The organism is Streptomyces lancefieldiae, assembly GCF_031845825.1.
GTDB lineage: Bacteria > Actinomycetota > Actinomycetes > Streptomycetales > Streptomycetaceae > Streptomyces > Streptomyces lancefieldiae.
Genome location: NZ_JAVRFH010000002.1, coordinates 57,672 through 114,048 on the forward strand (window position 1 = coordinate 57,672; position 56,377 = coordinate 114,048).

The 56,377-nt window shown below is 69.5% G+C and carries 52 protein-coding genes and 2 pseudogenes (2 of these 54 only partly in view); 25 read left to right on the plus strand and 29 right to left on the minus strand.

From position 1 onward, the window contains the following. The 3 genes from RM812_RS02340 to RM812_RS02350 all read right to left on the minus strand — a co-directional run. Positions 1 to 842 carry the 5' portion of a CaiB/BaiF CoA transferase family protein gene (locus RM812_RS02340; protein WP_311570672.1) on the minus strand. The gene continues 370 nt to the left of window position 1, outside the view, so only the first 842 of its 1,212 coding nucleotides appear in the window; it begins with the start codon at positions 840 to 842; its stop codon lies off the left edge, out of view. A 143-nt stretch (positions 843 to 985) separates the two neighbouring features. Beyond that, positions 986 to 2,185, minus strand: coding sequence for an acyl-CoA dehydrogenase family protein (locus tag RM812_RS02345; RefSeq protein ID WP_311570673.1), 1,200 nt, complete (start codon positions 2,183 to 2,185; stop codon positions 986 to 988). Between the two features lie 405 nt (positions 2,186 to 2,590). Further along, positions 2,591 to 3,556: an alpha/beta hydrolase family protein gene (locus tag RM812_RS02350; protein ID WP_311570674.1), complete on the minus strand. Its 966-nt coding sequence runs from the start codon at positions 3,554 to 3,556 to the stop codon at positions 2,591 to 2,593. 167 nt (positions 3,557 to 3,723) lie between these two features. On the opposite strand from RM812_RS02350, the gene RM812_RS02355 reads away from it, so the two are divergent. Beyond that, positions 3,724 to 4,320, plus strand: a complete 597-nt coding sequence (locus tag RM812_RS02355; protein ID WP_311570675.1) for a TetR/AcrR family transcriptional regulator — start codon at positions 3,724 to 3,726, stop codon at positions 4,318 to 4,320. A 360-nt stretch (positions 4,321 to 4,680) separates the two neighbouring features. Here RM812_RS02355 and RM812_RS02365 read toward each other — a convergent pair whose 3' ends face one another. Then, on the minus strand, positions 4,681 to 5,103 hold the full coding sequence (locus RM812_RS02365) for a MarR family winged helix-turn-helix transcriptional regulator (RefSeq protein WP_311570676.1): 423 nt from the start codon (positions 5,101 to 5,103) through the stop codon (positions 4,681 to 4,683). A gap of 163 nt (positions 5,104 to 5,266) precedes the next feature. Between RM812_RS02365 and eno the strand changes: the two genes are divergently transcribed. Further along, positions 5,267 to 6,574, plus strand: a complete 1,308-nt coding sequence (eno, locus tag RM812_RS02370; RefSeq protein ID WP_311570677.1) for a phosphopyruvate hydratase — start codon at positions 5,267 to 5,269, stop codon at positions 6,572 to 6,574. Between the two features lie 146 nt (positions 6,575 to 6,720). Here eno and RM812_RS02375 read toward each other — a convergent pair whose 3' ends face one another. Continuing rightward, a complete protein-coding gene (locus RM812_RS02375; protein ID WP_311570678.1) occupies positions 6,721 to 6,891 on the minus strand; it encodes a hypothetical protein in 171 nt (56 codons plus the stop codon). A 291-nt stretch (positions 6,892 to 7,182) separates the two neighbouring features. Here RM812_RS02375 and RM812_RS02380 point away from each other — a divergent pair, with 291 nt between their 5' ends. Continuing rightward, positions 7,183 to 7,959, plus strand: coding sequence for a 2OG-Fe dioxygenase family protein (locus RM812_RS02380; RefSeq protein ID WP_311570679.1), 777 nt, complete (start codon positions 7,183 to 7,185; stop codon positions 7,957 to 7,959). On the opposite strand, the gene RM812_RS02385 is transcribed toward RM812_RS02380, so the two are convergent. Together RM812_RS02385 and RM812_RS02390 are read right to left on the minus strand one after the other, a co-directional pair. Further along, complete coding sequence (locus RM812_RS02385; protein ID WP_311570680.1) at positions 7,946 to 9,121, minus strand: carboxylate-amine ligase; 1,176 nt, start codon at positions 9,119 to 9,121, stop codon at positions 7,946 to 7,948. The genes RM812_RS02380 and RM812_RS02385 overlap by 14 nt on opposite strands. Before the next feature lie 226 nt (positions 9,122 to 9,347). Further along, a pseudogene (locus RM812_RS02390) lies at positions 9,348 to 10,107 on the minus strand (lipase family protein). A 464-nt stretch (positions 10,108 to 10,571) separates the two neighbouring features. Here RM812_RS02390 and RM812_RS02395 point away from each other — a divergent pair. From RM812_RS02395 to RM812_RS02410, 4 genes are all read left to right on the plus strand, one after another. Next, positions 10,572 to 11,405 (plus strand): CPBP family intramembrane glutamic endopeptidase, encoded by an 834-nt coding sequence (locus tag RM812_RS02395; protein WP_311570681.1) that lies wholly within the window; start codon positions 10,572 to 10,574, stop codon positions 11,403 to 11,405. Continuing rightward, positions 11,402 to 12,583 (plus strand): sensor histidine kinase, encoded by a 1,182-nt coding sequence (locus RM812_RS02400; protein ID WP_311570682.1) that lies wholly within the window; start codon positions 11,402 to 11,404, stop codon positions 12,581 to 12,583. The genes RM812_RS02395 and RM812_RS02400 overlap by 4 nt, the downstream gene beginning before the upstream one ends. Continuing rightward, positions 12,580 to 13,239 (plus strand): response regulator transcription factor, encoded by a 660-nt coding sequence (locus RM812_RS02405; RefSeq protein WP_311570683.1) that lies wholly within the window; start codon positions 12,580 to 12,582, stop codon positions 13,237 to 13,239. The genes RM812_RS02400 and RM812_RS02405 overlap by 4 nt, the downstream gene beginning before the upstream one ends. Positions 13,240 to 13,340: 101 nt before the next feature. Next, positions 13,341 to 14,213 carry an LLM class flavin-dependent oxidoreductase gene (locus tag RM812_RS02410; RefSeq protein WP_311570684.1) on the plus strand — a complete coding sequence of 291 codons (873 nt, stop codon included), beginning with the start codon at positions 13,341 to 13,343 and terminating at the stop codon, positions 14,211 to 14,213. A gap of 170 nt (positions 14,214 to 14,383) precedes the next feature. Here RM812_RS02410 and RM812_RS02415 read toward each other — a convergent pair whose 3' ends face one another. The 3 genes from RM812_RS02415 to RM812_RS02425 all read right to left on the minus strand — a co-directional run bounded on the left by RM812_RS02415 (position 14,384) and on the right by RM812_RS02425 (position 16,938). Beyond that, entirely contained in the window at positions 14,384 to 14,518 is a 135-nt protein-coding gene (locus tag RM812_RS02415) for a hypothetical protein (RefSeq protein ID WP_311570685.1), read from the minus strand. A 255-nt stretch (positions 14,519 to 14,773) separates the two neighbouring features. Continuing rightward, a complete protein-coding gene (locus RM812_RS02420; protein ID WP_311570933.1) occupies positions 14,774 to 15,535 on the minus strand; it encodes a DUF6071 family protein in 762 nt (253 codons plus the stop codon). Positions 15,536 to 15,540: 5 nt separating this feature from the next. Then, positions 15,541 to 16,938 carry a carbamoyltransferase C-terminal domain-containing protein gene (locus tag RM812_RS02425; RefSeq protein ID WP_311570686.1) on the minus strand — a complete coding sequence of 466 codons (1,398 nt, stop codon included), beginning with the start codon at positions 16,936 to 16,938 and terminating at the stop codon, positions 15,541 to 15,543. Between the two features lie 302 nt (positions 16,939 to 17,240). Here RM812_RS02425 and RM812_RS02430 point away from each other — a divergent pair, with 302 nt between their 5' ends. Next, complete coding sequence (locus RM812_RS02430; protein ID WP_311570687.1) at positions 17,241 to 18,929, plus strand: alpha-amylase family glycosyl hydrolase; 1,689 nt, start codon at positions 17,241 to 17,243, stop codon at positions 18,927 to 18,929. Positions 18,930 to 19,093: 164 nt separating this feature from the next. On the opposite strand, the gene RM812_RS02435 is transcribed toward RM812_RS02430, so the two are convergent. After that, complete coding sequence (locus RM812_RS02435) at positions 19,094 to 20,635, minus strand: hypothetical protein (protein ID WP_311570688.1); 1,542 nt, start codon at positions 20,633 to 20,635, stop codon at positions 19,094 to 19,096. A gap of 953 nt (positions 20,636 to 21,588) precedes the next feature. Here RM812_RS02435 and RM812_RS02440 point away from each other — a divergent pair. Further along, complete coding sequence (locus RM812_RS02440; RefSeq protein ID WP_311570689.1) at positions 21,589 to 22,539, plus strand: SDR family NAD(P)-dependent oxidoreductase; 951 nt, start codon at positions 21,589 to 21,591, stop codon at positions 22,537 to 22,539. Between the two features lie 101 nt (positions 22,540 to 22,640). Here RM812_RS02440 and RM812_RS02445 read toward each other — a convergent pair whose 3' ends face one another. Next, on the minus strand, positions 22,641 to 23,072 hold the full coding sequence (locus RM812_RS02445) for a hypothetical protein (protein WP_311570690.1): 432 nt from the start codon (positions 23,070 to 23,072) through the stop codon (positions 22,641 to 22,643). A gap of 557 nt (positions 23,073 to 23,629) precedes the next feature. Here RM812_RS02445 and RM812_RS02450 point away from each other — a divergent pair. Beyond that, positions 23,630 to 24,364: a D-Ala-D-Ala carboxypeptidase family metallohydrolase gene (locus RM812_RS02450; protein ID WP_311570691.1), complete on the plus strand. Its 735-nt coding sequence runs from the start codon at positions 23,630 to 23,632 to the stop codon at positions 24,362 to 24,364. A gap of 64 nt (positions 24,365 to 24,428) precedes the next feature. Here RM812_RS02450 and RM812_RS02455 read toward each other — a convergent pair. Next, positions 24,429 to 24,615, minus strand: a pseudogene (locus tag RM812_RS02455) (L-serine ammonia-lyase, iron-sulfur-dependent, subunit alpha); the annotation flags it as partial. 314 nt (positions 24,616 to 24,929) lie between these two features. On the opposite strand from RM812_RS02455, the gene RM812_RS02460 reads away from it, so the two are divergent. Then, on the plus strand, positions 24,930 to 25,673 hold the full coding sequence (locus tag RM812_RS02460) for a GntR family transcriptional regulator (protein WP_311570692.1): 744 nt from the start codon (positions 24,930 to 24,932) through the stop codon (positions 25,671 to 25,673). Between the two features lie 44 nt (positions 25,674 to 25,717). Here the strand turns inward: RM812_RS02460 and RM812_RS02465 are convergent, their stop codons facing one another. From RM812_RS02465 to RM812_RS02475, 3 genes are all read right to left on the minus strand, one after another. Further along, a complete protein-coding gene (locus RM812_RS02465; RefSeq protein ID WP_311570693.1) occupies positions 25,718 to 26,353 on the minus strand; it encodes a DUF47 domain-containing protein in 636 nt (211 codons plus the stop codon). Beyond that, a complete protein-coding gene (locus RM812_RS02470; protein ID WP_311570694.1) occupies positions 26,350 to 27,327 on the minus strand; it encodes an inorganic phosphate transporter in 978 nt (325 codons plus the stop codon). The genes RM812_RS02465 and RM812_RS02470 overlap by 4 nt, the downstream gene beginning before the upstream one ends. Before the next feature lie 72 nt (positions 27,328 to 27,399). Continuing rightward, entirely contained in the window at positions 27,400 to 28,713 is a 1,314-nt protein-coding gene (locus RM812_RS02475; protein WP_311570695.1) for a phytase, read from the minus strand. A 260-nt stretch (positions 28,714 to 28,973) separates the two neighbouring features. On the opposite strand from RM812_RS02475, the gene RM812_RS02480 reads away from it, so the two are divergent. The 6 genes from RM812_RS02480 to RM812_RS02505 all read left to right on the plus strand — a co-directional run bounded on the left by RM812_RS02480 (position 28,974) and on the right by RM812_RS02505 (position 36,567). Next, positions 28,974 to 30,191, plus strand: coding sequence for an ABC transporter substrate-binding protein (locus RM812_RS02480; protein WP_311570696.1), 1,218 nt, complete (start codon positions 28,974 to 28,976; stop codon positions 30,189 to 30,191). Positions 30,192 to 30,285: 94 nt separating this feature from the next. Continuing rightward, positions 30,286 to 32,178 (plus strand): ABC transporter permease, encoded by a 1,893-nt coding sequence (locus RM812_RS02485; protein ID WP_311570697.1) that lies wholly within the window; start codon positions 30,286 to 30,288, stop codon positions 32,176 to 32,178. Positions 32,179 to 32,182: 4 nt separating this feature from the next. Then, the gene (locus tag RM812_RS02490; RefSeq protein WP_311570698.1) at positions 32,183 to 33,331 is read left to right on the plus strand and encodes an ABC transporter ATP-binding protein; all 1,149 of its coding nucleotides are present in this window, start codon (positions 32,183 to 32,185) and stop codon (positions 33,329 to 33,331) included. Continuing rightward, positions 33,328 to 34,131 (plus strand): HAD family hydrolase, encoded by an 804-nt coding sequence (locus tag RM812_RS02495; RefSeq protein WP_311570699.1) that lies wholly within the window; start codon positions 33,328 to 33,330, stop codon positions 34,129 to 34,131. The genes RM812_RS02490 and RM812_RS02495 overlap by 4 nt, the downstream gene beginning before the upstream one ends. Next, a complete protein-coding gene (locus RM812_RS02500; RefSeq protein ID WP_311570700.1) occupies positions 34,121 to 35,752 on the plus strand; it encodes an inositol monophosphatase family protein in 1,632 nt (543 codons plus the stop codon). Before RM812_RS02495 ends, RM812_RS02500 begins: the two co-directional genes overlap by 11 nt. After that, the gene (locus RM812_RS02505) at positions 35,749 to 36,567 is read left to right on the plus strand and encodes an HAD-IIB family hydrolase (RefSeq protein WP_311570701.1); all 819 of its coding nucleotides are present in this window, start codon (positions 35,749 to 35,751) and stop codon (positions 36,565 to 36,567) included. Before RM812_RS02500 ends, RM812_RS02505 begins: the two co-directional genes overlap by 4 nt. 120 nt (positions 36,568 to 36,687) lie before the next feature. Here the strand turns inward: RM812_RS02505 and RM812_RS02510 are convergent, their stop codons facing one another. Continuing rightward, complete coding sequence (locus tag RM812_RS02510; protein ID WP_311570702.1) at positions 36,688 to 37,116, minus strand: MarR family winged helix-turn-helix transcriptional regulator; 429 nt, start codon at positions 37,114 to 37,116, stop codon at positions 36,688 to 36,690. A gap of 88 nt (positions 37,117 to 37,204) precedes the next feature. On the opposite strand from RM812_RS02510, the gene RM812_RS02515 reads away from it, so the two are divergent. Next, a complete protein-coding gene (locus tag RM812_RS02515) occupies positions 37,205 to 37,849 on the plus strand; it encodes an MBL fold metallo-hydrolase (protein ID WP_311570703.1) in 645 nt (214 codons plus the stop codon). A 33-nt stretch (positions 37,850 to 37,882) separates the two neighbouring features. Here the strand turns inward: RM812_RS02515 and RM812_RS02520 are convergent, their stop codons facing one another. Further along, entirely contained in the window at positions 37,883 to 38,050 is a 168-nt protein-coding gene (locus tag RM812_RS02520; RefSeq protein WP_311570934.1) for an MmyB family transcriptional regulator, read from the minus strand. Here RM812_RS02520 and RM812_RS02525 point away from each other — a divergent pair. The 4 genes from RM812_RS02525 (at position 38,042) to RM812_RS02540 (ending at position 43,267) form a co-directional block, all read left to right on the plus strand. Next, entirely contained in the window at positions 38,042 to 38,404 is a 363-nt protein-coding gene (locus RM812_RS02525; RefSeq protein WP_311570947.1) for a Rossmann-fold NAD(P)-binding domain-containing protein, read from the plus strand. The genes RM812_RS02520 and RM812_RS02525 overlap by 9 nt on opposite strands. 420 nt (positions 38,405 to 38,824) lie before the next feature. Further along, positions 38,825 to 40,900 carry a flavin monoamine oxidase family protein gene (locus RM812_RS02530; protein ID WP_311570704.1) on the plus strand — a complete coding sequence of 692 codons (2,076 nt, stop codon included), beginning with the start codon at positions 38,825 to 38,827 and terminating at the stop codon, positions 40,898 to 40,900. After that, complete coding sequence (locus RM812_RS02535; RefSeq protein WP_311570705.1) at positions 40,897 to 42,726, plus strand: thiamine pyrophosphate-binding protein; 1,830 nt, start codon at positions 40,897 to 40,899, stop codon at positions 42,724 to 42,726. Before RM812_RS02530 ends, RM812_RS02535 begins: the two co-directional genes overlap by 4 nt. Before the next feature lie 31 nt (positions 42,727 to 42,757). Continuing rightward, positions 42,758 to 43,267 (plus strand): inclusion body family protein, encoded by a 510-nt coding sequence (locus RM812_RS02540; protein WP_311570706.1) that lies wholly within the window; start codon positions 42,758 to 42,760, stop codon positions 43,265 to 43,267. A 52-nt stretch (positions 43,268 to 43,319) separates the two neighbouring features. On the opposite strand, the gene RM812_RS02545 is transcribed toward RM812_RS02540, so the two are convergent. Both RM812_RS02545 and RM812_RS02550 read right to left on the minus strand, forming a co-directional pair. Further along, positions 43,320 to 43,700, minus strand: coding sequence for an MmcQ/YjbR family DNA-binding protein (locus tag RM812_RS02545; protein WP_311570707.1), 381 nt, complete (start codon positions 43,698 to 43,700; stop codon positions 43,320 to 43,322). After that, entirely contained in the window at positions 43,700 to 43,894 is a 195-nt protein-coding gene (locus RM812_RS02550) for an MmcQ/YjbR family DNA-binding protein (protein WP_311570708.1), read from the minus strand. Before RM812_RS02550 ends, RM812_RS02545 begins: the two co-directional genes overlap by 1 nt. A 102-nt stretch (positions 43,895 to 43,996) precedes the next feature. On the opposite strand from RM812_RS02550, the gene RM812_RS02555 reads away from it, so the two are divergent. After that, the gene (locus RM812_RS02555) at positions 43,997 to 44,185 is read left to right on the plus strand and encodes a hypothetical protein (RefSeq protein ID WP_311570709.1); all 189 of its coding nucleotides are present in this window, start codon (positions 43,997 to 43,999) and stop codon (positions 44,183 to 44,185) included. A 340-nt stretch (positions 44,186 to 44,525) separates the two neighbouring features. On the opposite strand, the gene RM812_RS02560 is transcribed toward RM812_RS02555, so the two are convergent. The 3 genes from RM812_RS02560 to RM812_RS02570 all read right to left on the minus strand — a co-directional run bounded on the left by RM812_RS02560 (position 44,526) and on the right by RM812_RS02570 (position 46,509). Continuing rightward, positions 44,526 to 45,179, minus strand: coding sequence for a YceI family protein (locus RM812_RS02560; RefSeq protein WP_311570710.1), 654 nt, complete (start codon positions 45,177 to 45,179; stop codon positions 44,526 to 44,528). 142 nt (positions 45,180 to 45,321) lie between these two features. After that, positions 45,322 to 46,236, minus strand: a complete 915-nt coding sequence (locus tag RM812_RS02565; RefSeq protein WP_311570711.1) for a YceI family protein — start codon at positions 46,234 to 46,236, stop codon at positions 45,322 to 45,324. A 30-nt stretch (positions 46,237 to 46,266) separates the two neighbouring features. Beyond that, positions 46,267 to 46,509: a hypothetical protein gene (locus RM812_RS02570; protein ID WP_311570712.1), complete on the minus strand. Its 243-nt coding sequence runs from the start codon at positions 46,507 to 46,509 to the stop codon at positions 46,267 to 46,269. Positions 46,510 to 46,760: 251 nt separating this feature from the next. Between RM812_RS02570 and RM812_RS02575 the strand changes: the two genes are divergently transcribed. Continuing rightward, positions 46,761 to 47,075: a DMT family transporter gene (locus RM812_RS02575; protein ID WP_311570713.1), complete on the plus strand. Its 315-nt coding sequence runs from the start codon at positions 46,761 to 46,763 to the stop codon at positions 47,073 to 47,075. A 44-nt stretch (positions 47,076 to 47,119) separates the two neighbouring features. Here RM812_RS02575 and RM812_RS02580 read toward each other — a convergent pair whose 3' ends face one another. From RM812_RS02580 to RM812_RS02590, 3 genes are all read right to left on the minus strand, one after another. Beyond that, the gene (locus RM812_RS02580) at positions 47,120 to 47,677 is read right to left on the minus strand and encodes a VOC family protein (RefSeq protein ID WP_311570714.1); all 558 of its coding nucleotides are present in this window, start codon (positions 47,675 to 47,677) and stop codon (positions 47,120 to 47,122) included. A 6-nt stretch (positions 47,678 to 47,683) separates the two neighbouring features. Beyond that, positions 47,684 to 48,664, minus strand: a complete 981-nt coding sequence (locus RM812_RS02585; RefSeq protein WP_311570935.1) for a TIGR03557 family F420-dependent LLM class oxidoreductase — start codon at positions 48,662 to 48,664, stop codon at positions 47,684 to 47,686. Between the two features lie 282 nt (positions 48,665 to 48,946). After that, positions 48,947 to 51,787, minus strand: coding sequence for a SpoIIE family protein phosphatase (locus RM812_RS02590; RefSeq protein ID WP_311570715.1), 2,841 nt, complete (start codon positions 51,785 to 51,787; stop codon positions 48,947 to 48,949). 292 nt (positions 51,788 to 52,079) lie between these two features. On the opposite strand from RM812_RS02590, the gene RM812_RS02595 reads away from it, so the two are divergent. Continuing rightward, positions 52,080 to 52,580, plus strand: coding sequence for an N-acetyltransferase (locus RM812_RS02595; protein ID WP_311570716.1), 501 nt, complete (start codon positions 52,080 to 52,082; stop codon positions 52,578 to 52,580). A 233-nt stretch (positions 52,581 to 52,813) separates the two neighbouring features. On the opposite strand, the gene RM812_RS02600 is transcribed toward RM812_RS02595, so the two are convergent. The 3 genes from RM812_RS02600 to RM812_RS02610 form a co-directional block, all read right to left on the minus strand. Continuing rightward, positions 52,814 to 54,577: a lysyl oxidase family protein gene (locus tag RM812_RS02600; protein WP_311570717.1), complete on the minus strand. Its 1,764-nt coding sequence runs from the start codon at positions 54,575 to 54,577 to the stop codon at positions 52,814 to 52,816. A gap of 418 nt (positions 54,578 to 54,995) precedes the next feature. Further along, positions 54,996 to 55,490, minus strand: coding sequence for a hypothetical protein (locus tag RM812_RS02605; protein WP_311570718.1), 495 nt, complete (start codon positions 55,488 to 55,490; stop codon positions 54,996 to 54,998). A gap of 182 nt (positions 55,491 to 55,672) precedes the next feature. After that, positions 55,673 to 56,377, minus strand: the 3' portion of a protein-coding gene (locus RM812_RS02610; RefSeq protein WP_311570719.1) for an endonuclease/exonuclease/phosphatase family protein. The gene runs 135 nt beyond the window's last position; the window shows 705 of its 840 coding nt (coding positions 136–840); its start codon lies beyond the right edge, outside the window — the gene reads right to left on this strand; it ends in the stop codon at positions 55,673 to 55,675.

The window sequence follows — 56,377 nt, forward strand, 5'->3', positions numbered from 1 at the left end:
TCCGGGGTGAACCCCTCCAGCTTCTCCGGATGGCCGACGAAGGCGAAGAACGCCTCCGCGTCACGGTGGTTGTACGGCAGGATGCATGCGTAACCGTCCTTGGTGGGGAAGGCCATGTGCCCCGGTTCCAGGGAACGGGGGAAGCCGACCGGGCCGGCCGGCGGCTCGTAGGCCTGGCCGCCGATGTGCTCCACGAGGGTGAAGGCGAACATCGTGTCCGCCATCGGCACCTCGACATGCTGCCCCCTGCCGGTGCGCTGCCTCCCCAGCAGGGCGGCGAGCACGGCGTAGGCGATGGTCATGCCGCAGACCTTGTCAGCCATGGCCGTGGGGATGTAATAGGGCTTGCCGGTGACGCGCCGCATCAGGTCGACCATGCCGGAGGATGCCTGGATCACCTCGTCGTAGGCGGCGTAGTCGGCGGCCGGGGAGTCGGAGCGGAAGCCCTGGGCGTTGCAGTACACCAGTCGCGGGTTGCTCTCTGCCAGGTCCTCGTAGGTGAGGCCCAGCTTTCGCAGGGCTCGCGGGCGCATGTTGGTGACGAGCGCGTCGGCCGTGGCGATGATGTCCAGTGCGGCCTGCTTGCCCTCGGGGCTCTTCAGGTCGAGGCGGACGCTGCGCTTGTTGCGGTTGATGTTCAGCGCCAGCGCGCCGATGGTGTCGGCGTCCCGCTTGTGCAGGCGGCGCATCACGTCCCCGGCCGGGGGCTCGATCTTGATGACGTCGGCGCCGAGATCGCCGAGGATCTGGCACGCGTAAGGACCCATGATGACGCTGGCCAGGTCGATGACGCGCAGGCCCTCGAGGGGACGGGTGCCGGTCGTCGTGGTGGAGTCGGTCATGGCGGTCTCATCCCTTTGCGGAACGCTGTGCGGAATGCGGATGCGGATGCGGCGGAGGCTGAGCTCGAACGCGGGGGTGGCAGGCCGACGGATCCGGCGGTGCGAGCCCGGTCGGACGGCGACCGGCAGGGCTGACCGACGGCTCAGACGAACGCGCTGATGCCGGTGGTTGCGCGGCCGACGATGAGGGAGTTCATGTCGCGGGTGCCCTCGTAGGAGTAGAGGGCCTCGGCGTCGGCGAAGAAGCGGGCGGCCTTGTACTCCAGCAGAATGCCGTTGCCGCCGAAGACCTCTCGGGCCCAGGCGACGGTCTCGCGCATCCGAGTGGTGCAGAACATCTTCGCCATGGCCGCCTGGGCGTCGCTCAGCGTGCCCTCGGCGTGCAGCTGGGCCATCCGCACCGCCATGGCCTGCGAGGCGGTGATGTTGGCGAGCATGCGGGCCAGGAGGTCCTGGATGAGCTGGAAGCTCGCGATCGGCTTGCCGAACTGCTCGCGCTCCACCGCGTAGGCGCGGGCGGCTTCGAAGGCGCCGATCGAGCAACCGATCGCCTGCCAGGCGACACCTCCACGAGTGACCTTCAGCACGCGTGCGGTGTCGCGGAAGGAATTGGCCCGCTGCAGGCGGTTCTCCTCCGGGACGCGTACGTCGTCCAGGACGATGTGGGCGTTCTGCACCCCCCGCAGGGAGATCTTGCCCTCCAGCTTGTCGGCGGTGAAGCCGGGCGTGCCCTTCTCCACCACGAAGCCCTTGACCTGCCCGTCCGCCTCGTCGTGTGCCCAGATCACGACCAGGTCGGCGAACGTGGCGTTGCCGATCCACTTCTTCTCGCCGTTGAGCACCCAGTCGCCGTCGTCGCGGCGGGCGGTGGTCAGCAGCCCACCGGCCGTTCCGGAACCGACCAGCGGCTCGGTCAGTCCGAAAGCACCGATCTTGCGCCACTCGACCATCTGCGGCAGCCACCGCTCACGCTGTTCGTCGGAACCGCACTCACGGATGGAGCCCATGCCCAGGCCGTTGTGGACACCGTAGAAGGTGGCGAACGACGGGTCGACGCGGGACATCTCCATGCTGATGAGGCCGCTCAGCAGCGGGCTGCGGGCGGTGATGCCGGGGGCATCCCCGGGGATGCCGGTGATGCCCAGGTCGCGGATCTCGTCCACCATGTGGAGCGGGGACTCGGCCCGGGCCCACAGTTCGCCGGCGTTCGGCTCGACCTTCTCGCGCAGGAAGGTACGGATCCTCTCCAGCGTCTGTCGTTCCTCGGGCGAAAGGAGGTCCTTGATCCGGAAGAAGTCGCCTTCGACGGCGGACGGGTCGATCTTCTTGTGCTGCGCGGACATGATCGTCCTTCCATGGGTGGAGACATGCGGTGCACCGAACCAGAGTTCCCCGAACCCGGCCAGTGGATCCGGCACCTCTGAGGTGGCTCGGTGGGTGTACGCACCGCTACGGACCGCTCTTCCAGTGACTCCCAGGGAAGTGACAGGTCAAAGACCAGATCCCGACCGGGCTCCCAGGCCGCGCCAAAGCGGAGAAGCTCCACCCCGGACCGGGCTTCGTCGCCTGCGCCCTGCTCAGCCAGGCGCGGCACGCGACGGGGGCCCGGGAGGGGCACCTGGCCCAGCTCACGGGCCTGAACAGGTCCACGATCAGCCGCCAGGTCGCCGACCTGCGCCGCTCAGGCCTCCACGTCCCCTCACCCGGCGGCGCGGGCCGTCGGGTGAGGGGACGTGGCCTCGAGGGGCTTACTTGTGTTCGACGTGTCCTGCCGAGTTGGGTCCAGTCGTCAGCGACTCACACGCGTCCTGCCATGTGGTGGCGCCCGGGTGAAGCTGGGTGTGGAGGTAGGCCGCGGTGAGCCGGGCGAGGGCGGCGACTCGCTCGGGGCTCTCGTCGGTGGTCTCGGCGGCGTCGTATCCGGCGATCCCGCCGAGTCCGTGCTCCGCGTCGAACAGGGTGAGCAGGGTCTTGGGTGCGGGGGCGAGGGTGTAGGGGTCGGCGTGCCAGTCCGGTCCCATGTCCGTGAAGTGCCGGGGGTCGTCCTTGTCTCCGGCGACGACCAGAGCGGGTGCGGTCATGGTGGAGAAGTCGACGGCGCCGATGATCGGCCACTGTTCGGCCATGGGCCCGTTGAGGACGTCACCGCCCCTACCGGGCGCGGCGAGGAGCACGCCGGCCTTGATCCGGGGCTCGGCGAGGTGCACCACCTTCCCGGTGTCGGGGTCCTTGAGCCCGGCACCCAGCAGGAGAGCGGCGGTGAAGCCGCCGAGCGAGTGTCCGACAAGGGTGACCTTGGTGTGGTCGATCCGTCCCTCGAGCTGGGGCACGGTGTGCTCGATCACGTCGAGCCGGTCGAGGACATGAGTCATGTCCTCGGCGCGGGAGCGCCAGAAGTCGGGGGCGCCGGGTGCGTCGGCGACCAGATGGCTCAGTGTCCTGGAGGTGAGGTGGGTGGGCTGGATGACGACGAATCCGTGGGCGGCCCAGAAGTTGGCGAGCGGCGCGTAGCCGTTGAGCGAGGAGAGGTTGTTCGAAGGGCCGTGACCGTGGGAGAGCAGGATGACGGGGAGGCCGGTTCCGGTGGCGGGTACGGAGACGCGCACCTCGAGGTCCACCGGACGTCCCGGGACGGAGAGGACCACGGGGCTGAAGGACAGGACCGGCACGGGCGTGCTCAAGACGTCGACGCCGGACGCAGAGGATGTACTCACGATGTGGCTTCCTTTTCGGTGGCATGTGCCGTCCGCCGGTCACCTGCGACCGGCGGCGGACACAGCAGTCAGGGGCATCCCACTTCGGATAAGCTGAAGCGGAGCGCCGCTCCACTAGTATTCGGAGCAACGCTCCGTTTTGTCAATCGGTGTGGGAGGAGTACGTGATGGCCACCGACAACCCCGCAGGGGAGTCACCGTCCCGTGGCAAGCGGGCCGACGCCCAGCGCAACCGGCAGACGGTGCTGACTGCCGCCGCAGAGGTGTTCGTCTCCTCCGGCGTCGACGCACCGATCCGCCAGATCGCGGCCCAGGCGGGCGTCGGGATGGCCACGATCTACCGCCACTTCCCGACCCGTGCGGATCTCGTCACAGCCGTCTACCGCCACCAGATCGAGGCATGCGTCGAGGCCGGCCCGAACCTGCTGGCCGGCGCCGACTCCCCGCTCGACGCACTGCGCCAGTGGATCGACCTCTTCGTCGACTTCCTCGTCACCAAGCACGGACTCGCCGACGCCCTGCAGTCCGACAACGACCGCTTCGCCGCGCTGCACGCCTACTTCCTCGACCGTCTGCTGCCCGTCTGCGCCCAACTGCTCGACGCTGCGGTCGAGGCCGGTGACATCAGCCCCGGTACACAGCCCTACGAGCTGATGCGTGGCATCGGAAACCTCTGCATCGGCCACGACAACGACCCCCGCTACGACCCCCGACGCCTGATCGCCCTTCTCCTCCAGGGACTCCAGCGACCTCACGCGTCCTGACGCCGACGGGCGGCATCGCGACCTGGTCCCTCCGCGCTGCCACGCGCTCCGAGCGGCCGCCTCTCAACAACAGGAGACGTCCGTACCACCCGCAACGTCGGCTCGTGCGGCGTCCGGAAGGTTTTGCGCCTGGACCTGAACCGGGGCGGCCATCGAGCAACCGGTGGTCGACATCGCGTTGCGGCCCGGCACCGGCGCGTCCGACATCACGGTGCCTCGCGACGCGGTCGGTGGTCCTCGCGCAGCACGGCGCTGTCGCGTACCCAGCGGCTGGGGAAGCCGTGGACGGCGAGGCCATCCACGGCGAGACTCTCCGCATCACCCGTGCCCACAGCCGCTGAGCACATCGGAATGACTCGTCTAGTGTGTGGCGAGCCGCTCCAGCAGAGCGGCGCTCTGCGCCAGAAGCGCCCGCTCCTCATCCGTGAGTTCGTCCTCGATGGCCTGCGCGAGCCATCCGGCCCTGCGGCCACGCTCCGCTTCGAGCGCGGCTCGGCCCGCGTCCGACAACTCGACCAGCGACTTGCGGCCGTCCGTGGGATGTGCCCGGCGCGTGATCAGGTTCTGTTCCATGAGCAGCCCCACCGCCCGGGCCATCGACTGGGGGCGTACGCGCTGATCCGCGGCGAGGTCACTGGTGGTCATGGCACCGTCACGGTCGAGTGCGCCGAGCACGGCGACCTGGCCCAGCGGGATGCGGTCCTCGTGCTTGACGCGTCGGGTGAGCTTGCCCATCGCGGTGCGCAGTTCGACGGCGATGGCGGCGGCTTCCGAGGTGGGCATACGGCATTTTACCACTGTTGGCCAGCGAAGCTGCGCAGCTGACCTGCACAGCAATTCTGCACAGCCACACTGAGCAGCATTGCTGTAGGGTTTGTCTCGTCGGGCCCAGCGCCAGCGTTGTCGCAGCCGGGGCCACGGCACACGACAACGGGAAGGACCTCCCATGTCCACAGAGGCAGTCGGAACCGTCGACGCCGCCATCGAGACCGTCACCGCCCGCCGGATCATCGACAGCCGGGGCAACCCCACGGTCGAGGTCGACGTCGTCCTGACGGACGGGTCCCTGGGGCGCGCAGCTGTCCCCTCGGGCGCCTCCACCGGCGCCCGGGAGGCCGTGGAACTGCGCGACGGAGACTCCGCGCGTTGGCACGGCAAGGGTGTCGACCGCGCGGTGGCCCACGTCAACGGGGAGATCGCGGCGGCCGTGTGCGGCCGGGACGCGGCGGACCAGGCGGGTCTCGACGCCGCGCTGGTCACCCTTGACGGCACCGCCACGAAGTCTCGGCTCGGCGCCAACGCGATCCTCGGCGTCTCCCTCGCCGCCGCCAAGGCCACCGCGGCAGCCCACCGCCAACCCCTCTACCGCTACCTCGGCGGCGCCGACGCCGCCCTCCTGCCGCTGCCGATGATGAACATCGTCAATGGCGGCGCCCACGCCGACAATCCGCTGGATTTCCAGGAGTTCATGATCGCGCCCGTGGGTGCGGACACCTTCGCCGAAGCCGTCCGCATGGGCAGCGAGGTCTTCCACACCCTGCGCCGTGATCTGCTGGCCGCCGGGCACTCCACGGGCGTCGGTGACGAGGGGGGCTTCGCGCCGGCGCTGCGTACCGCTGAAGAGGCGCTCGACTTCGTGATGACCGCCATCGAGCGCACCGGCTACCGGCCCGGCACGGACATCGGCCTGGTGATGGACCCGGCGTCGTCGGAGTTCTTCCGCGACGGGGTGTACGACTACGCGGGCGAGGGGGTGCGCCGCACTCCCTCCGAGCACGCCGACCACCTGGCCAGGCTCATCGACGCCTACCCGGTCGTCTCCATCGAGGACCCGATGGCGGAGAACGACCTGGACGGCTGGCGCGAGCTGACCGCCCGCGTCGGCGACCGCTGTCAACTGACCGGCGACGACGTGTTCTGCACCAACGAGACGCTGCTGCGCGAGGGTATCCGCACCGGCGTCGGCAACTCGGTTCTGGTCAAGGTCAATCAGATCGGGACCCTGACCGAGGCACTCGCCACGGTGGCCACGGCCCACCAGGCGGGCTGGACGGCTGTCATGTCGCACCGCTCGGGCGAGACGGAGGACACCACCATCGCGGATCTGGCGGTGGCGACCGGCTGCGGTCAGATCAAGACCGGCTCGCTCTCTCGCTCCGACCGCACGGCGAAGTACAACCAACTGATCCGGATCGAAGAGGAGTTGGGCGACTCGGCTCGCTTCGCGGGTCGCTCCGCACTGCGGCGGGCATGACCAGCGGGCCAGCTTCTTGGCGCCGTGCTCGCCCTCGTCCCTCCAGGGACGACGAGGCACAGACAAAGCCGTGGACCCACCCCGTTACTGGCGTGGGCCCACGGTTTCCCGAACGGCGGCTTCGCGGACGAAGGCCGGGCGACAACTCAGTTCGGTTCGGGAGCCTCGTCGCCCTCGGCCTTGGACGCCTCGTCCCCCTCGGCCTTGGACGCCTCGTCTTCCTCAACCTTGGGAGCCTCGTCTCCCGCGGTCTCCTCGCAGAGGAGGATGCCGAGCTGACACAGGGTCGGGCCCAGCAGCGGTACACGCTGCCCCATGGCAGGGGTGGAGGGCTCAGGTGCTGCGAACGCAACACTGGGTGCCGAGAGTGCGCTGACGGTCAGGCCTACGGCTACCGCCGCACGCGCCACCACTTTGTTCGTGATCATGCCTGTAGAACGAGCCAGTCCGGTTGTGGTTGCGCCCCCGACCTCGTGGGATTTCTGACGGCACGACGCGGGCACCGGGCGAAAGTCAGAAAGGAGGATGGGCGCAGGGGCGGCCTGTAGCGGATTCGTGCTCGGGCTGCACCGGATGCGACGTGCCGTGTCACGCCGGAGCATGGCCTCATGGACGATGGAAACACCACCAGTGCGGGGCGGGAGAGCGGGACCGGCCACGCGGCCGGGGCTCCCGCTCACCCGTCGCTCGAGGAGGCCTGCCAGGCTCTCGTTTCGACGGGCTCATACGTGATGACGCCGGACGCCGTCTCGCAGTGTCTGGGCGTGGAGAGGGGAGGGTGGGCATGGTTCGCCCGGCATTGGGACGAACTGGCGCTCGACACCTACGCGGCCCAGACCGGGACGCGACGGCTGCGGCGTTACGGACACTTCTCCCTGTCCCGAGCGGGAGACATCGTGGTGAGGCCGCACGTCGCGTTCGTGCAGCCGCAGGAGAGCAATCCACTGTATGTGGAGGTGGACCGCCATTTCGAACCGTTGACCGACGCCTTCGTGGCCGAGCCTGTCCTGACGTCGTTGATCCGTATGCTCGGTCAGGTCGCCGCATGCCTGGATGACGCGGACGAGTGGAACGTCAAGGTGCACCCTTTCAGGGTCATGGCCGAGGCCGACGGCGAGGGGCAGCCCACGCCTGAGGGCCGGCACCGCGACGGAGTCACTCTGGTGACCTCCTTGCTCATCGACCGGGTGAACGCTGCCGGAGGCGAGAGCACGGTATACGACCTGGACGGCGCAGCACTGATGTCCACGACACTCAGCCGGCCCGGCGCCCTTCTGCTGGGTGACGACCGTGCGACGCTGCACGGCGTCTCACCGATTCGCCCGCTGGACGCCTCCCTGCCCGCGTACCGAGACGTCCTGGTCACCACCCTTACGCCCCGCTGATCGTGTCGTCGAAGCCGGGAGTACGGGCGGTTTCCCGCACCAGCCGGTCCACCGCCCCTGCCGGACCGGCGCCGCCCCCGGCCCAGGCGCGCTGTCGGCAGGCTCCGTCGCCGTGCCTTGCCAGGTGCCGCACAAACGTGGTGACCGTCTGAAGGTCTCCGTACTGTTCCAGCACCGGGCGGACGTGCTGCACCAGCTGGTCAGCGAGCTGTGCCACCGGCCTGACGCGCCCGGTCAGCGCGTCGAAGCCGCTGCCGCTCCAGCCGTCACGGGCGGCACGCCAGCAGGCAGCCCGGAGCACTTCACTGTTCCACGCGGGCCCCGGGTCACCCAGCTGGGCCTTCCCGGCCGCGGTGACGACCAGGCTCCGCAGCAGCACGGCAACGGCGACGGTGTCGTCGACGTGCTGGAGAACGTCCATGGCGCGGATTTCCACCGTGGGCAGTCTGGGATTGGGGCGCAGGTCCCAGAACGGCATGTCAGGCTCGAGCATCGCCTCCGTATCGGCGATCACCACAGCAAGCCGTTGGTGCTCCTCCAGCGAGGCCGCGTACGGCGGCGGCCCCAGGCACGGAAAGCGGCTCCTGATGACCGAGCGCCAGCTGGCGTACCCGGTGTCCCGGGCCCGGTGAAAGGGCGAGTTGGCGCTCAGTGCGATGAGCAGCGGCAGCCAGGGCCGCAGATGGTTGACGGTGAGAACGGCCAGTTCACGGTCGGGAAGATGAACGTGGACATGGAGCGCGCTGATGGCGAAGTCGTCCATCATGGTGCGGTACTGCTGCCGGCCGGCCTGGTAGCGCGGGTGGTCGCCCACGTGAGCCGGCCCGTCGCCCCACAGCACCGGTGTACCCGACGCGCACAGGGCCAGCCCCTCGCCGCCGGCCGCGTCTACCAGTGCCCTTCGCACCCGCGCCAGGTGGCGGCGCAGCTCACTGGCTGTCCGGCACGGCGGGGTGCGGCCCTCGACCTGGCACTGGGCGAACTCTTCGGCGACAAGGTCTCCGATGTCTCCAGCAGCGTGCGCGGCGACCTCGGGGCCACCGGAGACCGGCAGGCGCGTGACAGGATCGACAAGGAAGTACTCCTCCTCCACGCCGACCGTGGGCAGGGAGCCTTCGTCGGCGGTGGCGGGGGCGGGAGCGGAACGCGAGTCGTTGGTCACTGCTCCAGCATCATGCGCCCGGCCCGCCCCGTCGCCCGGCACACGCGCTGCCCGCCGACCTCCCCGACAAGCTCGCCCTTTCAGCCCTGGCCCCTGTGCAAGTGGGCGGCGGATCGCGGTCCGCGCCGCGGTGCCACGGGGATCAACGCGGCATGCCCGAAGGACGTCGCAGTAGCCGGCGCGGTGGCGGCCACGGCCGTAGGGCCCGTTCTGCCGACGACGTCCCTCACTTCAGGTTCTTTTCCAGGGCCGTCAGATAGCTGTCGATGAAGTGGTCGCGCACTCCGTCGCTGCCGGGCGCGAACAGGTCGGCGGTCATGCCTCCGGCTCGGTCGGTAAGGCCGCCGATCAGGGGGCATGGACTCGTGGATCCTGCCGCGGGAGTCGATGTACCGGAGAGCGTCGACGTGGGTGTAGTGGGGCGGTGGCGGCAGTTGCGGCACGATGTCGTTGTTGTTGACGAAGCGGTACATGCGCTTTGCGAAGCCGGTGTTGTAAGCCGTGGCGAGTGTGCTGTCGCAGGTGCGGGGCTGGCCGAAGGTGTAGACGCCGTCAGCCGCCAACCGCGGCTCCTCCAGGTACATGCGTGCACCGGCGAGCATGGCCAGCGCCCCGCCGAGACTGTGCCCGGTGAACCACACACTCTGGCCGTTCGCGTGGAACTCCTCATGGGCGCGCATGACGTCGGGGTAGATCGATTCCAGGGCCTCGGCGAAACCGTGGTGCACATGCCCTGTCCCGCCTGGTCCGGCGCTCGGCGGGGTGGCGCCGTCGGTGAGCCAGTTCTTGATCTGCACCGGCTCGGTACCCCGGAATGCCGTGATGATCATCCGGTCGCCGGCCATGGTGTAGGCCTGGGTGTCCTGCAGGGGGAAGGGCGGGGTGAACCGGGTCTCGTGGTGGCGCACCCGGTCGAAACCCCAGGCGGATGCCTGCTGCTCGATGGCGGGCTTGTCCTTGTAGGCCAGAGCCGCGGCCTGGGCCATGCAGTAGGCGTGCTGCAGGCTGTAGTCGGTGGCGTGGTGATCGATGACGGCGGGAACGACCACAGGGCATTTCTTCCTCGGACGACGAGTCGGCAGACGGCCGGCGCCGACGCGCACAACCGTCCTCACAACCCCTACCGTCGGCATATGCCGACCAGACCCCGCGCTGGAAGGAACCATCCGAAGGGAGCACGCCCGACAAGCTCGGCAGTGGCCGACTGCGAGGCGACGAAAGCCCCACCCTTCGGTTCGGGCCCCAATTCTGGGGAGCGGCACGGCAAGGCCACGACTTCACCCGGACCGACTTCGCCGACCGGCTGACTCGTCCCCCGTGAGAGCTACGTGCAGGTGTCCACTGTGGGGTGACGTTTTCTGATCACCGTTTCCCTAGCGTTCAGTTCAGCCGCAGGACCCCGGCCGCGGCCCGGACGAGGAACCGGAAACGGGAACAAGAAAGAGTCGTCATGAAATTGGTGTGGCAGGTCCTGGCCGTGGTCGCGGTCAGTGCGGTCGGCGGTCAGAGCGTCACCGCGGTGCAGGACAACCCGTGGCTCTCGCTCCTCCTGGGCGGCCTGACGGTCGTGCTCTCGGTGTTCGTCTACCGGTGGGTCGTGGGGCGCACCGAGCGGCGTCCGGTCACGGAGCTGGCCCGGGAGGGAGCGCAGGGGTCGCTCCTCCGGGGCCTGGTCATCGGCGTCGTGATGTTCGGATGCGTCATCGCGAACATCTACTTCCTCGGGGACTACGAGGTCCACGGCTTCGGCTCGCTGACCGGAGCGATCGGGCTGGTCGGCTTCATGGCCGGCGCCGCCATCACGGAGGAACTGATGTTCCGCGGCCTGCTCTTCCGGCTCGTGGAGCGAGGTCTGGGCACGTACATCGCGCTGGCGCTGTCCGGTGTGGTGTTCGGCGCGGTCCATCTGCTCAACAAGGACGCGACCCTGCTGGGCGGCATCGCCATCGCGATCGAGGCCGGTGGCATGCTCGCCGCCGCGTACGCCGCCACCCGCTCCCTGTGGCTGCCGATCGGCGTGCACTTCGGCTGGAACTTCGCGGAGTCCGGCATCTTCGGCACCGCGGTCTCGGGCAACGGCGACACGCACGGACTGCTGGACGCCTCGATGTCGGGCGCCAAGCTGATCACGGGCGGCGAGTTCGGCCCGGAGGCCAGTGTGTATTCGATGGTGTTCGGTGCGCTGCTGACGATCGCCTTCCTGTGGCTGGCCCGCCGGCGCGGCAACATCGTCCCCCGGCAGCGTGCCGAGCGCGTCAACGCCCTCGCTACACTGACCCGGTGAAGAGCCCACAGGTGGCCGGCCAGCTGTGGCGTCGGCTCGACGTCACCGTCCGCGACCTTCCGCTCGGAATACTGTTCCTGGTCGCGTCGTTCCTTCCGGGACTGCGCGGCCAAGGCACGGTGGTCGGGGACCTGCCGACCCGCCCCTTCGACGCGCTCGCCGTCGTGGTCCTCGCCCTGGAATGCTTTCCGCTCGCGGTGCGCCGACGGTGGCCGGTCGTCTCGCTCGCCCTGGTGACGTGCGGCTTCGCCCTCGACCAGCTGCGCGGCTACCACTCGGTGGCCGGTACCGCTCTGCCCCTCGTGCTGATCAGTGCGGGCTCCCATCTTGAACACCGCAGGCGCACCGCCGTGATCCTCCTCTCCGTGGCGTACGTGCCGCTGGCGATCGCGCTCTCCCGACTCGGTTCGGGCGGCGAGACGCCGGAGGAGTTCGTGACGTTCTACCTGGTGCTGGCCCTGGCCTGGGGGGCGGGGGCGTGGCTGCGTTCCACCCGCGTCGCGGAGGCCGAACGCCGTGAGCGCGTCGCCGCGGAGACCCGTACCGCCGAGCGCACCCGGATCGCCCGTGAGCTGCACGACGTGGTGACTCACCACGTGACCGCCATGGTCGTACAGGCCGAGGCCGCCCGCTACTTGACCGCCGCTCCCGAGCGGCTCGAGCAGTCCCTGTCCGCCGTCAGCGACACCGGCCGCCGCGCCATCACCGACCTGCGCCACCTGCTCGACCTGCTCAACCCCGACCACGACACCGGCACCGGGAGCGCGGAGGCCAAGGACTCCAGGACACCGGCCGTCGGCAGGGTCCTCACCCTCGTCGAGCAGACCCGCCGCGCCGGACAGCCGGTGGACTTCACCGAACAGGGCACACCACCGGCGTCGACCGGAAGCGCCGACCTCGTCGCGTACCGGGTGGTGCAGGAAGCGCTGACCAACGCGCTCAAGTACGCTCACGGCAGCCGGACTTCCGTTCAGGTACGGCACGGCGAAAGGGAGATCACCGTGGAGGTCAGCACGGACGGAAGCGGCTCACACAGCGCCGCCGCCGTCGGCAGCGGACGGGGCCTGACCGGCCTGCGTGAACGCGTCAACCTCCTGGGCGGCGACTTCAGCGCCGACAGCGGCACGGACGGCGGCTTCACCGTACGGGCACGCATCCCTGTCGGCAGCACCTCGTGAGCGCGCCGATCCGGGTCCTGGTCTGCGACGACCAGATGCTGATCCGCACCGGCCTGGTCACCATCATCGACGCCCAGCCCGACATGGAAGTGGCGGGCGAATGCGGAGACGGGCAGACCGGAGTCGAACTCGCCCACAAGGTACGGCCCGACGTCGTCGTGATGGACATCCGCATGCCGGTCCTCGACGGCCTCGAAGCCACCCGCCTGCTGGCCGGCGCCGGAGTACCCCACCCCGTCAAAGTCCTCGTGGTGACCACGTTCAACCTGGACGAATACGTCTACGAGGCCCTGCGCGCCGGAGCCAGCGGCTTCCTCCTCAAGGACGCGCCCCCGGACCGGCTGCTCCACGGCATCCGGACCGTGGCCGCCGGTGCGGCCCTCCTCGACCCCGACGTCACTCGCCAGCTCGTCGGCCGGTACGCCGCCCGCATCCGCCCCACGGAGAAGACCTCCGGCGACATCCCGCTCACCCCCCGCGAACTGGAAGTCCTCCGCCTCATCGCGGACGGCCTCTCCAACAGCGAGATCGCCGCGGCCCTCTTCATCAGCCAGGAGACCGTCAAGACCTTCGTCTCCCGCATCCTCACCAAACTCCAGCTCCGCGACCGCGTCCAGGCCGTCGTCTACGCCTACCGCCACGGCCTGGCAACCTGACGCCGCCGTGTGGCGGCGGCGCGTCGGGTACGTGACGTCCGGCGTCCGCCAACTCCGTTGGAGTCTTGATCATTTCCTGGGCGGAACATAGGTTGCGATCCATGACGACAGTACGGATCGGTGTGATGTACGACCGCGACTGGGCCCCGGAAGGGCTGCCCGGGTTCGCGCGGGAGGTCGAGGCACTCGGCGTGGACGACCTCTGGGTGGTCGAGGATCTCGGCTGGAACGGGGGTGTGTCCGCCGCGGCCGTGGCATTGGGAGCGACGGAGCGGCTGCGGGTCGGCATCGGGATCACGCCCGCGCCATTGCGCAGTCCGGCCCTGCTGGCGATGGAACTGGCCACGCTGGCACGGGTGTTCCCGGGCCGACTGGTCGCCGGGGTCGGTCACGGCGTGCGGGAGTGGATGGTCTCGGTCGGTGCCGCGCCGCGCTCTCCGCTCGCTCTGCTGGAGGAGACGATCGGCTCGGTCCGTGCGTTGCTGCGCGGGGAGCGGGTCGAGCTGGCGGGCCGGGAAGTGCGGCTGGACGGCGTCCAGTTGGTGCACCCGCCCGTCGAGCCGCCGCCGGTCGTTGCGGGAGTGGTACGGCCCCGTTCCCTGGAGTTGTCCGGGCGGGTCGCGGACGGCACGGTGATCGCCGAGGGGCACGGGCCCCGTGAGGTGGAGACGGCCCGGGCGCTGGCCGGCAAGGGCGGCGCCGGGCCCGATCACACCGTGACGGTGCTCGCCTTCTGCTGCGTGGGAGACGATCCGCAGCGGGTGGCGGAGACGCTGCAGCCTCAGGTGGAGGGCCAGGGCGCCTGGCTCGGCCGCCCGGCGGACCAGGTGTTCGCTGTCTCCGGCCGCGCCGGGGAAGCCGCCGACCGGGTCCACGAACTGGCGGCGGCTGGCGCGGACACGGTCGTCCTGCGGATGGCCGGCCCCGAGCCGGTGCGACAGCTCGGCTGCCTGCTGGAGGCCCTTGGCCGCTAGGCTCTGTCGTCGTATTTCCCGTCGTCTCCCGAGCGGGCAGGCGGCGTTATGTGCGTGCTCCCGGCGCACCGGGCCCAGACCCTCGTACTGGATGTACTTGGGTCTGGGCCCGGTGCGTCGATGAGGCCGGACAAGGTTGATGTGCAGGCCTGGCATCGCGGCGAGCTCGGTCATGCGCGGGCGGCGGTCGCGGAGGATGCCGAAGAGACCCGAAGTTGGGTGAGCAAGAGGTCGCGCTCGGCTCCGATGCGGGTGAGCACGCCCACCACCTGGAAGGTGCTGCCCACGAGGGCATCGGAAGTCATCTGCCCACGTCATTCGTCATGCTGTGCGGTACGAACCACCGAGTTGGGGAAGGCCGGCTCGCTCAGCGCGTCCCTCGTTCGTCCAGGACCGCCCTCAGCCTACGCGGGGCGCAGTGGACGCGGGATTCCGCCAGGACGACGGCGTACTCGGCGTGGCGGGACCGCTCCCAGGACCAGCCGAGGGACGAAGCGAGATTCAGGCTCAGAAGACTGCGGCCCCTTCTTCTCATGTCACCGGACCGTCGGTCGGACCGGCTACACCTTCCGGGGCGGGCCACCCGCCGCCCGGGGAACGCCTGCGATACCGTGCTCCCCCAGCCAACGGAAGAGCGAGGCGCCGAACCATGCGTGCGCCTCCTCCAGCGGGTGCTGCATCTCGCCGGTCGGAAACCGGCCGACGATGTCCGTGTAGAACGAGACACGCGAGTTCGTCACCGAACCGCCGTACACGGTCGCCGGGTCCAGCCCGCCGAGCAGCCGTCGGGTCTGCTCGTCCTGCCGGAACCGGAGAACGTCCCAGGCGAAGACGTATCTGCCCTGAACACCCCTGGAGCGGAGGTAGCCGTCGAGCATGAGCCAGTCCAGCGCGAAGTTGGTCATGGCCCCCTGGGCGCTCCACAGGTGCCGGTAGTAGGCCTCCGACAGTTGGTCCTCGATCTGGATCCGCCATCGGCTCAGGCGGTGCCAGCGCAACTCGTCGGGGATGTCCGGCCGGAACCCGTGTCCTTTGTCCCGTCGGCGTGTGTAGCACTCGTGACGGGAGAGACCGGTCCACATGCAGACCACCAGCACCTCTTCAACGGGCACTCGGTGCGCTGCGGCCAGGCGGTCGAGTTGGCCGACGGTCGTACGGACGACCCGCCGGTTCGAACCTCCGTCGCAGCCCAGGTTGACCCACGGCACACCCAGTGCGCCGGCCACCAGGGCCGGCCACGCGTCCTGTGCACGCCCCAGCTCCGCTCCACGGGTGTAGCTGCATCCGTTGGCGACGAGAAGGCGGATGGGGCGGGACGTCACGGAGTTCAATGGACGCGCACTCCTTCCCGATGCCCGAACGACTCGGCTTCCCGCCAGGTGTTGACGAGGGGTTCCCCACGCGAGTTCAGGCTCGTGTTCAGGAGCACGGGGCAGCCCGACTCGGTCTCCCACTGCCGCAGCAGTTCGTGCAGAACGGGATGCTCGAGCCGGGAGACGCTCTGCACCCGGCTGCTGCCGTCCACGTGCACGACAGCGGGGAACGCCTCCGGTGCGCGACACCGTGCGGTGAACTGCATGTACGGGGTGGTCGGCACAGGCACGTCGAAGTACTCGTGCAGCAGCTCCTCCCGGATCACGGGCGCGAACGGCCTGAACTTCTCCCGTCCCTTCACTCTGTTGACGCGGTCCTTCATGTCCACCGGCCGGGGGTCGGCGAGCAGGGACCGGTTGCCCAGCGCCCGCGGCCCGAACTCCGCGGCGCCGTTGGCTACGGCTGCCACGCCGTCCGTGCTCAGGCTGGTCACCACGGCCGGGATGTCGAGGTCACGCTGGATCGGGGTCCCCAGGTACGGCCCATCCCACCGCAGTGCCCTCCGCAGCCGAGCGGCGGCGGCTCCGACGCTCGAACCGGCGTCCCCGGGGTTGGGGAAGATCCACAGATGAGGAAACCCGGCTTCGCGGGCGATGACGGAGTTGGCCACGCAGTTCAGTGCCACTCCGCCCATGAGGATCAGGTGGGGGGCACCGATCTCCTTGCGCGCCCAGGACGCGGCCTCGACGAGCACCCTCTCGGTGACCGCCTGCATGCTCGCTGCGAGGTCCTCCGGGCGCGCGTCGGGCAGCCAGTCTCCGATGCCCCGGTGGACGTTCGTCGTCAGTCGGTAGCCCGGTGTGTCCAGGGACATCCACGTGTCGAGGATGTCGTCGACGTGGCGTGGCTGCCCGTAAGCGGCCATGCCCATGAGGATGTACTCGTCCTCGTTGGGCTTGAAGCCGCACCGTCGGGTGAAAGCGCTGTACAACAGCCCGAGGCTATGGGGGTAGCGGCGGCGGTAGCGTAACCGGAGCCCTGATTCCGGGGAATAGCCGAAGATCGTGAAGCAGTCGAACTCCCCGATGGCGTCGGCGACGATGACGGCCGCCGAGTCGAACCCGCTCGTGGCGATGCCCGCCCAGGCATGCGCTTCGTGGTGCCCCACGTACGAGACGGGCGTCCTGCGCGGCAGGCCGACCGTTCTCAGGTACCGGCGGGGCAGGTCGGACGTCGACAGGGCGTGGCCCCACTGTCCGGCCCGCAGGTGCCGTATTTTCTTCACTATCGGCCGCTCGTACCAGACGACCTCGTCCGGTAGGCCGAAGCTCCCGGCTTCTCGGATCAGTTCGGGATGGAGAAAGGCATCGTTCTTGATCCGGGAATAGCGTTCCGCATGCGCGGCGAACACGATCCGGTCATCCTGTACGACGGCCAGGGACGCGTCATGAGAAAGCGCCGATATCCCCCAAGTGATCACGGCATCGGCCGGTTCACTTGTACATGAACGGGTCGGAGCGCCGCAGGCGCCATTGTCTGACCGCCCACGCCATCCGCTGAAACAAGGAACGCGTTTTGCCGATCATGGTCCCCCCTCCCCCAGCCCTGCCCGACCGAGTCCGTGTTCGAGTGAAGCACGGGGCTCCCGAAGGAACAAGAGCGCCATGCGGAACGGTCTGGACCCCTCGACGGGAACTGCCTATGGTCCCGACCATGACTGCTGCCGCAGACCAACCGTCGCGCCCAAGGGTGGACGGCCCCGCTGCCGAGGCCGAGGCGCCGGAGAGTCTCGCGGAGGCCTCGCTCACGAAGTGCGATGAGCGCCAGTACTACCCCTCGCCGAAGGACTGGCGCGAGGTGGTCCTGTATTCCATCGTCGTGGACCGATTCCAGGCCTGGTCCCCGGCGACCGTCGAGGGAGATCCGGTCGATGGCTGTTCACGACACGGAGGAAATCTCCGAGGGCTGTCGAAACGACTCGATTACATCCGTGATCTCGGTGGCACGGCGATCCATCTCACCCCGGTCGCACTCAACGGCCATGGCTCTTATCACGGGTACGCGCCCCGGCATCTCATGGCAGTGGATCCGCGGCTGGGCACGATGGAGGATCTGCGGCAGCTCGTCTCCAAAGCTCACGAACGGGGCATCCGGGTCGTGCTGGACCTCGTACTCAACCACGCTGGTCCCGTCTTCGAGTACGCCGACGGAAGCAATCTCTGGAGAGGGGCGGAGGAAGCCGCGGACGTCCTCGACGACGGGATCGGCATCCGGCCGCTCGAACTGGCCGCACCTCAGCACTTCTCGCGGCGGGGCGTCATCAACGACTGGAACGACACCGAGCAGGAGACTCTGGGGGACTTCCCACCGGATTACCGCAGACTCGCGACGGAGAATCCCGATACACAGCATCTTCTTCGGTTCATCGCATGCTGGTGGGTCCGGGAGACCGACATCGACGGAATCCGTCTCGACGCGGTCCGGCACATGGACCGCACCTTCGTGGCGACGCTGTGCGAAACCGTCAGGAGGTACGCCGGAAATCTGGGAAAGGACAACTTCCTGGTCATTGGTGAGCACGCGGGCGATGACGACACGATGATCTCCTCCTGCTTCACCCTCGGGTTGAATGCTGTCTACAACTACGGGGAATATCGGCGCCAGAGTTGGGCCCTCCATGGGCAGGCATCCGCGAGAGAACTGGAGGAGAGCTTCGACACCGCGTCGAAGGCCTTCGGCCGTGATCACGGTTTCACCATCAGATTCATCGACAACCATGACGTCTACAGATTCCTCCGCGACGGCGAGCCTGCAGGGCGCCTCCGCGTCGCCCTCGCCCACCTCATCCTGTCGATCGGCATCCCCATGCTCTATTACGGCACCGAGCAGGGGTTCCGACAATCCACGCAGCGGCTGGCCCCTGAGAACCTCCGGGATCCCGCTGACCCGGAGAATCGGCAGGACATGTTTCCCGAGGGAAGATTCACGTCGCCCAGCTCCGAAGGCGACAGCTTCGACGGCTCTTCCCCTTTCTTCCGGTGGACCCGACGGCTCATCGAACTCCGTGGACGGCACCGGGCACTGCGCCTCGGGGAACAGGAGGTCCTGTTCTCCGAACGGCACCGACCGGGAATCTACGCATTCATGCGCCACTACGGGGGCGAGCGCGTGTTGGTCGTCTTGAACACCGACTCCCGACCTGTCTCCCGGAGGCTTCCAGTGGACGCGCTCTTCGAACCGCAAGCCCCCATCGGGCGAGAGCCCCTCCCCTGGCACCCCGTCCTGCTGGACCTTCTCCTGCCGGGCCCGGCAGTCACGGTGCAACGGGTGCGCAGGGGACCGCTCGTCGCGGACATCACGCTCCCCGCGTTCGGTGTCGACGTCTTCCTGCCTTCGGCATAACGCATCTCAGGCTTCTTCTGAACCCTGCTCTCAACGCCGACGCAGGGACGGAGTCGGGGAACAGGACGGCTGCGCGCGGAGCGGGTCAGCAGTCGGGAGCACTTCCGCAGTGTGGCAAGGGGACGGCCCTCGGGGGGATCCGAGGGCCGTCGGCCAACCGGGCGTCAGAACAAGGTGACGTCCCTCCAGACCGGGGAATTCAGCGACTCGGGGTCTCCCAGGCTGCCGTCCGGCGCTGCCGGATGCAGTGCGAGTTCCCCTGCCCCGTCACCGGTCACCACGTCACCGGTTCCGTCGGCGTTCACGTCACCGACGACAGCCAACTGGGGACGCTGTGCTGCTGCCCAGCCGGCCGCGGCGACCGTCGTCGGTGTGCCCAGGTCCCACATCTGGCTGGTGCCGTAGTCAAGAGGGAAGAGCTGCAATGTCCCCTGCTCCGCGTCTCGGGCCCAGAAGGAGGGCGCACCCGATTCCGAGGGCGTGTCCGAGAAGTGCACCGACGTCGAACTCCAGCCGCTCGTGCCCAGGACGGACGGCTCACCGACCCATAGCCCTTCCTGCAACTGCAGTTCGAAAAGCAGGAGTCGGTCGGATTCCACGGCCAGCAGCATGGGACTGGAGTCTTCAATCCGGTTCAACGCGATCCTGGTGACGTGGGACCAGTCGTAGCCAGTGATCTCCGATGACGCGCCGAACCCACCGAGACCGTCACCGGGGTAGGCGAACAGCTTGCCGTCCTGGAGGGCCACGATGTCGTTGCGGACATCATTGGCCTCTTGAGGACCGTACCGGTTCAGGAGCCAGCCGGCCCTTGCCACCGTGGCGTGCGACCAGTCCCTTCCGTCAGCCACCTGGGAGGCAGCGAAACCCCCACCCTCGACGCCCGGTGACAGGACGAGCTTGCCGTTTTCGCCGACACCGAGCAGGTCCGGGTGGCCGTCGCTGTTGTAGTCGCCGAACCGCTCGATGAAGGGATACTGGACCCAGTACCCGGCATAGACGCGATCGGAGATGTTGCCCGCTCTGTCCGCCGTCCGGGCCGAGATGCTCGCCGGGCCCGTTCGCTCGGGAGTGATGAACGTGGCCGTGACGGTTCCCTCCGGTCCGATCGGGATGCCCTGGCCTTCCGGGCAACCGTAGAGCTCACGTTCCGGGTCGAAGCAGATGCGGGTGGCCTCGGTCCCCTCCGGAAGGGTGAAACGTACCGTGCGCGGCGTGCCGGGCGGCGCGCCCTGGGGATAGGTGGCTGCGTCGAGGAAGGAGACGGCAGGCTCAGCCGGTCTCGTCCTGTCCATGTTGAAGCCGCAGGCGGTGGTCCACGGTGAGGTACCGCCCGTGCCCTCCAATCGTGCTTGCCACCAATAGTTCTCCTTTTCGGGAAGTAGGTATTCGGGCACGCGCACGGTGGCGGAGCCGCCGACGCCCGCTGGGATCAACACGTCGAGTACGGGCTCACTGCTGTCCTGCTGTCGCAGGACGAACCGGGCGTGTGGGTGGCCTTCGGTGTTGCTTTGTCCGTCGACGCCCACCGACAGACGCACGTCCGTGTTCCCCATCCAGGGCAGTGATCCAGTGGTTACGCAGTTCCCCCCGGGATGCGTCTGCGGGTTGCTCGGCGTGTACGGGTACTCCGCAGCGAGCGCCGGGCTGCCGCCCAGCAATCCGGTGGCACACACCAGAGCCAGCACACCGGCTCTGAGTGACATGCTGGTTCTCCTCATGTCCCCCTCCTCCAACAGCCCTTGACGACTGGGGAAAACTTACCGGGCGGCAGTGACAGCGACCCAGCCATGGACAAGGCAGGGACACCCTTTGATCGCACGCCTGCTCCTCGCTTCCTCGCCCAGCCACTGCCGCAGCAGCGCCGCGCTGTCGGCTTCCGCCGACGGCGCCTGAGCGCCAACCGGCAAGCGCTGCTCACACTCGTCCGTCTGCGGATGGACTCCCCTACCTGCCGACGCCGTCCACACCGCGTCGACAAAGGCGTTCGTCCTCCTGGACGGACGATACTGCGGGCCCCGTGGTGTCACCTTGCTGTGGCCACGACGCCCGGGAAAACGGTGGATTCCGCCATGGCCCGCTGTACGAGGCGGAGCCCGGACAAGGCCTGACCAGCCCGGAGCCCGTGTCTGTCCGGGACAGCCGACCGCGTTCTCCTGCTGGCAGAACGAATGGTGCGTCCCCGGCGGCTGCTCCGGCGGCCGTGACACTCGTACCGGGTCGACCCGTGCAACGACCAGCAGGGGTACTTCTGCGGCTACTACTGCTGAGGCGTTCGGCGACCTCATCACTCGGCGAAGTCCGGTGAAGGCCCCGCCTCCCGGTGCCAATCCGGGACGGCAGGTGGCCGGGGCGACCGCTGTGGGTGCGGGGTCGGGTAGCGCGGTCTGAGGCCTGTGGGGCAGAGCAGGGGTTCGGCGAGTGGCCCTCGGTCACGCTGGCCGAATGAGCTCGTACTCGACCAGGGACTGTGTGTGGTGGTGACCAACTGGTGTGTCCCGAGTGCCCGAGTTGACCACTGAGTGTTCCAGGGAGGGGTGTCGTGGGCCTGTCGGTGGTGGCCGTGATCTGTCGGCGGTATGTCGGTGGAGGTTGCGACCTTGGGCGAGTCGGTGCTCCCCATGAGCACACGGCGCCCGAGAGCAAGGAGCCCGTCATCGTGTTTTCCGCATCCCAGGACCGACCGTGGGACGTTCACCGGCTGCCATCTGCCGAGGGCAGTGTCTTCCTGGTCACCGGGGGCAACGCCGGAATCGGCTACTTCGTCGCCGAGCAGCTCGCCACCACCGGCGCTGTCGTCGTACTCGGCAGCCGGGACGCCGCGAAGGCCGACGCCGCCATGGCCTCGATCCGCTCACGCGTCTACGGCGCGCACGTACGGCACCTGCAACTGGACCTCGCCGACCTGTCTTCCCTGAAGACCGCCGTGGACAGGCTGGACCTCGATCATCTTGACGCGGTGGTCTACAACGCAGGGGTCGCGCTCGACGACCCGCCGCGCCGGGAAACCGCGGAGGGCCACGAGCTGATGCTCGGCACCAACCACCTCGGCCACTTCGCTCTCACCCAGTGGCTGGCCCCCCTGCTGTCCGCGGCGTCGGCAGCCCGCATCGTGACGGTGGGAAGCTTTGCAGCGCGGTCCGAGCGACTGTCCCTGGACGATCTGCAGTCGACCCGGGACTACCGGCCCAAGCGCACCTACGGCCGGTCGAAGCTGGCGCAGATGTGCTTCGGCTTCGAGCTCGATCACCGCCTACGTGCTTGCGGCAGCACGGTACTCAGTGTGGTGGCCCACCCCGGCGGCGCGCTGGACTCTCTCACCCCCTCCCGCCCGCCGGTACGCGTGACACCCCCCGGCGAGCGGCTGCGCGCGCTGCCCGCCGGGCTCTTGGTGCAGGGCAAGGACGCCGGAGCATGGCCCGTCGTGCGTGCCGTCCTTGATCCGCTGGTTCAGGGAGGGGAGCTGTGGGGGCCGAGGGTCTTCGGCCTGCGTGGCACACCACGGCGTGAGCCCGTCCCGTCTCATATGGCCGACCGGGCCGTCGCTGCTCACCTGTGGGCCGCCAGCGGTGAGCTGGCCGGCGTCGATCCGCACCTCGGCTTCCGGTAGGCGCAGAGCCGTGCCCAGGGCGGCCGTCCCGCGGGCACCTACGGTAGTCAGCCCTGCCGACCGGGACGCTCACACCCGGCAGGAGCGCCACTGATGTCTGATCAGGGTCGTTCGTACAGCACGCACTTGAGCGGCTCGGCGTTCTCGTCGTCAAGACAGACGAGGACCTGCGCGGCCCCACCGGGAACGTCCGCAGGAACCGCGAAATCGATTGGCTTCACCCCGTCGCACAGAGTGCTGGTGCTTCTGGCGTCCAACGGTTTGCCGGCAGCGTCATACGTGCCGACCCACACCCTGCGGCAGCCACTGGTGGCGATGGCCCGGTACGTTCCCGTGATACCGACCGACCGGTCGTACCAGGTCAGGGTGCCACGGACGTATGTGGCCCCGTAGTTGACGTCGTCGACAGGGGTAGTCGGGTAGGCGACGGCAGCGGACGGTGCCGTCGCCTCGGCCGGCGCGGTGAGGGCCGCGGACAGGGCCAAGCCCGCCGCGGCGGCGAGAGTGAGGGCGGAACGGCGCAGTAACACCATGGAGTCTCCCTTGCTCACGAACGTGCGGATCCCGCCGTCAGTACGGCGGCGGAACGCTCAACGCCTTGAAGGTTCTGCCCGGATCCACGGCAGCTCAGAGGTCTGATCCGGCCATATGCCGAGGAAATCAACTCGCGGCGGTCCGGCCCGGTGTTGTGCTGCGGCGGCCCGGCCCAACGGGACACAAGCGGCGGCATCCCGCTCGCCGCGAGCCGGGTGGTGACGCGCTCCGGATCCCGCGGCGCACTTGCCGACTTCGCCACTCCGCACGCTGCGAGGTCAGTTGTCTCGCGGAAACTCCTGCTCCAGAAGCCTTAGTAACCCCTGCTGCCGCCGTTGAGATCCGGGCGGGCAAGGGCTGATCGACGCCACACGGCCTGGGCCTCCCTGAGGGGGTCGCGAGGGAAACGGAGTTGGTCATTCCCCACTATGCCCAGCGTGATCCCCACCGACCGCGGACACGTCGACCCCGCAACCTTGGGGCGCCATTGACGCGCGTAGCCCGTTGCCGCACGCTGGACTGCGATTGTTGTCCACTCAACGGTCGGGAGGCCGGGATGTTCAGACGCGTGTCACGTCTGCTTCTTTCGCTTGTCATGCTCACGTTCGGAGCGATGGCCGGGGTGGGCGCCACCGCCGGCACCGCGCACGCCGACTCCTGCTACACCTGGAACCGCACCCTCTCCCAGGGATCCTCCGGCAGTGACGTGACCCAGCTCCAGATCCGCGTCGCCGGCTGGGTGACGTCCGGCGAGCGGCTTTCCTACGACGGCCAGTACGGCGCGCGGACCACCGCCGCCGTCAAGAAGTTCCAGGCCGCGTACGGACTGAGCGCGGACGGGGTCGCCGGACCCGCGACCTTCAGCAAGATCTACGCACTCCAGGACGCCGACTGCACACCCGTCCACTTCACCTACGCGGAACTCAACAAGTGCAACTCCGACTGGTCCGGCGGCGCCGTCTCAGCGGCCACCGCCAAGTCGAACGCACTCAAGACCATGTGGAAGCTGGAGGCCATGCGGCATGCCCTCGGCGACGTCCCGATCACCATCTCCAGCGGCTTCCGCTCCCGCGCGTGCAACAACGCGGTCGGCGGCTCCGCCACAAGCCGTCACCTCTACGGCGACGCGGCAGACCTCGTCGGCTCGCCGTCCCTGTGCCGACTCGCCCAGCAGTCCAGGACGCACGGCTTCTCGGAGATCCTCGGCCCCGGCTACCCCGGCCACAACGACCACACCCACGTAGCCTTCGACCCGTCGCCGTACTGGTCGGCTCCCACCTGCGGCATCTGACCCATCGAGCATGGAACAGGGGGCGGGCCGGGGCTCAACACTCGATGTTCCCGACCGCCGGACCGCCCCGCGTCGCCATCCACGCCGCCGCGACCGCCCTGACCCGGCCATGCCGTTGCGCCCGATGCACGCGATCTGAACGAGGCCGCCGACCGGGCCGCAGGTCAGGCCCAGGTTGCGCTCCACACCCTCTCGGCGGTTTTCTCCACCTGCTCCGGGGATCCGCCCAGTACCGTCGCCAGCGCAGCGGCGGTGCTTCTGCGCAAGCCGGCACTTTCGCCGCCCACCGATTCGGCCCACTGATGGGTACCTCGTTGTACGTGTGCAAGCCTGGCGCGCTTGGGGCTGGTGGCGGACAGGCCCGCGCGGCCGCCGAGGACCGCGCGGCCGACCCCGGGCGCATGCACGAACTCCTGCCGTACGAGGTGGAGTTGATGCACCCCCTGACATGTACCGGCGAGGAGTACATCACGTCAAGCGTTTGTCCTGACATGCATACGTACAGAGCTTGAGTCGAACTGTGCGGCATACTGAACGCCTGGTACTACGTTTCGAGGAGTCCCCCATGGAATCGATCACCAGGCTGATCAGCATCGACCGAAGCAGCCCGGTACCGCTGTATTTCCAGGTCGCGCAGCAGCTTCAACGGCTCATCGAAACGGGCACGTTGGCGCCCGGCACCCGGCTGGAGAACGAGATCGCCCTGGCGGACAAGTTCGGGCTCTCCCGCCCGACCATGCGTCAGGCCATCCAGCACCTCGTCGACAAGGGACTGCTCGCGCGCAAGCGTGGGGTGGGCACCCAGGTGGTCAACAACCGCGTGCGCAGGCAGATCGAGCTGACCAGCCTCTTCGAGGACCTGAAGCGGGACGGCCGCCGACCCCGTACCGATGTGCTGTCCATGCAGACGGTACCTGCCTCGGACGAGGTGGCGGCAGCGCTCGGAATCGAGCCCGGAGCGCCCACCATGGCCATGCGCAGGCTGCGTTACGCGGATGACGAACCCATAGCCCTCCTGCAGAACCACCTGCCGGCGGATCTGCTGACCCTGACCGAGGACGATCTCACCGAACGCGGACTCTACGAACTGCTCAAGCGGGCCGGCATCTCCCTGCGCACCGCCCGTCAGAACATCGGTGCGCGCAGGGCGTCAGCGGCGGAGGCCCGTCTGCTGGGCGAAGGCCGCAGCGTCACCCTGCTCACCATGGAGCGTACGGTCCAGGGCGACGCGGGGCGCCCTGTGGAGTTCGGGTCCCACCTCTACCGGGCGTCCCGGTACTCCTTCGAGATGACGCTGACCGCGCACTGAGCGGCCCGCGGGAGCAGGGGCGGGCGCGGCCCCGGGCGGCCCGCTCAGTGACTGCGCTTCAACATGGCGTCCGAGAGCGCGGCCACGGCCTCGCCCAGTCGCAGACCCACCACGTCCAGTCGGCGCAGCAGTTCGCGCCGGGTGAGGGTGTCGGTGCCGACCTCCTGCCGCAGCAGCTCGGCCATCGCCAACTGGTAGTGCCTGCGCACCTGTCCGGCGCACTTGCGGGCCGCCGAGGTGGCCGTGTCCACCTCTCCGGGCCGGTCCGCCAGTCCCCGGACCGCGCCGCGCAGCATCGCCAGGCCCTCCGCCACCCCGGCGAGTGCGGGCAGGTCCGCGGGCTCCCCCTCGGCGCCATAGAGATCGGTCTCCCGCACCAGGTCGCGGATGTTGTCCAGTACGTCGTCGACGCTGCGGGAGAAGCGGTAGAGGTCCTCGCGGTCGATCGGCGTGGTCAGGGCGACAGCGAGTTCGGCGACCAGTCCGGCCCGGCCGGTGTCTCCCCGGTGCTCGACATCGACCATGGCCTCGCGGGCCTGCGCGGGCGTGAGCGTGCCCTCGGACATGGCGGAGGCGAGTCCCACCCCCTCGATCGCCGCGTCCAGTTGGGAGGCCAGCAGGCCGGTCAGCTGGTGGTGCGACCGGCCGGTGAGGTCGTCGACGATTCTCCGCAGGGTCATGCGGTCACTCCTCGGGCGAGAAGGCCGGCCAGCAGGCCGGCCGCGTAGGCGGCGGGCAGGGTCACACCCCATGCGGTGACCAGCGGGACGGCGAACTGCCAGCGCACCCGGCGGCCCCCTTCACTGGCCCCCGCGCCCACCAGTCCGCCGATGACCGTCTGGGTCATGCTCACCGGTGCGCCCAGGGCCGCACTGGTGAGCACCGCGGTGGAGGAGGCCATCTCCGCCGAGGCGATCTGCCAGGGGCGGGCCGCCAGCAGCCGGATCGACGCTCCGCCGGACACCCTCCGCAGACTGAGGACGGTACCCGCCGCGAAGACCAGCGCCACCACAACGGCCGGTGCGAGAGCGGGTGGTGTGTCCAGGCTGCCGCCGACCCGGCCGGCCGACGCGACGGCCGCGACGGCGAACATCTTCTGGCCGTCGTTGGCCGCGTAGGCCAGGCACTGGCAGCCGAAGGCCACCAGGTGTGCTCCGCGCACCAGGCGCGGCATCCCGGCCGCCGTGGGCATCCGACGGGCACCTCGGCCCAGTGCGAACCCGGCGGCCGCGCCGGCCAGCGGTGCCGCGGCGGCTATCCCCAGCACCAGGCCGAGCCGCTCCCACTGCGGACGTTCACCCAGTCCGGAACCGGCGCCGGCCAGCCCGCCGAGGACTGCCAGCGTGATCGAGGTCGGGATGCCCCGCCAGGTGAGCAGCAGGACGAGCACAAGGGCGGCCGCGGCTCCGCACAGGAAGAAGAGCGCGGGGTGCCCGGAGTCGCCGGGTATCAGCCCGTCGGTGAAGGTGCGGGCCACCCGCACACCGAACAGAGCCGGCCCGGCCGCCACCGCGGTGGTCAGCATCAGCAGTACGGGAACGGCCGAACCGCTGCCGTGGCGTACGGCCATGGCCAACAGCGAGGCACCGTCGTTGGCACCGCAGACGAGTACGAAGGCCGCGGCGGTGACGAAGAGCGCGATGGTCGTGGTCAAGGAAAGGGCTGCCTCACGTGGTGGGGGCGACACGCACCCGGTGACCCGGTGTGCACGCCGCCCCGTGGGCCGTCAGTCGTCCAACGTGTCGGCCACGTCGTCCCAGTCGACGAACTTGAAGTTGGTGTTGGTGCGGACCTCTCCGTCCTCTCCGGTCTCGTCCGGGGCGTTGAAGCCGTCGTGGACCACCAGCAGTCCGTGCGGGTACTCGTCGCCCAGCGGGGCGTTGAGCACCGCCGCGCCGTCGCACTCCTCGGAGCCGTCCATCGCGTCCGTGCCCCCGGAGGCCGCCGGGGCTACCCGGAAGTTGCCGACGTAGTCGTTGTCACCCTCGCGCTCATAGGCGACGAAGGTGTTGTCACCCTGGCTGGAGGCGAGCAGGTACCCCTCGCCGTCGTCCTCGTGGTAGATCGTCAATCCCTCGACGTCGGCGGTGATGTGCTTGCCGCCCACCCCCGGGTCCGGGCCGGGGGTGCACTCGTCGGTCACCGGGTCGTAGGTGCCGGGGATCCCGAACTCGCGCACCGTGTCGACCATCCGGGGCGAACCGGTGAGATCGGCCCGCATCCGCCAGATTCCGACGTCCTCCTGGGCTGCGTAGAGAGTGCCTCGCTGAGCGTCGACGACCATGCCCTCGACCTGGGGGGTACGGCCGGGCTCGTCACAGGGGGTCCAGCGGGTGCCGTCGCCGATGTCGAAGGAGGCAGGCAGGTCCAGGGTCCGGATCCGGTGATAGGTGACCGTTCCGGTGGCCGTCGCGGTCAGCTCCAGCAGGGCCAGGCGGGTTGTGTGGCGCTGGCTGGCGAGCGCGTAGGAGCGGCCGGTGGCGGCATCCCGCCACGTGGCCAGCCCGTAGGCGGTCTGCTGCTCGTCCACCTCGGCCTCGGTGGCACTGAAGACCCGGGGTGCGGCGGGGTCGGTGAGGTCGGTGAGTGGTTTGTCGGGGTGGTGGCGGTCGACGCCGTAGATCCGCAGCCGGTCGCGCCCTCGGTCCGAGACCACGGCGACATCGGTGCGGCTGCCCCGGATCCTCAGTCCCGTCAGCAGGTCGACGTTGTTGTAACGGCCGGGTTCGGCGTCCGGTCCGGGCGCGGCGGGCGCCTGGATCGACTGGATCTGCCGGCCGTCGAGGTCGTGGACGCGCAGTCCGCCCTGCTTGGCCGTGGCGATCACGAGGCTGGCATCGGGGTCCGCCGCGTTGAACCAGATCGCCGGGTCGTCGGCGTTGGCGTCACCGCCGGCCGCGTCGTCGAAGAGGGCGGGGGTCTCGCTGTCGGCGTAGACGGAGGGCGTGCTCGTGGCAGCCGCGGGGTTCGCCGGTGTCGCCATCAGTGCGGCGGTCACCGCTCCCAGACAGGCCGTGGCCAAACGTCTGGACAGATGCATCGTGCCTCCCGGAGTGGGTTGGTCGGTGCAGAGATGGCGAGGACAGTACATAAGTATGTGCTGACATAAAAGGCTTCGGACATGAGTGCCTCGTCGTGACCCAACTCCCCTGGTTTTGCATAGAGTTACATCAGCATGTCTTGACATAGTGAAGAACGCGGGCGGAAGCTGCTCCCCAAGTCGCCCCGACCGCGTTGCGGAGAAGGCCGACCCACCCAGGAGCAGCCCGGCTCCGCCGGGCCCACGCAGGAGGTCAGGCATTGTCCAGCAGCACTCCCGGCACCGGTGGCGCGAGCCGACCCGGCCCAAGGTTCCTGCTCACGGCCCTGGTTGCCGTCCTCGTCGGCGCCACCGCTTGCGCGCCATCGAGCCGGCAGGGCGACGCCGACGCCGCCCGCGGCAGCGCCATCCCGTCCGCAGTCGTCGACGATCCCGCCGACTTCGACCTGGACGCCCTGGTGGCGGCGGCGAAGAAGGAGGGTTCCGTCACCGTCTACGACAGCTCGGGCGACATCACCAAGGTCGCCGAGGCGTTCACCGCCAAGTACGGCATCAAGGCCACCGGGGTGAAGAACAAGGTCGGCGACACCCTGGAGAAGATGACCCGGGAGGCCCAGGCCGACAACGTCACCATAGACATGACCCTCTACGAGGACGGTCCCAGCCTGGTCGGCAAGCTGCTGCCGCAGAAGGTCGTCCACACCTGGATACCCGCCGACCTGGCGGACCAGGTTCCGGCGGCGAACCGCAGCCCTCTGCTCGTGCTCTCCAAGGCCAACGTCTGGGTGTACAACCCGAAGCTCTTCCCCAAGGGCTGCCCGGTGGACAACATCTGGGACCTGGCCGGCCCCGGATGGAGGGGCAAAGTCGCCCTCCAGGACCCCCTGGGCAAGCCGAACATCATCGAGTGGTTCAACCAGCTCTCCAACGGTGCCGATCAGGCCCTGCGCGACGCGCACAGCGCCGCGCATCCCGGGGAGGAGCTGAAGACCTCGCAGAGGACGGCGGCCCAGGAGTGGGTCGTCAGGCTGGCGAAGAACTCTCCCGTGCTCACCTCCGCCGACGACGACGTGGCGGCCGCGGTGGCGTCCCCCAACCAGACCCAGCCGCGCATCGGGCTGGTGTCCAACGCCAAGTTCCGCGACGTCGAGGAGAAGAACTACTCGATGCGGGTCTGCGACACGCTCAAGCCGTGGAGCGGGTACCTCTACCCCAAGTACTCGGCGATCGCCACCAAGACCACACACCCCAACGCCGCCAAGCTCTTCACGCACTTCATCCTCACCGAGGAGGGCATCAGCCACGAGATGGGTGCCGGTGGGATCTCCGGCAGCACGGCGGTCAAGCAGGGCTCCTTCAGCCCGCCCGGGCTGTCCGACTGGAAGAAGGAGCTGTTCTCCTTCGATCCGAAGTTCCTGGCGAAGAACTTCGCCGACACGGAGGCCATGCAGGACCTGTGGCGCCTCAGCCACAGCTGACCCACGGCCCCTGCCCCCGTAGACCCCCTTCCGGCCGGCGCGGCCTCCCCCACCGGGCCGGCCGGCCCACGCATCCCTCTCCTGGAGAACGCCCATGGCCGTGGCCGACCCCGACTCCGCCCTCGCAGCGGATCCGCCCCGCTCCGACCGCGCCCCCGCCGGGGGAGGCGGCCCCGCCGGGAAAGGCGGCTCCGGACGACTGAACCGCCTGCGCTACCGCCTGAACGTGCTGCGCCACGAGCCGACCCATGTGGTCGGAGCCGTCCTCATCGTCCTGCTCGCCTATCTCGTGGTGGCGCCCCTGGTCGCGGTGCTCTCCGACGCCGCACGCGTCCAGGTGGGCGACGACGGAAAATCCGGGCAGTCGGCCGGGGAGCTCACCGGTTACTACCTGTGGCGCGTCTTCCGCTCGCCGGTCAGCGACATCCTCTTCTGGGAGCCGCTCCGGCACACCGTGGTGGTCGCCCTCGGCGTCACCCTGCTCGCCGTGGTGCTCGGCGGCAGCGCCGCCTGGCTGCTCACCCGTACCGACATACCGGGCCGCAAGTGGCTGTCCACCGCGCTGGTCGTCCCCTACATGTTGCCGTCCTGGACATTCGCGCTGGCCTGGCTGGCGCTGTTCAAGAACGACAGCTCGGGCGGACAGATCGGCCTGCTGGAAGCCCGGGGCGTTCACACCCCCGACTGGCTGGCCTACGGCGCCGTCCCGATCACCATCTGTCTCGGACTGCACTACTACCCCTTCGTCCTCCTGCTGTTCGGCAACGCGCTGCGGCGCATCGACAGCCAACTGGAGGACTCCGCGCGCGTCCTGGGGGCGAGGCGGAGCACCGTACTGAGGCGGATCACCCTGCCCCTGATGCTGCCGTCACTGTCCTCGTCCGTGCTGCTGGTCTTCGGCCGCATCCTGGGCACCTTCGGCACGCCGTACATCCTCGGGCTGCCGGTCAACTACGAGTTGCTGTCCACCTCGCTGTTCCGGGCCGTCCACGACCACCAGCAGGGCGTCACCGCCGTACTCGCCGGCGTCATCGTGGCGATCGGGATCGTCGTGATCGTCATCGACACCCGGTTGGTGCGCGAGCAACGCCGGTTCGTGACCGTGGGAGGCAAAGGAGCGATGGACAGGATCAGCCCCCTCGGCCGCCGGCGCCCGGCGGCGCTGGCTCTCGCACTGGCCATCTTCGCCCTGGGTGTGGTGATCCCCGTCGCCACCCTGGCACTGTCCACCGTCAGCAAGACCCCCGGCGTGTTCAGCCTCGACAACTTCACGCTCAAGTACTGGATCGGCGAGCACATCGCCGGCGCCCCCGGCTTCCCGCACGGGGTACTGCGCGGCACCCAGTTGTGGGACGCCGCCTGGAACAGCCTGCGCATCGTCGGCCTGGCCTCACTGATCTGCGGCGCCGTCGGACTGCTGATCGGTTACGTCGTGGTGCGCTCGGGCGCCGGCCGGTTGGGCGCCGTCCTGCGGCAGATCAGCTTCCTCCCCTACATGGTCCCCGGTATCGCCTTCGCCGCCGCCTTCCTGACCCTGTTCGCCGTACAGCGAGGTCCTGTTCCGGCCCTGTACGGCTCGACCACCCTGCTCGTCGTCGTGCTCGCGGTGACCCATCTGCCGTACTCCTCGCGGTCGGGCATCAGCGCCATGATGCAGCTCGGTCCGGAACCGGAGGAGGCCGCCCAGGTGACGGGCGCCGGCTGGTTCACCCGCATGCGCAAGGTGGTCATACCCATCCAGCGCGGGGCGCTGGTGACCGGAGTGGTACTCCCCTTCATCTCCGGACTCAAGGAACTCAGCATCGTGATCATGCTGACCACCACCGGCACCCAGCTGCTCACCACGCTCTCCATCAACCTCGTGGACTACGCCTACGACCAGATGGCGAACGCGGTGGTGCTCGTCATCTCACTGATCTCCTTCCTGGCTACGTACCTGGCCCAACGCCTGACCAAGACCAACCTGTCCTCGGGACTCGGAGGCTGACGCCATGCCCACCATTGCGCTCACCGCGGTGCGGAAGAGCTACGGCACCCATCCCCCCGCCATAGACAACCTCGACCTGGAGATACCCGACGGGTCCTTCACCTGTCTGCTCGGGCCGTCCGGTTGCGGAAAGACCACCACGCTCCGCATGATCGCCGGCCTGGAGCCGCTCGACGCGGGCTCCATCGAGGTCGGCGGGCGGATCCGGGACAGTGTGGAGCGGGGTGTGTTCGTGCCCCCGGAGGAACGCGGCATGGGCCTGGTGTTCCAGAACTACGCCCTGTGGCCGCACCTGACAGTGGCCAGGAACGTCGAGTTCGGCCTGCGGGTCCGCAAGGTGCGCGCCACCGAGCGCGCCGAACGCACCATGAAGGCCCTGAAGATGATGCAGATCGACTGGGCGGCCGACCGCTATCCCGCACAGCTCTCCGGCGGCCAGCAGCAGCGGGTCTCGCTGGCCCGTATGCTCGTCATCAACCCCGAAGTCCTCCTCCTGGACGAACCGTTGTCCAACCTGGACGCCCAGCTGCGGCTGGAGATGCGGGCCGAGCTCAAACGGCTCCACGACGAAACGGGCCACACCATCGTCTTCGTCACCCACGACCAGTTGGAGGCCATGACGATGGCCACCCACGTGGTCGTGATGAACAAGGGAGAGGTCCAGCAGCTCGCCCCACCGCTGGAGATCTACCACCGCCCGGCAAACACGTTCGTGGCCCAGTTCGTCGGCAGCCCCCCGATGAACCTCTTCGACGTCGGGACGGACGAGAGCGGCCCGTTCCGCGGCGCCGTCCACGACCGCATCGTGGCAGAGCGCCCCGAACTGAACGGCGCGTTGCGCACGGTCGGTGTCCGCCCCGAGGCCATCCGGCTGTCCGCCCGCTCCGCGGCCGCCGACTCACCGCCGGGCGGCCTCCTGGAGTTCGACGCCACCGTCACCACCGTGTTGCCGACCGGCTCCAGCACCACAGTGTCGCTGGACGCGGCGGGCACCGAGCTGTACCTGGTGTCCTTCCAGCCGGTGACGGCCACCCCCGGCGACACCGCCCGCTGCTCCATCGACCTGACGGACCTGCACCTGTTCGACGGCGCCCGGGCCAGGCTCCCGGAGCCTTCCGCCGCCCGGCCCAGCAAGGAGAACACCGCACCGTGAACCAGCTGATCCGCCCCGCAGCACTGCTGCTCGACTTCGGCGGAGTCGTCGTCGCCACCACCAACCGCCCGTCCTGGCCCGAGGAACTGGCAGCCGAACTGCACCACGACCTGATGGCCGCGGGCTGCCACGAGCTGACGCCCGACGACATCGTCTGCGACCTCGAGGCCGCGGCGGCCGCCGACTCACACTGGAAGAACGCCATGTCCCGGCCGGCCGCGCCCGTCGAGATGACCGCCCACCGCTACTGGACGGAATTCGTCGCCGCCGACTGGCCCCCGGCCGCACGCGCCTTCGTCACCGCCCACGCCCAGGTGCTGTGTCACCGGCAGGGCCAGCTGCGCCAGGACCGGGAGACACGGCCCGGCATCGGCGAACTGCTGGACACCGCGAGACACCACGGGCTGCCGGTCGCCGTCGTCTCCAACGCGCTCAGCGGCTCCGTGCACCGCGCGTACCTGCGGGACGCCGGCCTGGACAAACGGCTGGCCCTGCAGGTCTACAGCGACGAGGTCGGCGTGCGAAAGCCCAACCCCGAGATGATCCACCTCGCGGCCCGAGCCCTCGACGTCCCGGCCGGCCTGACGTGGTACGTCGGTGACAACTTCGACCGCGACGTGCTCTGCGGGCGACGGGCGGGGGTCGGCGCGAGCGTCCTGATGGAGGCTCGCGGCACTTACCGGCGCCCTTACGTGGTCAGGGTCCGACCGGACGCCGTGGTGGCCGACCCGTACGGCCTGCGCGACCTGCTGGTCGCCGCCTTCGCACAACCCGGCACAGGAGGGGACGATGCCGCGTAGCACACGGGCGCGGGGCGGCCCGCCCCGCGCCCTGCTGCTGGACCACGGTGGTGTCCTGACCCGGTCGGTCAAACACCCCGAACGATGCCCGAGTTCGCCGACAGCGTTCTCGCCCGCGCCGACGGGCCGACCGGTCTGGACCGCGAGCGGGTGCCTCGTGACCTCCGCGCCGGCCTGGCCGCCTACGGCGACTGGAAGAACGGCCACGCCCGCTCCACCGCCCCCGCACGAGACCACCCACCACGAGCTGTGGGAGGAGTTCATCGCGACCGACTGGCCCGAACCGGCCCGCGCGGCCGTAAGCGCCGAGGCGACCGAACTGTGCCGCTCCCCGGTCCTGACCGAGAGCGACAAGAGAGCCGAGCCCGCCACGACGGAGGTGCTGCGGCTGGGCAAGGAACACGGCGTCCGGGCCGGCGTGGTCAGCAACACGCTCGCCGGCTCACTCAACCGCGAGACGGTGGCGGCATGCGGCCTCGCACCCTACCTCGGCGTGCAGGTCCACTCGGACGAGACCGGACTGCGCGAACCCGGCCCGCAGCTCCTCCTGCCGGCCGCCCGGGCCCTGGGCACGGACCCGGCGGACTGCTGGTACGTCGGCGACAACGACGACCGCGACGTGGTGTGCGGAACCGGGGGTCGGACGCACGGTACTGACGCGCCCCGAGGACCGCCTCGACACCGCCGCCGACCCGCAGCCCGACACGGTCGTCCACGACGGCGACGGACTGCTGGAACTGCTTCGCCGCGCACTCAGCGGAAGCGACCGCATGGCCGACCGAGAGGAACACGCATGAACGGGACCGAGGAACTCTCCGTCCACCTGCGCACGGTGGCGGTGGAGGCCGCGCTCGCGGTGGCACCCGACCTGCGGGCCGCCTTCCGCAGCCGAATGGAGGTGCGGTTCAAGCGGGACGAGCACGACCCCGTGACCGAGCACGACCGGCGGGCCGAGGAACGTATCCGGCACGCCCTGCTGGGCAAGGTGCCGGGCAGCACGATCGTCGGTGAGGAGGGCGGCCGCCGGGAGGGCAGCGGCAGGATCTCCTGGTACGTCGACCCGATCGACGGTACCGCGAACTTCGCCCACGGTCTGGCGTTCTTCTGCACTGCGATCGGTGCCGTGCTCGACGGCCGTCCGGTGGCCGCCGCCGTGGTGGACCCGATAGCGGGCCATGTCTTCTCGGCGGACCTCGCCGGTGCCCGCCTGGGCGACCGGCCACTGGTGTCGGCCGGTACGACTGAGGAAGGCCGCGCACTGCTGATCACGGGCTTTCCCAACAGCAGGGAGCTCGAGTCCCGCGACCCCGAGTCCCCGGTACGGTTCGCCGGCCTCGTCTCCCGGTACGGCACCGTCCGCCGCACGGGCAGCGCCGCGCTCTCCCTCGCCCATGTGGCCGCGGGATGGAGCGACGCGGCACTGGGCACGACCGTCAACGCCTGGGACATCTGCGCCGCCCATCTGCTCGTCGACCGGGCCGGCGGGACCTATGTGCCGTTCGGCGGCGACCCGGGCTGGGACCAGCCGTGCTACCTGGCGCACACCCGCGACCTGGAACCCACCGCGCTGCGGGAGTTCGCCCACTGGTACACCACCCGGCGCGCCAGGACCGGCCGGTGACCGCCTCGCGGAACGCCGGGCCGGGCTACGCCTGGATCGTCACCGACCTGGACGGCACCCTGGTCGACCGGAATCTCGGCCTCGTCCCCCGCAGCGCCGAGGCGCTGCGCCGCTACCGTGAGTGCGGCGGCACGGTCGTCATCGCCACCGGCCGCAACGAGGAGTCAGCCGCCCCCTACCACCGGGAACTCGGTCTGGACACCCCGATGATCCTCTACAACGGGGCCCGCATCACCGACCCCCGGACCGGCGACCGGTTGGTGGACCTGGACCTGGGCCCTGTCTGGCCGCCGCTACGGGACCTGGTCCTGCCCGCCCTCCCCGTCGGCGTGGGCGCGGTCGGCTTCAGCGGCCACACCGCCCATGTGCTGCGCGACGCCCCCGTACTGGCCGACTACGCCCGACGGGACCGCATCGTGCTGCTCGGCGATCCGCCGGAAGAACCACCCACCAAGGTGATGCTGATCTCCGGCGCCCAACACCCTTCTCGACTCGCCGACTTGACGGCCCTTCACTGCCCGAAGGCCCTGCTGGTCCAGTCGGAGGACACCTACCTGGAGGTCCTGCCACCCGGCGCGGGCAAGGAGGCCGCGCTGCGCGAGTTGGCGGTGCGGTACGGCATGGACACCGCACGGATCGCCGCCATCGGCGACAACCCCAACGACACCGGCATGGTGCGCCTCGCTGGGCTGGGCGCGGCGGTCGGTGACGGCCACCCACAGGTCCTGGCGGCCGCCGACATCGTGGTCACCTCCTGCTCCCAGGGCGCGGTGGCCGATCTGGTCGGGCGGATCCTGGACGGACCGCTGCCGTGATCCTCCCCACCTGCACGGAGAGCGCCGGCGGCAATCTTTCGCGATCTCCCACAACCGGTCCAGCCCGATCCGACTCCACGCGTCGCCCGCGCCGGAGCGATACGGAGGCAGCCGACCCGGTCAGGGGCGGATCTGGGCACTGAGGCGCTTCAGTAGTTCGATACCGCGTCGGAGTTCCCTGCGCTCGTGCGCGGTGAGCTCCTCCTCGATCGCGTTTTCCAGGACGTCGGCGCGGCAGCGGCGGTCCTCGTCCAGGGCGGTACGGCCGGGCTCGGTGATGTGCACCAGCAGTTTGCGGCCGTCGGTGGGATGGGCTTCGGCGCTGACCAGGCCGGCCGCGGTCAGGTCCTTGACCGTTTTGGCCGCTGACTGATGGCGGACCCCGCGCGCCTGGGCGAGTTCGGCGATGCTCTGCGGGCCGTCCCGGTCGAGGAGTCCGAGGACGGCGCCTTCGGCAGCGGGCATCGAGGCGGCGCTCTGCTTCGTGCTGCGGACCAGCTGTCCTACGGCTCTGCGGAGGTCCTCTGCCAGCTGGCGGCTCTGTGTCATACCGCCAGCCTACAGGAACTATCTACAGGTAGGTTGTACAGTCTGCTTGGATATGTTGACTCCTCGACACAGCAAAGAGAGGCACCCCATGCAGCTGACGAAATTCGGCCACGCCTGCGTCCGGGTCGAGCAGGACGATCGGCGTCTGGTCATCGACCCGGGCGGCCTGACCGAGCCGACCGCCCTGCACGGCGCCTCCGCCGTCCTGGTCACCCACGAGCACTTCGACCACTTCTCCGAGGCCGCGCTGCGTGCCGCCGCCGAGGCCGACCCCGGCCTGGAGATCTGGACGAACGCCGCGGTGGCCGCGCAACTGGACGGCCTGGGCAGCCGCGTGCACCGGGTCGGCGAGGGCGACGCATTCACCACCGCCGGCTTCGAGGTGCAGGTCCACGGCACCTGGCACGCCGTGATCCACCCCGACATCCCACGCGTCACCAACATCGGCTTTCTCATCGACGGCGCGCTCTTCCACCCCGGCGACGCACTGACCGTCCCCGACCAGCCGGGCCTGGACACGCTGCTCCTGCCGGTCCACGCCCCCTGGTCCACCGTCGGCCACCTCGTGGACTACGTACGCGAAGTCGCCCCCAAGCACACCTACGCGATCCACGACGGCGCCCTCAACGACACCGGGATCGCCATGGTCGCCGGACTGCTCGGCGAACACGGCCCCGGCATCGGCGCCCCCTACACCCGGCTGGCAGCCGGAGACACCGCGGCAGTGAACTGAAAGGAATCCCTGCGACTCCGGCGGCAGCCGCGGTCAGGGGAGCTCGGTGGCGGTGCGGCCGCCTGTGACGCGAAGCAGGTCCAGTTTCCCCGCGTCGTCGCTCCCGGTCGCCACCGTGTAGATGACCATGCGCAGGTCTGCGCCGGGGACGATGAGGACGTCGCAGTCGAGCAGGACGTCGCCGATCTCCGGATGCGCGATCGTCTTGCGGTCGGTCGTGTGCTGGGTGGCGGCCGTCTCCGCCTCGCCCGCAACGCAGACCCCGTCTCCCGGTTCACGATACGGCGCATCCTGCCGGTGATGACGCTCACCCCGTTCGCCACCAGCCGCAACACCGCCGGCCGGTGCCTCGCCGAGGTCGTCCTCGGCACCATCCAGGCACCGACCGGCTCCTACGTCGACCGTAGCCGTGTGAAACGCTCGTCGCAGGAGTCCTACGACCCACAGCGCGAAGGCGAGCTCTGGCAGGCCGCCGAACGCTTCACCGCCGCCTGGCTGCCGGGGGTCGTCCGACGGCCCACCACCACCTCCAAGACCGGGTCGACACCTGATTGAAGAAGGCTGTCGTCGAGCACGAAGCCGGCCTCGCAAACGCGGTCGCAATCGTCGGCGGGAAAACGGGAATCCGGAATGGCTCATGCGCCGCCGGCGCGTGGCCCTCGAGAGGCGCACTTCGGCCGGATGCGTACACCAGCGCCCCGGACCGGGAGGCCGGTCGTGGGAGTCGGCTGACCGCTTTTCTGCCGGACCGGCCGGCGGGGTCGGCACTCTCTCCCGTCAGGAATTCCAGATTCCGCAAGCGAATTGTTTTTTCAATCGACCCCGCCTCCCCCTTTCGCCCCTCAAGAGTCTCCTGCTCTCTTACCGAAAACATGAACTAGTTGAAATCCCGCCACTCAGCCCTCTCGGCGGTTTTTGGACTTTGTTCCCGAGGCCAACCGCAAAACCGTTTCGGCATATCTACCATCGCAGGCTATGACCGACATTCCACGGGACAACTCCGCCACCCGCGCCCGCTGGCAGACCTGTCTCAGGCTCGCCCGTGAACTCCTCCTCGTCGGACCCGACGGCAAGGACCTCAAACTCGAATACCTGCGCACCCTGATCGACACCGGCAGCCTCGGGCCCACCCGTCACCCTCGCAAGAAGATCCTCGTCATCGGCGCCGGCATCTCCGGTCTTGTCGCCGGCCGACTGCTCAAGGACGCCGGGCACGACGTCACCATTCTCGAGGCGAACGCCAACCGAGTCGGCGGACGCATCAAGACGTTCCGCACCACCAAGCACCACCAGCCCTTCGCCGACCCGGCCCAGTACGCCGAGGCCGGAGCCATGCGGCTGCCCGACTTCCACCCGCTCGTCCTCGCCCTGGTCGACAAACTGGGGATAGGCCGCCGCCAGTTCTACAACGTGGACGTCGATCCCCACACGGGCAGCGGTCCCGAGGTGCCCGTCCCCCCGGTGACGTACACCTCCTTCACCGGCCGGACGTGGACGTACGGCGACGACAGCCCGGACTTCCGCGAACCCGACAAGCGTGGCAACTCCTGGATCCGCGCCAACCGCGTCCAGGTGCGGCGCGCCGACTACGCCGCCGGTCCCGAGCGGATCAACGAGGGCTTCCACCTCACCGACGACGAGGTCCGCGCCCCCGTCGTACGGATGGTGGACGAGGCGCTGGAGAGCGTGCGCGACTACTACTCCGACGTCGTCGACGGCAAGCGTGTCAACAAGCCGTTCGACGAGTGGGTCGAGGGCTGGGCGCGGGTCGTCCGCGACTTCGACGGCTACTCGATGGGCGCCTTCCTGCGCGACCACGCCGGGCTCAGCGACGAGGCCGTCGAGGCTGTCGGAACCCTGGAGAACATGTCCTCGCGGCTCCATCTCTCCTTCTTCCACAGCTTCCTGAGCCGCAGCGACATCAACCCCGGTGTCCGCTACTGGGAGATCCCCGGCGGCAGTTGGCGCCTGCCGCACGCCCTGTATCAGGGCCTGCGCGACGAGGTGCGGTTCGGGCAGCGCGTGATCCGCCTCGAATATCACGACCCCAGCCGCGACACCGATCCCGAGGGCACCGGGGCGGTCGGACCCGACGGGTGGGGCGTGGCCGTACAGACCGTCGGCGAGGGCGATCCGAAGGAACTGCCCCGCCTGTGGACGGCGGACCTGGCGATCGTCACCATCCCCTTCTCCGCCCTGCGCTTCGTGGAGATCGTCCCCTCGATGTCGTACAAGAAGCGCCGCGCCGTCATCGAGACCCACTACGACCAGGCCACCAAGGTGCTGCTCGAATTCAGTCACCGCTGGTGGGAGTTCACCGAGGACGACTGGCGCGACGCCCTGGAGGGCATCGCACCCGGCCTGTACGAGTACTACCGGCGGGGACACCAGGCGGACACCGAGTCCGTGTCCGTGCCCACGCTGCCCGAGCCGGAAGCCGGGCTGCTCGGCGCCGCGGTCAAGGACAACCTCGTCACCGCGGAGATGCGGCAGGTCGACGGCAGCCTGCCGCTGCGCGGCCCCGCCGTCCGACCCGCCACCCACTGCTTCGGCGGAGGCTCCGCCGCCGACAACCCCAACCGGTTCATGTACTACCCCTCCCACCCGGTCGAGGACAGCACGGGCGGCGTCGTCCTCGCCTCGTACTCCTGGTCCGACGACGCCGCGCGCTGGGACTCCATGCCGAAGGCGGAGCGCTACCTCTACGCCCTGCGCAACCTCCAGGCCCTGCACGGCCGGCGCATCGAGGTGTTCTTCACCGGCCGAGGCGCCACCCAGAGCTGGGCCCGCGACCCGTACGCCTTCGGCGAGGCCGCCATCTACACCGCGCACCAGATGACCAGCTTCCACCTGGACGTCTCCCGGCCCGAGGGCCCGGTGCACTTCGCCGGAGAGCACACGTCCCTCAAGCACGCCTGGATCGAGGGCGCCCTGGAGAGCGCCGTCCGCGCCGCGCTCGCCGTCCACCAGGCCGCGCCGGTCACCGACAGGGAAGGCCCGGGTCCGCACCAGGACGCCCCGGGCACGGACCGGCAAGGAGAATCCTCATGACCGCGATCACCCCCACCTGTACGGTCGCACGCTACCTCGCCCTGCGGCTGGCCGAGTTGGGCATCACCCATCTGTTCGGCGTCCCCGGCAACCACCTCGGCCCGTTTCTCACCACCCTGCGGGCCGAGGGCGACATCGAGTGGGTCGGCACGCCGACCGAGGGCGGCGCGGGCCAGGCCGCCGACGCCTATGCCCGCGTCCACGGCGTGGGCGCGGCGGCGGTGACGTACAGCGTGGGCGCGTTCAATCTGCTCAACTCCTGCGGCGGCGCGTACGTCGAGCGGGTCCCGTTCGTCGCCGTGAACGCCTGCCCGCCGTACGAGCAGTGGCAGAACTTCCGTGCCGTCGGCCTGCTCACCTCGCACATGAGCCCCCGCACGGAGAGCAACCTGAACGTCTACCGGCAGGTCACCGTGGACGCGCAGGTCATCTCCCATCCGGGCCTGGCACCCGCGCAGATCGACGCCGCGCTCACCGCGTGCGTCTCCGAGCGCGGGCCGGTCTACCTGGAGGTCATGGAAGACCTGTGGGACGAGCCCTGCGCCGAGCCGACGGGGCCGATCGTCCGCCGCGAACGGCCGTTCAGCGCGCGCAACCAGGTCATGCTGGAGGACGCCGTGCAGGCGATCCTCACTCTGATCGAGGAGCATCCCGGCCCGGACGGCCGGTCCCGTCCGATCGTGTGGGCCGGTGAGGAGATCGCCCGGTACCGGCTCGGCGGGGAGCTCCTCGACCTGGTGGAGGCCACCGGTGTGCCGTTCTGCACGACCGTCGGCGCCAAGGCCGTCGTGGACGAGGACCTGCCGCAGTTCCACGGCGTCTACAACGGCAAGGCCAGCCACCCGGACGTGCACGCGGTCTTCAAGGACTGGGCCACCTGCCGGATCGGGCTCGGGGCCTGGTCCACGTCGAAGAACCTCGGCGGTGAGCAGAGCGTCGGGACCGACTGGGTGATGGCGGCGCACGGCGGCGTCAGCGTCGGCACCTCCTACTTCCCCGACGTCCAGCTCGCCCACCTGCTGCCCGCCCTCCAGGACGCGCTGGTGAAGGCCTACGGTTCCGGGGGCCTGTCCGCCGACTACTACGCCGAGTCCTACAGCTACCAGGGAGCACCGGACGACCGTCCCGCCGGCCTGGCGCAGTACCACGCCTCGCTGAGCGTCAGCGGCGCGCGGTCCCGGCGGGCCGAACGGCTCACGTACGACGGCGTGTTCGACCGGATCAACCACTTCCTCGGCCAGGAGACCACGGAGGACTGGACGGTCGTCTCCGACGCCGCGTTCTCCCTCATCGGCTCGATGAACCTCTCCCTGCCCGCGGGCGGCTTCCTGTCCCAGATCAGCTGGCTGTCCATCGGCTGGTCGGTCGGCGCGGCCACCGGCGCCGCACTCGCCCCCGAACGCGGGGGCGCCCGCCCGATGGTGTTCGTCGGCGACGGCTCCTTCCAGGAGACCTGCCAGGAGATCTCCACCCACACCCGACTCGGACTGCGCTCGGTGGTGTTCGTCCTGGACAACGGGCACTTCTACGGCATCGAGCAGATGCTGGTGCACCCGGCCTACTACGCCGGAGAGGATCCCGCCGAGCCGGACCACTACAACGTCCTGCACCCCTGGCAGCACGACCGCCTCGCGGCCGTCTTCGCCGGCCGGGACACCCCGGCGAGCGGCCTCAGCGTCGCCCACCCCACGGAGCTGGACGACCTGCTGGCCCGCCTCGTCGACCCGCACGACCCGATCAACGCCGGCCCCCTCCTGGTCCGCGTCCGCCTGCACCGGCAGGACTACCCGCGGGCCATGGCCTACAAAGTGCCGAAATCCTCGTAGCCGAAAGGCTCGAATTCCATGGAGGAACGAAATGGCTGATCTGAACGTACTGATCGCGTTCGACGCGGCCACGATCGTCGAGCAGAATCCCAACGCGTCACGGAACCCCGACGTACCGACCTACGTCGACCAGAACCTGATCTACATGACCACGCGGCACGACCACATCGTCGGCACCTCGGGCGCCGAGCTGAACCTGCGGGCCGAGCCCGGGGACACCATCCGGTGGCGGGAGACGACGCTGTCGCTGGGCAGCGACTACAAGGCACTGCTGTACCGGTACGTGAGCAACGACCGCGACCACACGCTCATCAGGACGCCGGAGATCGAGGTGGTCGACGGCGTCTATCCGCTGCCGAAGGAGGGGAGCGAAGGCAGTCCGGATTTCATGACGCAGAAATACGAGGACCACTACTGGCGCACAACCGTGAAAAGCGTCGGCCAGGTCGTGTACCACTTCTACTTCCAGATCCTGGACCGGCATCGGCAGTTGAAGGGGTACTACCAGTGGGACCCCTTCATCACCATCGAGGACTCCTGACGGCCCGGCCGTGACGGGGGCGGGGGCGGTCTCCACGGCCGCCCCCGCCCCCTCACGACGTGCCTTCCGGCCGGCGCCTGCGGGGCACCGTGTCGAGAACGAGCTCGTAGGAATGGGCGACAAGGTCCCGCACCAGGTCTGCGGTGATGCCGCGGCCCGCGGCGACAGAGATCCAGTTGGCCTTGTTGAGGTACCGGCCCTCCGTGATCGACGGGTGCTCCCGCCGCAGCGCCAGTCCGCGACCGGGTCCGCCCTTGAGGGTGATGATCTGCTCGTCCGGGTCGTCCGTGATGATCAGGAAGACCTTTCCCGCCACCTTGTAGACGTCCAGCTTCTCCACGAACGGACGCCCGTTGCTGACACCGGGCAGCGCCTGCGCCGCCTCGCGCGCCGTGCTCTGCAGCCGCTCTCCGTCCATGGCCACAGCCGGCACTACCCGAGCCTGCCGAACGTCCGGGGACCGACGGGCTGCCGGGATGTGGGCAGGGTGTCGACGACCAGTGGCATATACACGTTGCCCTGGACCTTGAACACCTCCCGGTCGGACCCGAAGGGGTCCTCGACGGTGGTCGCCGGCAGCCCGTGGGCACGTACCCCGGCCGTGGCCTGCAAAGCCCTTCCGTCCATCGTCGAAAGCCTCCCTCGAGTATCACTGTAGGCGGCGGCGACAGGCGGCGCCTGTTCGGCTCCGCCGTCCAGCAGGCGCGCCACCGCGCGTGCCCTGCGGGTTTGCCACGGCAGGGTGGCGTCGAAGGCTTCACCCGCAACACCTTCATCGCCATGGTCGCGTCCGTTCGGGACAAGGCGCTGGCCGCTGCCCTCACCACTACGGCCGACTGGGAACAGGGGATCGCCGACCTGCTCCGGACCGCCCACCACGAACCTTCCACTACACGTTCTTCAAAGCCCTCGCCGTGAACCCACCCGCCGCCCCCACAGACTCCCTTCGGCACGGGCGAAGCGTCCCGCCGGGACAAGCCCGGTCGTGGCGGTCAGTTCGCGTGCGGCCGACCGTCTCGGGCCCATGTCACTACGTGCGGTCGACACCGCCGTCGCCGGCAGACTCCTCATCCGTGTGACCATGGGTCACGCACGTCGGACTCCCCGGTGCTCGGGGTCAGCATCCACACGAACGCCCGCTACGTGTCGGCCCCGAAGACCAGCCGCCGGCGGCGCCGAAGCCGACAGGGCTGGAGAAGACGTCCGCGCTGAGGCACGCGCACCCCTGCCGACGGGCCGACCGGCACACCAGCACCACCTACGGCGTCGACCGGACCGCGGATATGTCGAACTGCAGTCGGACCTTCTCGCTCACCATGGTGCCCCCCGCCTTGAGGCGCTGGTTGTAGACCAGTCCCCACTCGGTGCGGTCGATGGTGGTGGTGCCGTCGAATCCGGCTCGCTCGTAGCCGAACGGGTCCAGGACCGAGCCCAGGTAGTCGAGTTGCAGGTCGACGGGCCGGGTGACGTCACGGATGGTCAGGTCCCCGGTCATGCGGAAACTCTCGCCGCCCTCGTGGACGGTGGAGGTGCTGCGGAAGGACATCTCCGGGTAGCGGCGCGCGTCGAAGAAGTCGGGGCCGATGAGGTGCGCGTCCCGTTGTTCCACCCCCGTGTCGACGCTGGCGACCCGGATGCGGAGATCGGCCCGCGACTCGGAGGGCCGGGCTCCGTCGAAGTACAACGTGCTGTCGTAGTCGGTGAACGCTCCCCGCACCGTCGTGACCATGGCATGCCGTACGGAGAATCCGATGCGGCTGTGCGGGCGGTCGATGACCCATCGCCCGGTCAGCGCTCGAAGTGCCGGGTTGAGCGCGACACCACCGGTCGCGGCCCCAGCGACGGAGGTGTCGGTGCCGACAGCCGTGGTCGGCTCGATGACGGTGGTCTGGCGACGGCTGAACATACCCATGATCGTGAGCCCTTTCCCCTCTATCGCTCCGTGCTATCACGGCGTCACCGGGCACCGCCCGGCGAGATGGGCGACCTGGTCCGAGTTCCATGCGGTCGACCGCAAAGCTGCACAAGATCAACATGACGTCGGGTGCGCGGACCTACTCCGGGGGCGTGGGCGTGTCGTGGGTGCGGTACATCGCCTGCACGTCCAGCTCCAGTTGGACGGTAGGACCGACAACCGCGATGCCACGGGCGAGCATGGAGCGCCAGTTGAGGGTGAAGTCCTCCCGGTGGAGTTCCGCCTTCGCGAGAGCCGCGCAGCGCAGTTCCTGGTCGTAGCCTCCGTTGACCGTCCCGAGGTAGGTCGTGTCGAGGCCGACGGAGCGGCTGGTGCCGTGCATGGTGAGCGTGCCGTGCAGGGTCCACTTGGAGCCGCCGCGGTAGGCGAACCGGGTGCTGGTGAAGTCGATGTACGGGTAGCGTTCGACGTCCAGGAAGTCGGCGGAACGAAGGTGGTTGTCACGGGTGTTGTTGCCCGTGGTGATGCTGGCGGCGTCGATACGCACCGAGACATGGGAGTCGGCCATGTTCGGTGCGACGCGGATGCCGCCCTGGAAACGGGTGAACCTGCCGTGGACATGGGCCATGCCCACGTGCTTGGCGATGAACCGGACCGCGGTGTGCGGAGGGTCGAACAGCCAGGTTCCGGCTGTCGGGAGTTCCGGCTGGCGGGCGGACTCGAGCGCGATGCGCACCGGGGGCAGAGCCACCCCGGCGGTGATGTCGAGGTTCTCGCGGGCGGGTGACAGGCCCTCGGCCACGGTCATCACACTGTAGGAGCCGGGCGGCAGCGTCGCTATGAAGTAGCCGTGGGGATCCGTGGTGCCACTGGTCGCGACCCGGTGACTGTCCAGCGCGGTCACGGTGACCTCGGCTCCGCCCATGGGCTGCCCCAGAGGGTCGACGACCTCGAAACCGAACGCCCCGGCGCCGGGCGGCAGGGGGACCGAGATGCTCGATCCGGCACCGGAGGTGCCACGGGAACGCCGACGTCGAAGCAGCCCGAGTGCCATGGAGTTCACCTTTCTTCACATGCGTCATCGTCACTCAGCCCGCCGGACAAATGCGTTCGCGGTCGCCAAGAACCACCGACGACAGGAGGACGGGCGCAGGGACAGCAGTTCGTTGACGATCATAAAGCCGCCCATGTGCAGGTGGCTCACCCCGTTGTCGGAGCCGCCCAGGCCCCTTGCCGGTGGATGCGGGGTCGCAAATCCGTACATCGACAGGCCATACCGCCACACCTTGGCTTCGTCGCTTTGCAGCACTGCTGTGGCGAAGGACACGGAAGAGGGCCGTGACGTTCACAAGGGGTGTGCGGTTTCACCACGGTCCCGACACGGGCCGGGCGGGCAGCGCCTCGGGACCAGGAGACGAAGAGACGGGAGGACGAGGGGATCAGGCACCGTCCGGTGGTCCGGCAACCGCATTGAGCCACCCCTGCGGGCACTCCCCGTGCGCACCGGGCGCGCAACCGGCGACACGCGGTGATCGAATGGACGCTGTCCATCATGGTGCGGAAAGAGCGGAGCAGTCCATGGCCTGGGTGATCCTCATCCTGTCCGGAGTCCTGGAGACGGTCTGGGCGACAGCCCTGGACGCCTCCAGGAACTTCTCCCGGCTGTGGCCCTCCCTCTTCTTCGTCGGCGCGCTCATCCTGAGCATGACCGGGTTGTCCTACGCGGTGACCCACATCCCGCTCGGCACGGCCTACGGCGTCTGGGTGGGTATCGGCGCGGTTGGCACGGCCGCCTACGGGATGGTCGTACTCCATGAACCGGTGACGGCTGCCCGCCTGGTCTGCCTGCTGCTGATCATCGCCGGCGTGGTCGGACTCAAGGTCCTGCACTGAGCGGACCGCTGGTCCACTGGGGGCACGGTGGCCGAGCCCGGTCGTCAGGGACGCCAGCGGCGGTGTGGTGTGCGCTGCTCATAGGGCTGCGGGTCGGGATAGGTGATCAGCTCGAGAGTGCTGCCCCAAGGTGTACGTGTGTAGGTCATCCGGTTGCGAGGTCCCGCCTCGACGCCGGGCAGCGGTCGTGGGCCGCTCAGCGCGGTTCCACCGGCTTCCTCGACGCGGATGACCGCCGCGTCGAGATCGTCGACGTAGACAGCCAGGTGTTGCCAACCCAGGTCGGAGGGCACGACCGGCCCGCTCTGGTGAGGGGCCCGGAATTCGAACAGCTCGAGGCCGGGACCGTGCGGCAGCATGAGCATGCGGATCCGCATCTCCTGGGTGCCTTCCGGAACGCCGAGCCCTTGCTCCACGGACGGACCCTGGTTCGGACCGTCCTCGTGGCGCAGGGTGTCGTACAGGACTTCCGCGTCCAAGGCACGACGGAAGAACGTGGTCGCGGCGTCGATATCCGCGACCGTGACTCCCACGTGGTCGATTCCGCGCACGACCGGGCTCTCCCGTGACGTCGGCCGCGGCGTCCGCTGCTGGTCCGCCATGGCCGGTCAGGGCGTCGCCGCGCCGGGGGCCATGCGGCGGAGTGGTTCGTCGAGTTCTCGCTGGTAGAAGTCGATGAAGCCGTCGGGGTCGGGGCCCGCGTTCTGCATCACCAGCCGGTCGAAACCCGCGTCGACGAACTGCTTGGCGACTTGTAGGTAGCGGTTCCGGTCGGGGCCGCAGGCGAACTTGGTGAGGATGTCCTCCTCACGGACAGTGGCGGTCGCGGCTTCGAAGTTGACCGGGTTGGGCAGCTCGCTCATGACCTTCCAGCCGGTCAACGCCCACCGCGAGGTCTCGAGGGCCGCCTGGGCGGCGCTGTGCTCGTCCGCGGCCCAGGCCATGGGGACCTCGGCATACCCGGGACCGGTGCCTCCGGCATCCCGATAGTGGCGCACGATCTCCGGCTTCTGCTCGGTGGCGAACAGTCCGTCACCGAGTTCGGCGGCGATCCGTGCCGAGCTACGGCCACTGGCGGCCACGGCGATCAGCGGGGGCTCAGGCGGAAGATCAAAGATGCGTGCGTCCTCGAGCCGGAGGTGCTTGCCTTCGTAAGAACGGTAGCCCCCGCTCCACAGCAGGCGGATGATCTCCAGTGCCTCGCGCAGCATCTCCTGACGTACCCGGACGGCATCGGGGAACCCTCGGCCGACAACGTGCTCGTTGAGCCGTTCGCCGGAACCCACGCCCAGAACGAAGCGCCCACTGGAGACCAGGGCGAGCGTAGCCGCCGCCTGAGCGATGATCGCCGGGTGATACCGGATGGTCGGGCAGGTCACGCCGGTCACCAATCGGATTCGTTCGGTCCTGGCCGCGATGGCGCCCAAGACCGTCCAGGTGAAGGACGAGTGTCCTTGGTTGTCCAGCCACGGGTGGAAGTGGTCACTCATCTCCACGAAGTCGAAGCCGGCGGCCTCGGCCGCGACGGCCTGCCGGATGAGTTCGCCAGGACCGAAGGCCTCGGAAGCCAGCTTGTACCCGATTTCCATCCGCCACTCGATCCTCTCGCTCACCGACTCCGCCTGCAGGTCATTCGCACACTGGCAGGCCGCAGGGAGGGAAGAGGGGAGGCGGGCCGTTTCTCTTGGCGCAGTCGCTCGAACGGCCCGATGGCTCTTGTCGGCCTGGCCGTCCGATCACCGCGGTGAGCGAGGCGACGGACTGCTTCAGCGCGCCTGAGCTCCGAGCCGTGCAAGGGCTCGGGATGTGAAGAGCATCCGCGACGAGCCCATCACCATCAGCTCTCCGGGCTTGGTGCCGACCGCTGCGGGTCAGCCGTGTTCGTCGAACATGGCCAGCAGTGCCTGCTCGTCCGTCTCCGACGCAGGCTGCTCCGGCTGCGGTATCTGCTCGGCCCACACCGTTTTGCCCTGCGGCATGTAACGGGCGCCCCAGCTCTTGGTGAACTGTGCCACCAGGAACAGGCCGCGTCCGCCCTCCTCGGTCGTGGCCGCCCGTCGGATGCGCGGAGAGGTGTTGCTGCGGTCGGAGACCTCGCAGATCAGCGAGTCGTCGCGCAGCAACCGCAGGCCCACCGGCCCCCGGCCGCCGTACCGCACGGCGTTGGTGACCAGTTCGCTGACCACCAGCCCGGTGTTGAAATCCAGCTCCGACATGCCCCAGGCGGCGAGCTGAGCGCGGGTCAGCTCCCTGGCCCGTGCCACGACCGCGAAGTCGGACGGAAACTCCCAGGATGCCACCCTGTCGTCGGGCAGCGCGTGCACACGGGCCAGGAGGAGGGCCACGTCGTCGCGCGGGCCGCCGGCCACGAGGGTGTCCGAGACCCGGTCGCAGACGTCCTCCAGCGCCGGGCCCGCGTCGTTCAGCGAGGCCAGCAGTTGTCCGGTGCGCGCGTCGGTGTCCCCGTAGCCGCGGCTCTCCTTGAGCAGGCCGTCGGTGTACATGGCAAGCAGGCTGTCTGCGGGCAGCTCGACGGTGGTGGACTCGTACGGATGGATCCCGCCGAGCCCGAGCGGTGGACCGGCCGGCATGTCGATCAGCCGCGCCTCGCCGTCCGGCGTCAGCAGAGCGGGCGGCGGATGACCGGCCCGTGCGGCCGTGCAGCGGCAGGACACCGGGTCGTACACCGCGTACAGGCACGTCGCCCCGGTCGCCGGGTCCTCGTCGTCCGCCGATTCGGCAGGGGTGCGGCTGACCAGGTCGTCCAGATGGGCCAGCACCTCCTCGGGCAGCAGGTCCATCCCGGCCAGCGTGCGCACCGCCGTACGCAGGCGGCCCATGGTGGCTGCCGCCTGCAGACCGTTTCCGGGCACGTCACCGACGACCAGAGCCGCGCGCATCCCGGACAGCGGGATTGCGTCGAACCAGTCGCCGCCCACACCTGCCGTGGCGTCCGCGGGCAGGTAGCGGGAGGCGAGCTCGACGGCGCTGAGGCGAGGCAGGACGTGCGGCAGCAGACTGCGCTGGAGGGTGAGGGAGGCGTGGTGCTCCCTGCGGTAGTGGCGGGCGTTGTCCACGCTGATCGCGGCACGGGCCGCCAGCTCCCCCGCCAGCGTCAGGTCGTCCTGCTCGTACGGCCTCGTCCTGCCGCGGCGGTAGAACCCTGCCAGGCCCAGGACGGAGCCCCGCGCGCACAGCGGAGCGGCCAGGTAGGAGTGCACGCCCTCGCCAAGCAGGTCGACGGGGTGCCCCCGGCCTTCCGGGGGCCCGGTCAGGGTGGCGGTCAGCACCGTGTCCGTGACCGGCTGCCCGGTCTCCAGGCACCGGGACTGGGGTGTACCGGCGGGGTAGCCGGCCGGCTCTCCCACGCCGCCGAGGGGGGTGTCCCGGGAGTCCTCGCCCGCCCATGCGGCCACCCGGCGCAGTGCCACGTCGGGGCTGAGCCGCCCGGGCGGTGGCCCTTCGCCCGACAGGACGCTTTCCAGCAGGTCGACGACGACCAGGTCGGCGAAGCGCGGCACGGCGATCTCCGCCACCTCCTCGGCGGTACGCCCCATGTCCAGGGTGGTGCCGAGCCGGATGCCTGCCTCGCTGAGCAGGGACAGCCGCCCGCGCGCCTCGGTGGCGAGCCGGCCGACGCCCCGCTCACCCACCAGCAGCAGCCACGCGTCGGTCGGTCCGCCGGCCTGCGGTTCCGCCGCCGCACGGGGCGCGTTCGCGCTCTCCGCCACGGTGGAAGGGTCCAGGAGCGGCACGTGGCGACCGTCGGGGGCGGTCGCGGTGGTGACCGTGCCCGATGTCCCCGTGCCACGGGTGTCCTCGAAGCTGACCTCGACCGCCGCGCCCTCCGCGTCGCCGTGGTGCAGCTCCCGGCGGCGCAGCATGGCCACGCGACTGCCCGCGAGTGGCACCTCGGCATAGGTCTCACCGGTCGAGGAGATCAGCTCGACGGCCCTCTCCAGCAGTATCAGCCGCTCCTGCGAGGCGAGCCGGGGCGCCGGTCCGCTGAGCCGGGACAGCTCTCCCGAGCCGAGGTCCAGCTCGCCACGCCCGCCGCGCTCCCCGGCCCAGCGGAAGGAGCGCATCAGCTCGAGCTCGCGGGCCCTGCTCAGCTCGAGCAGGCGTTCCCCGATGCGTTCGGTGGCGTCCTGCAGGACCAGCGCCATGCCGGGGTCGGCCAGCACCCGGGGCACGGAGAGATTGACCGCGCCCCGCACGGTTCCGCCCACCGGGTCGCGCACCGGCGCGGCCATGCAGGTCAGCTCCTTGAGGTCGTGCAAGAAGTGTTCGTGGCCGACGACCACGAACGGCGCCCTTGTGCTCAGCACCATGCTGACGCTGCTGGTCCCCATGAACCGCTCATCGACATTGGCGCCCGGCAACAGGGAGGCGGCGTCCATCAGCCTCAGCCCGGCCGGGTCGCCCCACCGGTCCACGATGTTCGCCCGTGAGTCGGCCAGCGCCAAGGTCACCGGCACGCCCGAGAAGCGTTCGAACAGATGCTCCAGCACCGGCGATGCGGCTCTCATCAGCCGGGAGTCGGGATCCAGGTCGCTTTCGATCGGCAGGGCCGCTCCCTCGGGGTCGATGCCGAGCGACTGCGAGCGCTGCCAGGAGGCGAGGATCTCCGCACGTACTCCGGCAACCGGCGGCGTCCGTTCGCCGTGACCGGTGCCCGGAGGAGTTGGATAGGACTCCACAGGATCAGGCACAGGATCAGGATAGTCGGGCAAATGGGGCATGTGCAGTGTCGTCGTCGGGCGGGTGATCTTGGACGCGGGGGCCCGGCTCACCGCTGTGCGGTCCCAGTCGGGCATGTCGCGACCTGCGCGAGCACCGGGGGCGCCCGTCACGGCGCAGCAGCGGGAGCGGTTCGAGACCGATGCGCTGTCCGGTTCCGCCCTGTCCTCGCGAGTGGTTTCCGCGGGACTCAAGGACGGCAGCGGCGACGGAAGCGGCGGAATCCCTTTGTGCGGGGCTCTTCCACCTGGTTGGCTCACGCCCATGACCTGGCTGCCGCATGACTTCGTCCATCCCCTCCACATCGACATACCCGACGGCGGAGGCCACCGGCTGCGCCCGATCAGCGGTGGGGACGCCCCGCTCGACTACCCGGCGGTGATGGGTTCGCGGGAGCGGTTGTGGTCGATCTTCGGTCCCGCGTGGCAGTGGCCGCCGGCCACGATGTCGTACGAGGCGAACCTCGCCGATCTGGAGCGGCACGCCGCGGAGATCGACGCCCACGAATCGTTCAACTACACGATCGAGAGCGCGGACCGCACTGCGCTGCGTGGCTGCGTCTACATCGACCCGCCCGAGAAGCAGGGGGCCGACGCCGAGGTGTCCTGGTGGGTGGTGGACGACGAGGTGGGCGGTGCGCTGGAGCGGGCGCTGGACGCGTTCGTGCCGCGCTGGATCGCCGAGGACTGGCCCTTCGAGCAGCCACGCTTCATCGGCCGGGACGTGACCTGGGACGAGTGGTTGCGGCTGCCGGACCGATCATGAGCGGTACGGTTCGACGGGAGGCCGCGCGGAACTGAACGGCCTGGTCGTGCCGCCGCGGCCGTCTCCCACAGCGATGCGCCGAAAGCGGTGCTGGGGTCCACACGGGTGCCGCGCGGCACCGCGAAGGCGAGGGCGGCGCGTGGATGCCGGGGCCCGACGGACGTGAGGGCCGGCGGCCACTGGACGTGGTCGCCGGCCCCTTGTTCCGTGTCAGGCGTCGCCTTGACGTGCGGTCAGTTCGCGTTCACCAGCTCGTGCGCCGGCACGGTCACCGTCCGCTTGCCCGGCTCGCCGCCGAGCACGATCTTCCGCAGAGCGCTGTTGTTGTCGAGGTTGGTCTCCTTCAGCCGATTCTCCGGGTTGGCCAGCACCTGGATGTAGTACGTGCCGTTGGGTATGTCGGTGATGTCGAAGGACTGGCCCGGCAGGTCCTGGGTGTACGTGTCACCGGAGCCGACGTCCAGCACCTCGCGGACGGAGATCGAGTTCTCCTGGCCGCACGCGGTGGACAGATCGGTGTTGTACGGGTGCCAGTTGGCGTTCTTCACCGTGTAGTCGATCGCGTCGGTGTTGGCCAGGCAGAAGGCCTCCTTACCGCTGCGCACGGCCTCCTTCTTGTCCGCCTTCAGCAGCCGGTAGCTGGCGAAGTCGGTGAAGTGCCAGTGCATATGGCCCGGGCGCGGATCCCATTCCATGGTGCCGGTCGGGGTGTAGCCGACCTGCGTGCCCTTGGCGTCGTAGAAGTACTGGTAGGCGTCCATCTTGTCCTTGCCGGGCGAACGGAAGCCGTCCACCACGAGCTGCGCCGGGCCGGCGTTCCAGACGTTGGCGCTGAAGGCCAGGTAGTCCTTGCCGGTGATGTCACCCTCGCCGTCGCTGACGACGATGCCGTAGGCCGGCAGCGAGCGCAGGTCGGGCTTGGGGACGTCCGGGACGGAGGGCTTGCCGGCGGGCCGCTTCGACAGCGGCGTGAGCGCCGGCGCCTTGCGCGAGCCGTCGGTCTGGCCACCCGTGTCACCGACCCGCATCGCGCGTGCGGCCTGCTCCTTCTTCAGCGCCCACGGCAGGGCCGGCGGTGCCGCCTTCAGCGGACCGTGACCCACGTTGTACGAGGGGCCGGCGCCGCTCGTCACGGGCGCCGCGGCCTGAGCGGGCGTCGGTGCGTGCCCCGGACCGTGGCCGGCGTGCGCGGTCGGCGCCTGGTGGGCGGTTCCGTGCCCGGCGTGCTCGCCGCCCTGGGCGGACCGTGCGGACGAGGTCTCCGGCACGGCGGCGCCCTGCTCGTCCTCGTAGCTCCGCTCCTCCACGGTCACCTTGACCGTGGCCGGTTGGTCGGCGATGCCGAACAGGTCGCGGTACTTCTTGGCGACCTCGATCTTGGCGGTGTACGTGCCGGCCGCCAGCGCGGCCGGATCGGTGTAGGAACCCGCGTAGGTGTTGGCGGCCCAGCCCTTCTCGACGCCCCACACCGAGCCGAGGGTGAACGGGTTGGTGGGGCAGCTCTCCGGGTACTTGGAGGTGGCCGGCGCGTCGGGCCGTACCCGGCCGCTGGCGTTGTTCGGGCAGAAGTCCTCGGTGCGGCTGAGGACCTTCTTGCCCGCCTCGTCGGTGACCGTGATCTCCGCGAAGCCGGGTAGGCCGGAGAAGTCCTTCACCGTGCCCTGGGGCAGCGTCTTGGCCTTGGTCTTGCCGCCCTCGTACACGGTCTGGGTGATGGTCACCGGGTCCTTGTAGGACTTCCGGGTCACCTTCAGCTCCAGTGGCGTCCCCTCGGCGGTGAGGTAGGTGCCGAGGTCCAGGTAGACGCCCGGGTCCTCCTTCCAGGAGGTGAGCGTGATCGAGCTGGTCGCGGCGATGAGGCTCAGCTTGGGCCCTGTCGCGGCCTTGGCCGGCTCCGACGTGGCGGCCACGAGACCGGCCGTCACGGCCATGGCGGCGACGGCCGTGGTACCCGTGAGCAGCGGACGCCGTAGCCGGGTGGTGCGCGTTCTGGTCATCGTTCCCTCGTCCTCCGAGTGCTGTGAGAAGGAATCAGGCGGCAGGCGGCACGGCTTGTCGGCGAGGACAGCCGCAAGGCCCGCGCGGTGAAAGGCACTTGCTGTGCCCGCGCTGTGAGAGGTGCGGGCCGGAGGCTCGGTTGTCCTCAGAGGGAAAACGAGGGGATGTTGGCCGGATAACTCCGTTGTCGAGGAAATCGGGCCGTTGTCACGGGTACGGCCCACCCGGTGACGGGCCTTCTGCTACGTGGTGCCGCCCGTCTCCCGCCCCACACCACCGGCCAGGGCCTCCACTCACGAACGCCGCACCGGGACCCTTCCGGCCTTGGGCCCGCGGGGCCGATCGTCCGGCGCCCGGACCGGGGGAACCGTCTCACCGGCCTGGGTCGGCGGGTTCCGCGCGAGCCGCCGCCACCGGTCAGTTCCCCTCTCGTACGGCGACCGAGAACCCGACCTCCCCTCCGGGCTCCTCGCGAAGTGACTCGGGGAGGCCGCCAACCGCCGCGCACAGGGCCTCGGCCATGCCCTGGGTCAACGGCCCGTCGGGGCGCGGGACGTCGAGCGCGGCCGCGTCCTCGATCTCCCGCCGGGGCCGAACGTACTCCGAGCCCCAGCCGGTGAAGCGCGGCAGGGACACCTTGCCGTCGTCCTGGGTCCAACCACGCGTCGCTGCGGCCACCACGACCCGGATCCGGCGCTCATGGGTTTCCGGCACCACCTCGGTGAAGACGGTGAGCCGCACCAGCCCGTTGCCGTCGTCCATTCCGTAGGGCAGGGTCCACTCCACCACTCCCGCCATGGGATCCGCGCCGAGGTCCCCCGCCGCGCGCTCCGCCGCGTGGTCGCGCCGACGCATGTCGATGAGCGGTTTGAGGTTCTGGACGACGTAGGCGTGCCAGTACTCGACGGCCATGTGCGGCCCTCCCGGTCGGGGCGCGGGCCCCCGCCCGCGCTCGGAGCGGTCAAGCCTATGCTGCGCAACTGCCCTTCATTTCCGCGGTGTTGAGTATGCGCGCCCCTCGCGACGGGACACCGGGATCCGTGAGCCGGGCCGCGCTCCCCGTCGGTCGTCCCCGAGCTGCCGACGGAAGCGTTTCAGCTTGGGTCCACGTCGGTGTACAGCATGTGGTGGTCCGAGTACGGGGTGGGCTGCACGCGGTGCTCGAGCGGGGCGATGCCTCGCAGGAAGACGTAGTCGAACTTGCTGTGCCAGTCCGTGGTCACCTCGCAGGTGCCGGTGGACGAGGGGCGACACCGGGGGTCCGTGTCCGCGGCCTGTGCCCAGATCCGGGTGAGTTCGGGAGCGTCCGGCACGGCGTTGAAGTCGCCCAGGACGATGGCACGGTCGTGCCGGCCCACTGCTGCGGCGAGTACACCGACCTGGTCCGCCCGGACCGCTTCCTGACGTCGTTGGGCGAGGTGTGTGTTGAAGACCCGGACGGGCCGGCCACCCACCGTGGTGGTGACTGCCACGTACCCGCGGTCCTCGGATCCGCCGTCGGGGTACTCCACGCTGACGCGGTCGGTCATCGGGGCCGCCGAGAGGACCGCCTGGCCGAAGGCCCCCGGACTCCACGGCCATCCACCGCAGCGGCCCCGGTCCCGAAGAACCATCCCGTACTGGACGTGGTAGACCAGCCCGTGAAGGCGCTCCAGGTGATCCCGGATCTTCTCGACGTCCCGCACACATGCTTCTTGCAGGCCGATCACCTGGGGCGCGTACCTGGCGATCTCCGCCGCCCGGTCAACGTTGCCTTCCTCGCAGGGGTTGCAGATGTTCCACGTCATGACCCGGTTCGG

Coding starts and splice junctions, on each gene's coding strand:
- RM812_RS02345 (WP_311570673.1), bottom strand. CDS start 2,185: ATGTCCGCGCAGCACAAGAAGATCGACCCGTCCGCCGTCGAAGGCGAC.
- RM812_RS02355 (WP_311570675.1), top strand. CDS start 3,724: ATGGCCACCGACAACCCCGCAGGGGAGTCACCGTCCCGTGGCAAGCGG.
- RM812_RS02365 (WP_311570676.1), bottom strand. CDS start 5,103: ATGCCCACCTCGGAAGCCGCCGCCATCGCCGTCGAACTGCGCACCGCG.
- eno (WP_311570677.1), top strand. CDS start 5,267: ATGTCCACAGAGGCAGTCGGAACCGTCGACGCCGCCATCGAGACCGTC.
- RM812_RS02375 (WP_311570678.1), bottom strand. CDS start 6,891: ATGGGGCAGCGTGTACCGCTGCTGGGCCCGACCCTGTGTCAGCTCGGC.
- RM812_RS02380 (WP_311570679.1), top strand. CDS start 7,183: ATGGACGATGGAAACACCACCAGTGCGGGGCGGGAGAGCGGGACCGGC.
- RM812_RS02395 (WP_311570681.1), top strand. CDS start 10,572: ATGAAATTGGTGTGGCAGGTCCTGGCCGTGGTCGCGGTCAGTGCGGTC.
- RM812_RS02410 (WP_311570684.1), top strand. CDS start 13,341: ATGACGACAGTACGGATCGGTGTGATGTACGACCGCGACTGGGCCCCG.
- RM812_RS02415 (WP_311570685.1), bottom strand. CDS start 14,518: ATGACTTCCGATGCCCTCGTGGGCAGCACCTTCCAGGTGGTGGGCGTG.
- RM812_RS02430 (WP_311570687.1), top strand. CDS start 17,241: ATGACTGCTGCCGCAGACCAACCGTCGCGCCCAAGGGTGGACGGCCCC.
- RM812_RS02435 (WP_311570688.1), bottom strand. CDS start 20,635: ATGTCACTCAGAGCCGGTGTGCTGGCTCTGGTGTGTGCCACCGGATTG.
- RM812_RS02445 (WP_311570690.1), bottom strand. CDS start 23,072: ATGGTGTTACTGCGCCGTTCCGCCCTCACTCTCGCCGCCGCGGCGGGC.
- RM812_RS02450 (WP_311570691.1), top strand. CDS start 23,630: ATGTTCAGACGCGTGTCACGTCTGCTTCTTTCGCTTGTCATGCTCACG.
- RM812_RS02460 (WP_311570692.1), top strand. CDS start 24,930: ATGGAATCGATCACCAGGCTGATCAGCATCGACCGAAGCAGCCCGGTA.
- RM812_RS02465 (WP_311570693.1), bottom strand. CDS start 26,353: ATGACCCTGCGGAGAATCGTCGACGACCTCACCGGCCGGTCGCACCAC.
- RM812_RS02475 (WP_311570695.1), bottom strand. CDS start 28,713: ATGCATCTGTCCAGACGTTTGGCCACGGCCTGTCTGGGAGCGGTGACC.
- RM812_RS02485 (WP_311570697.1), top strand. CDS start 30,286: ATGGCCGTGGCCGACCCCGACTCCGCCCTCGCAGCGGATCCGCCCCGC.
- RM812_RS02490 (WP_311570698.1), top strand. CDS start 32,183: ATGCCCACCATTGCGCTCACCGCGGTGCGGAAGAGCTACGGCACCCAT.
- RM812_RS02500 (WP_311570700.1), top strand. CDS start 34,121: ATGCCGCGTAGCACACGGGCGCGGGGCGGCCCGCCCCGCGCCCTGCTG.
- RM812_RS02510 (WP_311570702.1), bottom strand. CDS start 37,116: ATGACACAGAGCCGCCAGCTGGCAGAGGACCTCCGCAGAGCCGTAGGA.
- RM812_RS02515 (WP_311570703.1), top strand. CDS start 37,205: ATGCAGCTGACGAAATTCGGCCACGCCTGCGTCCGGGTCGAGCAGGAC.
- RM812_RS02525 (WP_311570947.1), top strand. CDS start 38,042: ATGCGCGATCGTCTTGCGGTCGGTCGTGTGCTGGGTGGCGGCCGTCTC.
- RM812_RS02530 (WP_311570704.1), top strand. CDS start 38,825: ATGACCGACATTCCACGGGACAACTCCGCCACCCGCGCCCGCTGGCAG.
- RM812_RS02535 (WP_311570705.1), top strand. CDS start 40,897: ATGACCGCGATCACCCCCACCTGTACGGTCGCACGCTACCTCGCCCTG.
- RM812_RS02540 (WP_311570706.1), top strand. CDS start 42,758: ATGGCTGATCTGAACGTACTGATCGCGTTCGACGCGGCCACGATCGTC.
- RM812_RS02550 (WP_311570708.1), bottom strand. CDS start 43,894: ATGGACGGAAGGGCTTTGCAGGCCACGGCCGGGGTACGTGCCCACGGG.
- RM812_RS02560 (WP_311570710.1), bottom strand. CDS start 45,179: ATGGGTATGTTCAGCCGTCGCCAGACCACCGTCATCGAGCCGACCACG.
- RM812_RS02565 (WP_311570711.1), bottom strand. CDS start 46,236: ATGGCACTCGGGCTGCTTCGACGTCGGCGTTCCCGTGGCACCTCCGGT.
- RM812_RS02575 (WP_311570713.1), top strand. CDS start 46,761: ATGGCCTGGGTGATCCTCATCCTGTCCGGAGTCCTGGAGACGGTCTGG.
- RM812_RS02580 (WP_311570714.1), bottom strand. CDS start 47,677: ATGGCGGACCAGCAGCGGACGCCGCGGCCGACGTCACGGGAGAGCCCG.
- RM812_RS02585 (WP_311570935.1), bottom strand. CDS start 48,664: ATGGAAATCGGGTACAAGCTGGCTTCCGAGGCCTTCGGTCCTGGCGAA.
- RM812_RS02595 (WP_311570716.1), top strand. CDS start 52,080: ATGACCTGGCTGCCGCATGACTTCGTCCATCCCCTCCACATCGACATA.
- RM812_RS02600 (WP_311570717.1), bottom strand. CDS start 54,577: ATGACCAGAACGCGCACCACCCGGCTACGGCGTCCGCTGCTCACGGGT.
- RM812_RS02605 (WP_311570718.1), bottom strand. CDS start 55,490: ATGGCCGTCGAGTACTGGCACGCCTACGTCGTCCAGAACCTCAAACCG.